Annotated in this window: 56 protein-coding genes and 1 riboswitch (1 of these 57 cut by a window edge); of the genes, 16 read left to right on the plus strand and 40 right to left on the minus strand. The window is 62.8% G+C overall.

All coding sequences use genetic code 11. The features are described from left to right. From mhuD to ABH939_RS12445, 3 genes are all read left to right on the plus strand, one after another. Positions 1–79, plus strand: partial view of a mycobilin-forming heme oxygenase MhuD gene (gene mhuD / locus ABH939_RS12435; RefSeq protein ID WP_007726927.1) — the 3' portion only. 230 nt of this gene lie to the left of the window's left edge; only the last 79 of its 309 coding nucleotides appear in the window; its start codon lies off the left edge, out of view; its stop codon occupies positions 77–79. Between the two features lie 88 nt (positions 80–167). After that, positions 168–307: riboswitch (cobalamin riboswitch) on the plus strand. A 24-nt stretch (positions 308–331) separates the two neighbouring features. Continuing rightward, positions 332–526 (plus strand): CbtB domain-containing protein, encoded by a 195-nt coding sequence (locus ABH939_RS12440; RefSeq protein ID WP_003945915.1) that lies wholly within the window; start codon positions 332–334, stop codon positions 524–526. After that, complete coding sequence (locus tag ABH939_RS12445; RefSeq protein WP_007726928.1) at positions 517–1,293, plus strand: CbtA family protein; 777 nt, start codon at positions 517–519, stop codon at positions 1,291–1,293. The genes ABH939_RS12440 and ABH939_RS12445 overlap by 10 nt, the downstream gene beginning before the upstream one ends. Positions 1,294–1,352: 59 nt before the next feature. Here ABH939_RS12445 and ABH939_RS12450 read toward each other — a convergent pair whose 3' ends face one another. Both ABH939_RS12450 and ABH939_RS12455 read right to left on the minus strand, forming a co-directional pair. Further along, positions 1,353–3,188 carry an NAD(P)/FAD-dependent oxidoreductase gene (locus tag ABH939_RS12450; protein ID WP_007726929.1) on the minus strand — a complete coding sequence of 612 codons (1,836 nt, stop codon included), beginning with the start codon at positions 3,186–3,188 and terminating at the stop codon, positions 1,353–1,355. 140 nt (positions 3,189–3,328) lie between these two features. Then, complete coding sequence (locus ABH939_RS12455) at positions 3,329–4,474, minus strand: hypothetical protein (protein ID WP_404649661.1); 1,146 nt, start codon at positions 4,472–4,474, stop codon at positions 3,329–3,331. Between the two features lie 220 nt (positions 4,475–4,694). On the opposite strand from ABH939_RS12455, the gene ABH939_RS12460 reads away from it, so the two are divergent. Further along, positions 4,695–5,474 (plus strand): acetoin reductase, encoded by a 780-nt coding sequence (locus ABH939_RS12460; RefSeq protein ID WP_404649662.1) that lies wholly within the window; start codon positions 4,695–4,697, stop codon positions 5,472–5,474. 77 nt (positions 5,475–5,551) lie between these two features. Continuing rightward, complete coding sequence (locus tag ABH939_RS12465; protein ID WP_020968367.1) at positions 5,552–6,820, plus strand: GAF domain-containing protein; 1,269 nt, start codon at positions 5,552–5,554, stop codon at positions 6,818–6,820. Here ABH939_RS12465 and ABH939_RS12470 read toward each other — a convergent pair. The 3 genes from ABH939_RS12470 to ABH939_RS12480 form a co-directional block, all read right to left on the minus strand. Further along, a complete protein-coding gene (locus ABH939_RS12470; RefSeq protein ID WP_228232432.1) occupies positions 6,799–7,428 on the minus strand; it encodes a DsbA family protein in 630 nt (209 codons plus the stop codon). The two genes, ABH939_RS12465 and ABH939_RS12470, sit on opposite strands and share 22 nt — an antisense overlap. 91 nt (positions 7,429–7,519) lie before the next feature. Further along, positions 7,520–8,173 (minus strand): response regulator transcription factor, encoded by a 654-nt coding sequence (locus tag ABH939_RS12475; RefSeq protein ID WP_042451934.1) that lies wholly within the window; start codon positions 8,171–8,173, stop codon positions 7,520–7,522. A 48-nt stretch (positions 8,174–8,221) separates the two neighbouring features. Continuing rightward, entirely contained in the window at positions 8,222–9,577 is a 1,356-nt protein-coding gene (locus tag ABH939_RS12480; RefSeq protein ID WP_054781748.1) for a sensor histidine kinase, read from the minus strand. 24 nt (positions 9,578–9,601) lie between these two features. Here ABH939_RS12480 and ABH939_RS12485 point away from each other — a divergent pair, with 24 nt between their 5' ends. Both ABH939_RS12485 and ABH939_RS12490 read left to right on the plus strand, forming a co-directional pair. Beyond that, positions 9,602–10,117, plus strand: coding sequence for a DUF4352 domain-containing protein (locus ABH939_RS12485; protein ID WP_003945701.1), 516 nt, complete (start codon positions 9,602–9,604; stop codon positions 10,115–10,117). After that, positions 10,114–10,596, plus strand: coding sequence for a hypothetical protein (locus tag ABH939_RS12490; RefSeq protein ID WP_404649663.1), 483 nt, complete (start codon positions 10,114–10,116; stop codon positions 10,594–10,596). The genes ABH939_RS12485 and ABH939_RS12490 overlap by 4 nt, the downstream gene beginning before the upstream one ends. Here ABH939_RS12490 and ABH939_RS12495 read toward each other — a convergent pair. Beyond that, positions 10,571–11,005 carry an OsmC family protein gene (locus ABH939_RS12495; RefSeq protein ID WP_007726950.1) on the minus strand — a complete coding sequence of 145 codons (435 nt, stop codon included), beginning with the start codon at positions 11,003–11,005 and terminating at the stop codon, positions 10,571–10,573. The genes ABH939_RS12490 and ABH939_RS12495 overlap by 26 nt on opposite strands. A 98-nt stretch (positions 11,006–11,103) precedes the next feature. Beyond that, entirely contained in the window at positions 11,104–12,327 is a 1,224-nt protein-coding gene (locus ABH939_RS12500; protein ID WP_042923747.1) for a TetR/AcrR family transcriptional regulator, read from the minus strand. Positions 12,328–12,666: 339 nt separating this feature from the next. Between ABH939_RS12500 and ABH939_RS12505 the strand changes: the two genes are divergently transcribed. The 3 genes from ABH939_RS12505 to fadD5 all read left to right on the plus strand — a co-directional run bounded on the left by ABH939_RS12505 (position 12,667) and on the right by fadD5 (position 16,117). Continuing rightward, positions 12,667–13,656 (plus strand): nitronate monooxygenase family protein, encoded by a 990-nt coding sequence (locus tag ABH939_RS12505; protein ID WP_019746804.1) that lies wholly within the window; start codon positions 12,667–12,669, stop codon positions 13,654–13,656. Continuing rightward, positions 13,653–14,432, plus strand: coding sequence for an enoyl-CoA hydratase (locus ABH939_RS12510; protein WP_003945899.1), 780 nt, complete (start codon positions 13,653–13,655; stop codon positions 14,430–14,432). The genes ABH939_RS12505 and ABH939_RS12510 overlap by 4 nt, the downstream gene beginning before the upstream one ends. A 95-nt stretch (positions 14,433–14,527) precedes the next feature. Beyond that, complete coding sequence (fadD5, locus tag ABH939_RS12515; RefSeq protein ID WP_042451945.1) at positions 14,528–16,117, plus strand: fatty-acid--CoA ligase FadD5; 1,590 nt, start codon at positions 14,528–14,530, stop codon at positions 16,115–16,117. 57 nt (positions 16,118–16,174) lie between these two features. Here the strand turns inward: fadD5 and ABH939_RS12520 are convergent, their stop codons facing one another. The 9 genes from ABH939_RS12520 to ABH939_RS12560 form a co-directional block, all read right to left on the minus strand. Then, positions 16,175–16,654, minus strand: a complete 480-nt coding sequence (locus tag ABH939_RS12520; protein WP_054825400.1) for a nucleoside deaminase — start codon at positions 16,652–16,654, stop codon at positions 16,175–16,177. Positions 16,655–16,731: 77 nt separating this feature from the next. Further along, positions 16,732–19,275 carry an ATP-dependent Clp protease ATP-binding subunit gene (locus tag ABH939_RS12525; protein WP_003945604.1) on the minus strand — a complete coding sequence of 848 codons (2,544 nt, stop codon included), beginning with the start codon at positions 19,273–19,275 and terminating at the stop codon, positions 16,732–16,734. Positions 19,276–19,572: 297 nt separating this feature from the next. After that, a complete protein-coding gene (locus tag ABH939_RS12530) occupies positions 19,573–19,791 on the minus strand; it encodes a hypothetical protein (RefSeq protein ID WP_404649664.1) in 219 nt (72 codons plus the stop codon). Between the two features lie 19 nt (positions 19,792–19,810). After that, positions 19,811–20,446 (minus strand): esterase/lipase family protein, encoded by a 636-nt coding sequence (locus ABH939_RS12535; protein ID WP_404649665.1) that lies wholly within the window; start codon positions 20,444–20,446, stop codon positions 19,811–19,813. Between the two features lie 38 nt (positions 20,447–20,484). Continuing rightward, positions 20,485–21,426: an esterase/lipase family protein gene (locus ABH939_RS12540; protein ID WP_404649666.1), complete on the minus strand. Its 942-nt coding sequence runs from the start codon at positions 21,424–21,426 to the stop codon at positions 20,485–20,487. A 105-nt stretch (positions 21,427–21,531) separates the two neighbouring features. Next, a complete protein-coding gene (locus tag ABH939_RS12545; RefSeq protein ID WP_003945673.1) occupies positions 21,532–21,870 on the minus strand; it encodes an Lsr2 family protein in 339 nt (112 codons plus the stop codon). A 642-nt stretch (positions 21,871–22,512) separates the two neighbouring features. Continuing rightward, positions 22,513–24,024, minus strand: coding sequence for a lysine--tRNA ligase (gene lysS / locus ABH939_RS12550; protein WP_404649667.1), 1,512 nt, complete (start codon positions 24,022–24,024; stop codon positions 22,513–22,515). A gap of 11 nt (positions 24,025–24,035) precedes the next feature. Continuing rightward, positions 24,036–24,539 (minus strand): DUF1772 domain-containing protein, encoded by a 504-nt coding sequence (locus ABH939_RS12555; protein ID WP_404649668.1) that lies wholly within the window; start codon positions 24,537–24,539, stop codon positions 24,036–24,038. Continuing rightward, entirely contained in the window at positions 24,536–25,369 is an 834-nt protein-coding gene (locus ABH939_RS12560) for an NmrA family transcriptional regulator (protein WP_404649669.1), read from the minus strand. Before ABH939_RS12560 ends, ABH939_RS12555 begins: the two co-directional genes overlap by 4 nt. Before the next feature lie 80 nt (positions 25,370–25,449). On the opposite strand from ABH939_RS12560, the gene ABH939_RS12565 reads away from it, so the two are divergent. Next, complete coding sequence (locus ABH939_RS12565) at positions 25,450–26,409, plus strand: AraC family transcriptional regulator (protein ID WP_404649670.1); 960 nt, start codon at positions 25,450–25,452, stop codon at positions 26,407–26,409. Positions 26,410–26,430: 21 nt separating this feature from the next. On the opposite strand, the gene ABH939_RS12570 is transcribed toward ABH939_RS12565, so the two are convergent. The 14 genes from ABH939_RS12570 to ABH939_RS12635 form a co-directional block, all read right to left on the minus strand. Beyond that, positions 26,431–26,853 (minus strand): rhodanese-like domain-containing protein, encoded by a 423-nt coding sequence (locus ABH939_RS12570; protein ID WP_003945445.1) that lies wholly within the window; start codon positions 26,851–26,853, stop codon positions 26,431–26,433. Further along, entirely contained in the window at positions 26,850–27,368 is a 519-nt protein-coding gene (locus ABH939_RS12575; RefSeq protein WP_007726989.1) for a cysteine dioxygenase family protein, read from the minus strand. Before ABH939_RS12575 ends, ABH939_RS12570 begins: the two co-directional genes overlap by 4 nt. Before the next feature lie 261 nt (positions 27,369–27,629). Then, positions 27,630–28,445, minus strand: a complete 816-nt coding sequence (locus ABH939_RS12580) for a type III pantothenate kinase (RefSeq protein WP_007726991.1) — start codon at positions 28,443–28,445, stop codon at positions 27,630–27,632. Between the two features lie 3 nt (positions 28,446–28,448). Then, positions 28,449–28,895 (minus strand): aspartate 1-decarboxylase, encoded by a 447-nt coding sequence (panD, locus tag ABH939_RS12585; protein ID WP_003945761.1) that lies wholly within the window; start codon positions 28,893–28,895, stop codon positions 28,449–28,451. A 27-nt stretch (positions 28,896–28,922) separates the two neighbouring features. Further along, a complete protein-coding gene (panC, locus tag ABH939_RS12590) occupies positions 28,923–29,855 on the minus strand; it encodes a pantoate--beta-alanine ligase (protein WP_404649671.1) in 933 nt (310 codons plus the stop codon). Continuing rightward, on the minus strand, positions 29,848–30,789 hold the full coding sequence (locus tag ABH939_RS12595; protein ID WP_003945822.1) for a Rossmann-like and DUF2520 domain-containing protein: 942 nt from the start codon (positions 30,787–30,789) through the stop codon (positions 29,848–29,850). Before ABH939_RS12595 ends, panC begins: the two co-directional genes overlap by 8 nt. A 110-nt stretch (positions 30,790–30,899) precedes the next feature. After that, on the minus strand, positions 30,900–32,021 hold the full coding sequence (locus ABH939_RS12600) for a DUF6779 domain-containing protein (protein ID WP_215515638.1): 1,122 nt from the start codon (positions 32,019–32,021) through the stop codon (positions 30,900–30,902). A gap of 68 nt (positions 32,022–32,089) precedes the next feature. After that, on the minus strand, positions 32,090–32,557 hold the full coding sequence (locus ABH939_RS12605; protein WP_153213529.1) for a DUF3180 domain-containing protein: 468 nt from the start codon (positions 32,555–32,557) through the stop codon (positions 32,090–32,092). A gap of 17 nt (positions 32,558–32,574) precedes the next feature. Continuing rightward, positions 32,575–33,078, minus strand: a complete 504-nt coding sequence (folK, locus tag ABH939_RS12610; RefSeq protein ID WP_404649672.1) for a 2-amino-4-hydroxy-6-hydroxymethyldihydropteridine diphosphokinase — start codon at positions 33,076–33,078, stop codon at positions 32,575–32,577. Beyond that, the gene (folB, locus tag ABH939_RS12615) at positions 33,075–33,440 is read right to left on the minus strand and encodes a dihydroneopterin aldolase (protein ID WP_003945780.1); all 366 of its coding nucleotides are present in this window, start codon (positions 33,438–33,440) and stop codon (positions 33,075–33,077) included. Before folB ends, folK begins: the two co-directional genes overlap by 4 nt. A 1-nt stretch (position 33,441) precedes the next feature. Further along, complete coding sequence (folP, locus tag ABH939_RS12620) at positions 33,442–34,302, minus strand: dihydropteroate synthase (protein ID WP_020968349.1); 861 nt, start codon at positions 34,300–34,302, stop codon at positions 33,442–33,444. 5 nt (positions 34,303–34,307) lie between these two features. Continuing rightward, entirely contained in the window at positions 34,308–34,925 is a 618-nt protein-coding gene (folE, locus tag ABH939_RS12625) for a GTP cyclohydrolase I FolE (protein ID WP_019746783.1), read from the minus strand. Between the two features lie 59 nt (positions 34,926–34,984). Then, positions 34,985–37,549, minus strand: coding sequence for an ATP-dependent zinc metalloprotease FtsH (ftsH, locus tag ABH939_RS12630; protein ID WP_050656734.1), 2,565 nt, complete (start codon positions 37,547–37,549; stop codon positions 34,985–34,987). A 267-nt stretch (positions 37,550–37,816) separates the two neighbouring features. After that, positions 37,817–38,464, minus strand: a complete 648-nt coding sequence (locus ABH939_RS12635) for a FadR/GntR family transcriptional regulator (protein WP_070161950.1) — start codon at positions 38,462–38,464, stop codon at positions 37,817–37,819. Positions 38,465–38,563: 99 nt separating this feature from the next. Between ABH939_RS12635 and ABH939_RS12640 the strand changes: the two genes are divergently transcribed. Together ABH939_RS12640 and ABH939_RS12645 are read left to right on the plus strand one after the other, a co-directional pair. Beyond that, positions 38,564–39,904, plus strand: coding sequence for an SLC13 family permease (locus ABH939_RS12640; protein ID WP_311094327.1), 1,341 nt, complete (start codon positions 38,564–38,566; stop codon positions 39,902–39,904). Positions 39,905–39,932: 28 nt separating this feature from the next. Then, positions 39,933–41,342: an acyl-CoA synthetase gene (locus ABH939_RS12645; RefSeq protein WP_075832055.1), complete on the plus strand. Its 1,410-nt coding sequence runs from the start codon at positions 39,933–39,935 to the stop codon at positions 41,340–41,342. A gap of 32 nt (positions 41,343–41,374) precedes the next feature. On the opposite strand, the gene ABH939_RS12650 is transcribed toward ABH939_RS12645, so the two are convergent. The 7 genes from ABH939_RS12650 to dacB all read right to left on the minus strand — a co-directional run bounded on the left by ABH939_RS12650 (position 41,375) and on the right by dacB (position 51,205). Further along, a complete protein-coding gene (locus ABH939_RS12650) occupies positions 41,375–44,017 on the minus strand; it encodes an RDD family protein (RefSeq protein ID WP_256082544.1) in 2,643 nt (880 codons plus the stop codon). Between the two features lie 46 nt (positions 44,018–44,063). Continuing rightward, a complete protein-coding gene (locus ABH939_RS12655) occupies positions 44,064–46,376 on the minus strand; it encodes a PQQ-binding-like beta-propeller repeat protein (RefSeq protein WP_223304573.1) in 2,313 nt (770 codons plus the stop codon). 22 nt (positions 46,377–46,398) lie between these two features. Continuing rightward, on the minus strand, positions 46,399–47,064 hold the full coding sequence (locus tag ABH939_RS12660; RefSeq protein WP_209448330.1) for a DUF4190 domain-containing protein: 666 nt from the start codon (positions 47,062–47,064) through the stop codon (positions 46,399–46,401). A 122-nt stretch (positions 47,065–47,186) separates the two neighbouring features. After that, positions 47,187–47,741 (minus strand): hypoxanthine phosphoribosyltransferase, encoded by a 555-nt coding sequence (hpt, locus tag ABH939_RS12665; RefSeq protein WP_003941159.1) that lies wholly within the window; start codon positions 47,739–47,741, stop codon positions 47,187–47,189. 3 nt (positions 47,742–47,744) lie between these two features. Then, the gene (gene tilS, locus ABH939_RS12670; protein ID WP_007727016.1) at positions 47,745–48,722 is read right to left on the minus strand and encodes a tRNA lysidine(34) synthetase TilS; all 978 of its coding nucleotides are present in this window, start codon (positions 48,720–48,722) and stop codon (positions 47,745–47,747) included. Continuing rightward, the gene (locus ABH939_RS12675; RefSeq protein WP_019746776.1) at positions 48,723–49,796 is read right to left on the minus strand and encodes a zinc-dependent metalloprotease; all 1,074 of its coding nucleotides are present in this window, start codon (positions 49,794–49,796) and stop codon (positions 48,723–48,725) included. Continuing rightward, complete coding sequence (dacB, locus tag ABH939_RS12680) at positions 49,796–51,205, minus strand: D-alanyl-D-alanine carboxypeptidase/D-alanyl-D-alanine-endopeptidase (RefSeq protein WP_193595665.1); 1,410 nt, start codon at positions 51,203–51,205, stop codon at positions 49,796–49,798. Before dacB ends, ABH939_RS12675 begins: the two co-directional genes overlap by 1 nt. Positions 51,206–51,308: 103 nt before the next feature. Between dacB and ABH939_RS12685 the strand changes: the two genes are divergently transcribed. After that, positions 51,309–51,800 (plus strand): inorganic diphosphatase, encoded by a 492-nt coding sequence (locus ABH939_RS12685; RefSeq protein WP_003941181.1) that lies wholly within the window; start codon positions 51,309–51,311, stop codon positions 51,798–51,800. Positions 51,801–51,906: 106 nt separating this feature from the next. Here ABH939_RS12685 and ABH939_RS12690 read toward each other — a convergent pair whose 3' ends face one another. From ABH939_RS12690 to ABH939_RS12700, 3 genes are all read right to left on the minus strand, one after another. Beyond that, positions 51,907–52,737 (minus strand): crotonase/enoyl-CoA hydratase family protein, encoded by an 831-nt coding sequence (locus ABH939_RS12690; RefSeq protein ID WP_007727023.1) that lies wholly within the window; start codon positions 52,735–52,737, stop codon positions 51,907–51,909. Positions 52,738–52,783: 46 nt separating this feature from the next. Next, positions 52,784–52,990: a hypothetical protein gene (locus ABH939_RS12695; RefSeq protein WP_124568973.1), complete on the minus strand. Its 207-nt coding sequence runs from the start codon at positions 52,988–52,990 to the stop codon at positions 52,784–52,786. Positions 52,991–53,123: 133 nt separating this feature from the next. Further along, a complete protein-coding gene (locus tag ABH939_RS12700) occupies positions 53,124–54,653 on the minus strand; it encodes an LCP family protein (RefSeq protein ID WP_231915144.1) in 1,530 nt (509 codons plus the stop codon). A gap of 122 nt (positions 54,654–54,775) precedes the next feature. Between ABH939_RS12700 and ABH939_RS12705 the strand changes: the two genes are divergently transcribed. Beyond that, a complete protein-coding gene (locus ABH939_RS12705; protein WP_064075731.1) occupies positions 54,776–55,594 on the plus strand; it encodes a polysaccharide deacetylase family protein in 819 nt (272 codons plus the stop codon). A 4-nt stretch (positions 55,595–55,598) separates the two neighbouring features. Continuing rightward, positions 55,599–57,578, plus strand: coding sequence for an amino acid permease (locus tag ABH939_RS12710; protein WP_404649673.1), 1,980 nt, complete (start codon positions 55,599–55,601; stop codon positions 57,576–57,578). The last annotated feature ends 93 nt before the right edge of the window (positions 57,579–57,671 follow it).

Below are 57,671 nucleotides of genomic sequence, written 5' to 3' on the forward strand. Positions count from 1 at the left end.
CGAGCGCGCGAAGCCCGTCGCTTCGGGTGCGTCGTTGCTCGAATTCGAAGTTGTCCTGGACGTCGCCGCAAAGAGCTGATCTCGAGCGATTGTGCCTGCCTTGGCGGGCACAATCGACGGTCATCTCGGCTTCACGCGTTGACACGGTGCGGGCTGTAGTGCAAAAGTTCGCATGTAAACGCGATGGTCCGACAGGAATCCGGTGAAAGCCCGGAGCGGTCGCGCCACTGTAATTCGAGGTGAAGTGCCTTTTTCGGCACGACTATTTCGACAGCCAGACACTTCGGCCATCGCATGGACCTAGGGGACGCGAAAATCCCAGGAGGCTTCGATGGCTCTCGCCTATTCTCCCGATACGTCGATCGATTCGACTCGTCTTGCTTTCCTCGCCGCTGCAGTAGTTCTGTTCGCGATGCTGGCTCTCTACCTGGTCGGATTCGACCAGGGCGCTATCTCTCGCACCGGCATGTACATGCATGAATTGATGCACGACGGTCGACACTTGATGGGCCTGCCGTGCCACTAGTCGACAATTTCACGAAGCTTCTCATTCGTGGTTTGTTGGCTGGTCTGATCGCAGGCATCCTTGCCGGCGGAGTTGCATTCGTGCTGGGTGAACCGCACGTCAACGCTGCCATTGCGATCGAAGAAGCCAACAGCGCCACCGGTGAGGTTTCCGGCGAAGCCGCTGGGCATTCGCACGGTGACGAAGAAGAACCACTGGTGAGCCGCGACGGGCAGCGCGCCGGGCTGTTCCTGGCCACAGCGCTTGCCGGACTGGCACTCGGGGCGATCTTCTCGGTCGTCGCCAATTACGCTCGACGACTCACCGGAATGTCCGGGCCGTTGTTGGCGATCACCATCGCCGTCGGTGGTTGGCTGGCTATCGAGGCCGTGCCCTTTTTCAAGTACCCGGCCAATCCGCCGGCCGTCGGAGATCCCGACACCATCAACCAGCGCACACTGCTGTGGCTGGCCGCCGTGATTCTCGGGCTGCTGTCCGTCACCGCGGCAGCAGCGGCGGCAAAGGCAGTTTCCGGGCACGAGTTCCTCAGCGTGCGCATCGCTGCTCCGGTGGCTGCGTTCCTGGTGATCGTCGCGATCGGTTACGTCTCGCTTCCCGGCATCAACGAGGTGGGCGAGGACTTCCCGGCAACTCTGCTGTGGGAGTTCCGACTTTCCTCGCTCGCTACGCAGGCGACGCTCTGGCTCGTACTCGGGTTGGCATTCGCCTTCCTTACCGAGCGCGCGACCAAGAACACCGAAGTAGCAAAGAAGTACGCCCTTCGCTGAACCTGCTGTGCGCCTTTATTAACCTCCCGCGGTTAATAAAGGCGCACAGCAGTTCTTTTTCAGCTCAGATGATGCACTTCCTGCAGTCCGTACACCGGCGTCGGGATGCCCTCGTAGCGCGCCTTCAACTGCAACGCCAAGTACAGCGAGTAGTGGCGCGACTGATGCAGATTGCCTCCGTGGAACCACAGCGCTTCCTGCTGCGTCGGCTTCCACATGTTGCGCTGCTCGCCTTCCCACGGTCCCGGATCCTTGGTGGTGTTCGACCCCAGGCCCCACACCTTGCCGACCTTGTCGGCGGTGTCCTGACCGATCAGATCCGCCACCCAGCCGTTCATCGAGCCGTAACCGGTCGCGTAGACCACCACGTCGGCAGGCAATTCCGTACCGTCTTCGAGAATCACGCTGTTCTCGGTCAGCTCACGAACATTGCCGTGCGCGAGCTTGATGTCTCCATTGGCAACCAGTTCGGCAGCGCCGACATCGATGTAGTAGCCCGAGCCACGGCGTAGGTACTTCATGAACAGGCCCGAACCGTCGTCGCCCCAGTCGTGCTCGAAGCCCGCCTTCTCGAGGCGATCGTAGAAATCCTTGTCGCGCTCACGGATTGCGTCGTACACCGGGATCTGGAACTCGTGCATGATCCGGTACGGCAGCGAACCGAACGTGAGGTCCGCCTTGTGTGTCGTCATGCCGGCGGCCAGTGCTCGCTCCGAGTACAGATCGCCCAAGCCCAAATCCATCAGCGAATCCGACTTCACGATGTGCGTCGAGCTGCGCTGCACCATCGTGACGTCGATACCGTTCTCCCACAGTGCGCCGCAGATGTCGTGCGAGGAGTTGTTGGCCCCGATCACGACGACCTTCTTGCCCACGTACTGATCCGGGCCGGGGTGCTTGCTCGAGTGGTGCTGATCGCCGAGGAACTTGTCCTGCCCGGGGAACGTCGGAACGTTGGCCTTGCCGGACATACCCGTCGCCATCACCAACTGCTTGGGACGCAACGTCAACTTCTCGCCGTTGCGGTTGACCTCGACGGTCCATTCCTGGGTCTTCTCGTCGAACGACGCCGAGGTGCAGGTCGTGGAACTCCAGTACGGAACCTCCATGACCTTGGTGTACATCTCGAGCCAGTCGCCGATCTTGTCCTTGGGCGCGAACACCGGCCAGTTGTCGGGGAACGGCATGTAGGGCAGGTGGTCGTACCAAACCGGATCGTGCAGGCACAGGGACTTGTAGCGTCCGCGCCACTGATCGCCGGGTCGCTCGTGGCTGTCGATCACGATGGCCGGTACTCCGAGCTGACGCATCCGGGCGCCGAGCGCGATGCCGCCCTGGCCGCCGCCGACGATCACGACGTAAGGCTGTGTGGTGTAACCGAGTTCGCGGTCTTCGATCTCCTTCTGCTCGGCCCACGTGATGCGGTTCGGGTCTGCCCCATGCTTGGCGCCGCGCGGACGACGAGTGCCCTTGCCTTCTTCGTGTCCCTTCAACTCCTGCAGCGACGTCAGCAGGGTCCAACCTTCATCTCCCTTCAAACGAAGGTGTCCGTGCGCGCGACCGGTTGCAGTCTCGAACTCGATCCAGGCTGACGTGACGCCGTCGGCTTCGTCGGGTGTCTCGGTGGTCCGGAATCCCGAAGGATCGGTGTCGTCGAGTCGCGCGGAGAGCATGTCGGCGATCTGCTCGCGACCCTCGACGGTCTTGATGTTCCAGGTGAACGACACCAGGTCTCGCCAGAAGCTGTCGAGTGCAAATTTGCCCGCCACACGCTCGATGTCACGAGCCGCGAGGGCCGACTCGAAATCCGCCAGCCAGGCGTCGACGCGCTCCTGAGGTGTCACCGCCGTCAACTTCACCTCGGGGGTGACTGCGGAATCGATGGTTTGCGTCATCACTTCTCCTTGTTTGTGAATGTGACACACAGCACATCCCATAAGTGGCCCCGGTCACAAGCGTTGCAGTCTGTTGCAATCAGTGGACGCGGTGCCGGCGTCCGATACCGGTTACCCGCACCGAGGTGCGGGCAACCGACTCACCCCTCAGCAGGCTTGAATCTGCCGAGTCCCAGCGACTGAAATCCCACGACGTAGAACAGCGTCCACAACACGGCCCAATCCACGAAACCCAGTGCATTGCCGTGCAATCCGTCGACAACTGCCGGCTCGTGAAGAATGTACTCTGCCGCAAAGCGGTAATAGAACAAGAATGTGACCACCGCGAGCGCAAACGTGAGCAGCGCGCGGATCGCCAGGTTGACCCCGTCCGCAAAGCCCGTGGGTTTGTTACCGAAGGCGTTGGCCCAGAAGATCATCCAGAATGCCCAGCACACACCGAGCTGCGCCGGGAACTGATGGATCACACCGCCCAACTCGGCAACGGCATCGCTTCCCAAAAGTGCCTTCACCACTGGAAGCGCCACGAAGTACAAGCCGGTTCCCACGGCGAAGTTACCGATCGTGGCTGCGAGCGCCGTCTTTCCCCCACCGCCGAACAGTCGCCACGGCCAGTTGTCGAGCGTCTGGCCAGTCAGGATCACGACCACCACGACGCAGTAGAACCACCCGAGCACGGTGTCGACGGTCATCAACGGATCCGTGGCGGACAGTGACACGGACGGCAGACCGAACACGAAGTACAGCGCCAGCGTCGGGACGGCGACAAACGCGATCTCACACAAACCCACCAACGGCTGCTTCATCCCCAGGGAAGTCCACGGCCAATGCTGCCAGTTCAGGACCACCATCACCCAGGTCCCGAAGCCGAAGAGTACGAACAGCGCACCCGCGAAATATCCGAGGCCGCCCTCACGATCGGCCGCGAAATCCGGGTACAAACTCCCCAAGCCGTTTGCCAGGAGCCACGTCACCACGACGGCGAAGACCGCGGTCGCGACCATGATCGCCAGGCCTTTCGCCGGCTGCGGGAGTCGGTCGAAGCCGGCGAACTCGCAATTGAAGCCGATGAACACAACAAAAAGGATTGCCCAGAAAAGCGCCGCGTTGAACGGCAGAGGATAGAAACTCCAGGGACTGGTCGTCGGATCGGCCAGAAGGTACCAACTCGCCACGGCCAGCACGAGAACGATCACGAGGTTCGCAATCCCGAACCCGATCCAGCGGCGTGACGGTTGTCGGCTCGGCGTGGCCGGCTCCGTGGGTGTGTCGACTGTAGCGGTCATGTGCCCTCTCCCAGATTGTCTCGCAAGATGATTCGCGAAGTGGTGGCGCAACTATGGAGCCGTCGCACGGGATACCGGGAGGGTTGCCGAGGGTTGCAACCGCTGCCCCATTCTGCGGAATTGCAACACGGTGCAACCCTTCCGCATTGTGGTCGCCGTCACATACAAATCACTCACCGGTTCCCAGGCAACCGGTTCACTGCTTACGAGGAGAAACTGCATGAGCATCACGGGCAAGGTAGTACTGGTCACCGGCGCCGGCCAAGGCATCGGACGCGGAATCGCTCTCCGCCTCGCCCACGACGGCGCCGACATCGCGTTGGTCGACCTCGACCAGACCAAGCTGGATGCGGTTGCCGACGAGATCAGACGGATCGGCCGTCGTGCAACGACGTTTGTCGCCGATGTCAGCGATCGCGCGCAGGTTCACGCCGCAGTCGAACACGCGCACAGTGAGTTGAGCGGATTCGACGTCATCGTCAACAACGCGGGAATCGCTCTCGTCGGCCCGATCTCCGACGCGACGCCGGAAGAGATCTCCAAGATCTGGAGCGTCAACGTCGACGGCGTCCTGTGGGGAATTCAAGCTGCAGCAGCAAAGTTCCAAGCTCTGGGTCAGCGCGGAAAGATCATCAACGCGTCATCCATCGCCGGCCACGACGGGTTCGCCATGTTAGGTGTTTACAGCGCAACAAAATTCGCGGTCAGGGCCCTCACTCAGGCTGCAGCCAAGGAATACGCGTCCGACGGAATCACCGTCAACGCGTACTGCCCCGGCGTCGTGGGCACCGACATGTGGGTGACGATCGACAAGAGGTTCGCCGAATTGACCGGTGCACCAGAGGGCGCCACGTACGAGAAGTTCGTCGGCGGAATTGCGCTGGGTCGAGCTGAAACCCCCGACGATGTCGCCGGTTTCGTCTCGTACCTTGCCGGGCCCGATTCCGACTACATGACCGGTCAGGCCGGTCTCATCGACGGCGGCCTCGTCTACCGCTGACCGCGGTGTCTTCACTGAAAGCGGTGTCTTCGCTGAAAACGGTATCTTCGCTGAAAAAGCGGTTGCCCGAGCCTGCGATGCCGCCCGGCGAGGATCCTCGCGACTACGCGAGGACCCTCGCCGCGGTGTACGACGCGACGATGGCCGGAGACCGCGCACCGGCCCGCCCCAGGGACGTGGTCCGCCAATCGTGGCAACGCCTGCGCGAGTTAGGTATCGACCCCGAACACAACCGGGTCGAACCGTCCATGGACGTCGCCGAACTCGATCTCCGTCGTCGTGAGTCCGGACTGTACGACGTGCTCGACGACGTGACGCGTGGACTCGAATCGGTTACCGCGAGCGGTGAGAACATCATGGTCGTCGCAGATCTTCGCGGAACTGTTCTGTGGCGCAGCGGGTCCCATCGTGTACTGGACCAAGCTGCGCGTCTGGGATTTGTCGAGGGTGCGAACTGGGCCGAGGACAGCGTCGGCACCAACGCCATCGGAACGGCATTGGTGTCACGACAGGCGGTTCAGATCTTCTCGGCGGAACACTATGCGCGCAGCCATCATCCGTGGACCTGCGCGGGGGCACCCATCCGCGATCCGCGGGACGACCGTGTCATCGGCGTCGTCGACATCAGTGGTCCCGCCAAGACCGTCCACCCCACCACACTCGCTCTGGTCGACGCCGTCGCACGCCTCGCGCAATCACACCTACGCGACAAGCATCGGGACAATCTCGATCAATTGCGTTCTGTTGCAGGGCCGATGCTTGCACGTAGCGGATCACCGGCATTGGTGATCGATACTCATGGCTGGGTAGCGGCGGTCGATGCGCTACCTCATCGCTCGCGCGTGCTGCTCCCCGCGGCTTTGGCTCCCGGCAGGACGTGGTTCCCCGCTTTGGGTCTGTGCGAACTGGATCCACTTCCCGGCGGGTGGGTGGTCCGGCCGATCGCCACCGGCGAGAAAATCAGTGCGCCCACGGTGCATATCGATCTGCGCGATTCCGAGAACATGTCGGTGACCGTCACGTCGGGGTTGGGCGAATGGGCCTACTCCCCGACCCAGCGGCATGCGGAGATTCTGTTTCTCCTCGGATCCGAGAGGCGTGGACTGACCGCATCGCGGTTGGCGCAGGATCTTTTCGGTGACCCGGCCCGCACGGTGACCGCGCGGGCCGAGATGTCGCGTCTGCGCAAGAACCTTGCCGGAGTTGTTGCAGCGCAGCCGTACCGGTTCGTCGATGCAGCGCACGTCACGCTTTCCTGCCCCGACGACGGTGCACATCTGTTGCCGTTCTCGAACGCCCCGGCAGTTCGTGCCGCTCGCCTTACTCAGGCCGGTTCGGAGGCCTGAGTAAGCAACTGCAGAAACACCTCTTCGGGTTGAGCGCCGGATACTGCGACCGCACGGTTGGCGACGAAGAACGGAACGCCGCTGACCTGCAGTTGGCGGGCCATGGACAGATCTTCGCGAACAGCCTCGGCTGCGGCATCGGAGCCCAGTTGCTCGCGCACGACGTCGGCGTCGAGGCCGACGCTCACGGCCAGCTCGACCAGCACCTCACGGTCGTCGATCACCTTGCCGTCGCTGAAGTGCGCTTTGAACAGCGCTTCGAGGAGTTCGTTCTGCCGCTCACCCGCGAGATGCAGCAACCTGTGCGCATCAAAGGTGTTGGCGGCGATCACGGTGTCGAAGTCCAAGGTCAAGCCGACCTCGGCTGCCGTCGCGCTGACGTGGGCGAACATCTGACGTACCTGTTCAGGCGCCATCCCCTTCATCTCGACCAAGGCGTCGAGTTCGGTTCGTCCCTCTCCCACCGGGGTCTCCGGAGCGAGCTGGTACGAGCGCCAGATGACGTTGACGCGGTCCTTGTTCTCGAAACGATCCAGAGCCGAAAGGAACCTGGTCTTTCCGATGTAGCACCACGGACAAGCGACGTCAGACCACACTTCGATGGTCACGTCTTGGTCAATCACGATTTGATCAGTCACCGACGGTGCAACAACGAACAGGGCCGGGATTAGTCCCGGCTCGCGTCACGAGGTCACAGAATCACGTGACCAGACCACACCGGAACGCGATCAACGACGCACTCACCCGGTTGGGCACACCGAGCTTGGCGAACAACGAGGAGATATGCGTCTTGACGGTGGTCTCACCGAGGTACAGTCGCTCCGCGATGACGCTGTTGGCCGCGCCTGTCGCCAGGATTGTCAGCACTTCGCGCTCACGCTCGGTGAGCGAAGCGAGGGGAGTCAGGTCGGGTGCTTGCCGACGCGGCGCCGAGGCCACGATGGCACGTAGAGAATCGGAGCTGAACAACGAGTGGTCCGACGCCACCACCCGTACTGCCTGCTGGAACGCCTGTGGGGCCGCGTCCTTGCTCAGAAAGCTGTGCGCGCCCGCCTCGACCGCCTGCACGACCATGTCGTCGACGTCGAAGGCGGTCATCGCAATGACCTTCGGCGGATTGCTCATGGTCATCAACTCTCGGGTGGCCTCCAAGCCACCGACCCGTGCCATCTTCAGATCCATCAGCACCACGTGCGGACGAAACCGAGTGACTTTGGCTGCGACCTGATCGCCGTCCTCGGCCTCGGCAACCACCACGATGTCCGGCGCTGCTTCCAGGATGTCCTTCATTCCGCGCCGAACCCAGGCGTCGTTGTCGACGATCAAAACTGTGATGCGCGAGTCAGCGTCCATAGTGCGCTCAGATTACCCAGAGCCCCCGACAGTCGGAGGGTGGGAGGGTTACGACGACCAGGGCACCCAGCAACTGACGAGGAAATCGTCCCCCAGCGCGCCTGCCTCCACCTTGCCGCCGATTTCTCTTGCCTGTTCGGCCAACCCGCGTAAGCCGGACCGCGAACCGATCGACGTCATGGGTGCAAGCTCGCTCAGCTTGTTGCGTGCGAGGATACGAATTCCGTCGTGCGGCGACCCGGTCACCGAAATGACGAGCATCTGGTCGCTCGCGTACTTCTGGACGTTGGTCAACGATTCCTGAACGACGCGATAACAGACGTGCCCCGCCAACATTCCGACATCACCCGGGAGCAACTCCGATTCGAGACGGCAGTGAATGCCCGCGGCGCGTGCACCGTTGACCAGATCGCCGATCGCGTCGATCCCCTGGTGCCCGCCGTGTTCGCGGCGATCACCGCTTCCCCTGAGCACTCCGACGATTCCCTTCAATTCGTCCAAAGCCTCGTGCGCGGTGGTTCTGATCATCGCAGCGGTGTTGACCACCTTCTCGGGATTGTCTGCCGCGCTGACCTGTAACCCACCGGCGAACAACGAAATCCGGCTCAGACTGGCCGCGATCGTGTCGTGCATGTCGCGCGCGATCCGCGTTCGTTCCTCGGTGCGAATCATCTCGTCGCGCATCACGTCTGTTTTCTCGGTGGCAAGATCCCGTACGTGCTCTGCCTCGACGAGTTCGGTTCTGGTCCGAATCAGGAGCGAGAGCGCCACGACGATGCCGACCATGACGGCTGCGACGAGCCACGGGATCCAGATGGCGACGTCGTATTGAACAACCGCCGAACCATCCTTGGGTTTCATCGTTCCCATCGTGAGAACGGAGTACTCACGATTGCGAAAAGCGTCGTAGGTCAACGAAATTCCGCACGCGACGAAGACAGCTGCCGCAGCGGCAGCAAGCCGAGGCCCACGCGCGATCCGAGCAACGGCGAACAATGCGATGAGCGCCGCCGTCGCATCGGTGGGGAAGAACAACGGGCCGACCAGCGTGATCGCCAGAACCACCCAGGGATACTGATGGCGCCACACAAGCGATATCCCACCGGCCACGCCCAGGACGAACCCGATACCGACCAATACCGGTGGCATATTTCCCGACGCGCCTGCGATGCCCACCGTCATGAAGGAACAGAAAAGGCTGAACGCGACAGCGGCGGTAGTCCATACGCGTCGTCGCACAACGGTTCCTTTGGTGGTGATCACCGAGCAAGCGTATCCACCGCCACCGACGCCTCGAATCAGCCGAACGGGTGGACGAACCGCCAGGCTCCGACCGAAAGGATGAGGCGGACCGATCTTTCGACCGAAGCGGTGAGCAGTCCTCACATCGTTGACTTGTGCCATACCAACTCTCGAAAGGCGCACATCATGCGATCACTCCGCACTCCCCTCGCCCTCCTCGCCGTCGGCGCAGCCCTGTTCGCAACCATCGCCTCGGGCGAGACCGACGAAGCGAAGAAGGTCGACGACAACGGTTCTTCCGCCGCACCTGCGGCCGCCTTCGGAATCGGTGACGTCGTCGAACTGGGCGACTGGCGCGTCCAGGTACACGGCGTCGTCGATCCCTACGTCTCGACCAATCAGTTCATCACCGCTGATCCCGGAAACCGCTACGTCGTGGTCGACACCGAGGTCACCAACAACAGTGACAAGCCGTCGACGGTCTCGTCGATGATGTGCTTCGAACTGCAGGACTCGGCAAACAAGTCGTACAACATCACGTTCACCGACAGCAGCACGTCGAGTGTCGACGGAGAGCTTGCGCCGGGCGCTGCCAAGCGAGGCGAATTGGCGTACGAGGTCCCCGAAGCCGCCACCGGTCTGCGCCTTCAGTTCAAGTGCGATCTGTTCTCGTCCGGCTCGGCAACCATCAACCTGTCGTGAATCGTCCGGGCGATCTGCTGCTGAATCCGTGGGCACTGGTCTCGGTGGCCGTCATCTTGATCAACGACCACGTACTCAAAGGGGCATTCGGGGACACGATGACGGGCAAGCTGTCCGACGTCGCCGGTGTGTTCCTGCTTCCCCTGCTTCTGCTCTCGGTTCTCGAGGTGCTCAGGCGAAGTCTGGTGGGGCGAGCAGCGATCGCCTGGTCCATCGCGGTCACGGGGATCGGCTTCGCCGCCGTGAAGGTGATACCGCCGATCGGCGACGCATACGAGTGGGTGATCGGGTTTCTCCGCCTGACCGCAGGAGGATTCCGCGGAGATCTCTTGCCGATCCTGGTCTATCGCGATCCCTCGGACCTGTGGGTGCTCCCGATCCTGTTCGCGAGCTACCTGGTCGTCACACACAACCGCACTCGGGCGCCGGAGGGGGCGCCCGAGCGCGAGATGATCAGTCCAGGGCCGCATCCAACGTGATGTCGACGCCGGTCAGTGCCTTGCTGACCGGGCATGTTTCCTTGGCCGCCTGGGCAACCTTGGCAAAACCGTCGGCGTCGAGGCCGTCGACCTCGGCGCGAACGGTGAGCTTGATTCCGGTGAGCTTGAATCCGACCGTGTCGGGGCCGAGTGACACGTCCGCGGTGATGTCGAGGCTCTGCGGGGTCCCGCCGGCCTCGGCGATCAGGGCCGACAATTGCATCGCATAGCAGGACGAATGCGCCGCGGCGATGAGTTCCTCGGGGCTGGTGGTTCCGCCGGCCTCCTCAGCTGCGCGCTTGGGGAACGACACGTCGAAGGTGGCGACGCCCGAGCTGGTGAGTTCCACCTGTCCCGATCCGGCCTCGAGGGTGCCGTTCCAGGCGGTGCGTGCGGTACGAGTTGGCATTGCTGTCCCTACTTCCGTCTTCACATGATTCGGTGAACGCCTTGCGATCACGAACCTACCCGCGATACGTGAAGTCACACCTACTGTTTCGGACGGGACTACCCGAGGAGCGTCGCGGACAGCAGTTTCTCGACGCGGGCCTGCGCGGAGTTCTCCGAGGAAAAGTGCACGATTCGGCCGATGTCGAAGACCAGTCCGAGCGCCGCGTGGACGAGAAACCGCGCTTGGACGATCGACAACTCCGGACGCGCCTCGACACACAAGTGCGCCCACTCCTCGACGTTCAAACGCTGAATGTTGCGCAACTCGGTCCGTGATCGATCCGGCAAGCTGCCGATCTCGGCAAAGTACACGGCCAACAGTTCGCTGGTTCCGAACGAAACCTCGACGTACATCTTCGCCAACGTCTCGACGGCCGCGAGAGGAGTCTCCGACTCAGCCAACGCCGAGCCCAACGTCATAGTCAGACGATCGGACGCCCGGTGGAAGGCCGCAGCAAGAAGGTCGGCCTTGCTCGCGAAGTGCCGATACACACTCGACGCGTTGATACCCGCCGCGGCACCGATCTCCTCGATGCTCACGTCGTGGTAGCCGCGCTGATAGAACAGCAACACTGCTTCCTGAAGCAGCACTTCACGTTTCGACGTCCGTACGAGGCCTGTTTTGCGTTCGGACGCCCCTGCCCTCGCGCCGTCCTCCTCGGCAGCGGGCAATTCGACGCCGATGACGGACCAGCATGCCGCAAGAATCAGCGCTTCGATCTGCTTGGCGGACAACGCAGATCGATGACCGGTGATACTGGCGATCACACTGAGCACGGCGGGCGCGATGAGTTCTACATCCGCCGGGTCGAGTTCCGGACGAACCGCTGCCAGCGGCTCGGCGATCCGAAGATTGAGCGTGCGCATTCCCACCCGCAATTGCTCACGATCCTCGTCGACCAGGTACCTGCCCTCCCATCGGTAGAGCCCTCCCCGACGCCGATTCTCGATCGTCGCGCGGATGACACCCACCATCGTGGAGTTCAACTGCTCGCGTGGATTTTCGTTTCCGTGCACAGCTGGATCGCTGGCATCCAACAACGCCTGCGTCAGGTTGTTCACGGTGTAGACGAACAGCGCGTATTTCGTGGGGAAATGACGATAGAGGGCCGGACCGGAAATTCCGACCTTCGCTGCGATCTCGTCGATACCCACCGCATGGTAGCCACGTTCGCTGAATGCTTCCGCAGCAGCGGCCGCGATTTGTGCCTTCCGATTCTTCGGACGCGTCCGTGGTGCAGGGTCGCCGCCACGCACGGAGACGCGTGTCTGTCCGGGCACCTGCCCCTCCACTTCCGTTGCTTTCTCTTGCACTGCCTTCGTCCGCTGCACCGCACTTCCACGGGCGCGAGTCCGAACGGATCATGTTAACCGTCGCGAAGGTCGCAATTCGCGCCCGGTACTGCTTCACCCGAAACCCTACAACGCAGTTGTAGCGGCGGACGGATTCCGGAAAAAGAGTCTTGACACCCGCTCTCTCAGCGGTGTTATGTTAGTGACGATTCGCATAACCTCGCACGTAGTCCGCTGGCGGGCTCGTTCCCTGCGGCGTGAGGTCTTCTTCGCCTGCAAGAGGGTTCGATGCCGAATGACCGACCGTAAGAAAGTAGTTGTGAGCAAATGATTCGCACTCGCTTCACCGAAATGTTCGGCGTTGACCATCCCATCGTGCAAGGGGGCATGATGTGGGTGGGACGGGCAGAACTTGTTGCGGCCACGGCAAATTCCGGCGCCCTCGGGTTCTTGACGGGCCTCACTCAACCCACACCGGAAGACCTCGTCAAGGAAATTGCTCGAACCCGCGATCTCACCGACAAGCCTTTCGGCGTCAATCTCACTATTCTGCCGTCGATCACGCCGCCGCCGTACGCCGAATACCGCCAGGCGATCATCGAATCCGGGATCAAGATCGTCGAAACCGCCGGTTCCAATCCGATCGATCATCTTCCGCATTTCAAGGACGCGGGCGTGAAGGTTATCCACAAGTGCACTGCAGTTCGACATGCGGTCAAAGCCGAGAGACTGGGCGTCGACGCCGTCAGCATCGACGGCTTCGAATGCGCCGGGCACCCAGGCGAGGACGACATACCAGGGCTCATTCTGATTCCGGCGGCCACGCAGCAACTCACGATTCCGGTGATCGCTTCAGGCGGAATCGCAGATTCACGTGGACTCGTCGCGGCGCTTGCGCTCGGAGCAGACGGCGTCAACATGGGAACTCGCTTCATGTGTACCGTGGAATCCCCTGTCGCACAATCGGTTAAAGAGCAGATTGTCGCAAACACCGAACGCGACACCAAGCTCATCTTCCGGACCCTTCACAACACCGCGCGCGTAGCCGCGAATGCGATCAGTGCCGAGGTCGTCGACATCGAAGCACGTGGCGACGCGCAGTTCAGCGACATTCAGCATCTGGTAGCCGGAGCCCGCGGACGCAAGGTCTTCGAGGACGGCGACCTCGATGCAGGCATCTGGTCCGCCGGACAGAGCCAAGGATTGATCAACGACATCCCGACCGTCGCCGACATGATCGACCGCATGGTCTCGGAGGCCGAACACCTCATCACCTCACGGCTTTCCGGATTCGTCACCGCTGTGAGCGCGGCATGACCGCCACCGCCGAGACGGGCTTTCGCTCCGAAATCACCGACGGTGTACTGCGATTGACCTTCGACCGCCCGAAGCGGATGAACGCGATCGATCTGCCCACGATGACTGCTTTCGCAGCTGCCGTCCACGACGGCGGCGCAGACCCGGCCGTTCGCACCATCGTCATCACCGGATCCGGTCGAGCGTTCTGCACCGGAGCCGACCTCGCCGCAGCGGCCGTCAACCCCGCAGACCCGAAAGTCGTCATGGATGCGGCGACTTCACTGATTCGCGCCATCACCAGCGCCCCGGTCCCGGTGATCGCCGCGGTCAACGGCCCGGCCGCCGGCGTCGGCGTGTCCATCGCTCTAGCCGCGGACCTGACGTACGCCGCATCGAGCGCCTATTTCCTCCTCTCCTTCGTCAACATCGGCTTGATGCCCGACGGCGGCGCCAGTGCGTTGGTACCGGCAGCGATCGGACGCGCCCGAGCGGCCGAGATGGCATTGCTGGGCGAGCGAGTTTCCGCCGAGGACGCAGAGCGGTTCGGGCTCGTGTCCCGCACCGTCGCCGACGACGCGTTCGACGCACTCGTCGACTCCGTCGTCGATCGCACGTCGAAGGCTCCCCGACGCGCCCTCGAACTCACCAAGCGCGCACTCAATGCGGCGACACTGGACCGCCTCGATGCTGCGCTGGAGCTCGAAAATACCGGTCAGGCAGAACTTCTCACTGGCGAGGACTTCAAAGAAGGCGCGATGGCGATGCTGCAGAAACGCGCGCCCCACTTCAAGTAATCACTGCGAATTTTCGTTAACAAAACCACTGTACGAATCGACGGCTCACTGTAGCCTGAGTCACACAATCACCCACGCATGAGAGGAACCCATCGATGGCCTCCACCGATGCAGTCTCCGAGGCGCAGCGTTCACGCCGCACCAACTGGAACAATCAGATCGCCAGGCATGCGCAGATGATTCCCGATCGCACCGCACTGCGATTCCTGGGCGATTCCATCACCTGGAGCACCCTCGACGCACGCGTCGAGAAGCTGGCGGACGCTCTTGCCCGACGCGGCGTCAGCTTCGGCGACCGCGTGCTCATCCTGATGCTCAACCGCCCCGAATACCTCGAGGTCGTGCTCGCGACCAACGCACTGGGCGCCATCGCTGTTCCGGTGAACTTCCGTCTGACACCACCCGAGGTCGCTTATCTGGTAAACGACTCCGGCTCCAAAGTCATTGTCGCCGAAGGACCGTTGGCTCCGTTGGCCGGAGCTGCGCGAGCCGCGTCCGAGGGTATCGACATCTCCATCACCGTAGGCGCCCCCGCCGAGGGTGACAGCCTGAATTACGAGGACTTGATCAGCGAAGAGGGCGAGTCGCACGCGTTCGTCGACATCCCGGACGACACTCCTGCACTCATCATGTACACCTCGGGAACCACCGGTCGCCCCAAGGGCTCGGTGCTCTCCCACTCCAACCTGTCTTCGCAAGCATTGACCTGTATCAGGGCCTTCCACCTGTTCAATGCCGATTCCATCGGCTTCTGTGCGTCGCCCATGTTCCACATCGCAGCCCTCGGTTCCATAGCGCCGAGCCTGCAACTCGGCACGACCACGGTGATCCATCCGGTCGGCGCATTCGACCCGGGTCAACTACTCGACATTCTGGAAGCCGAGAAGGTCACCAGCTTGTTCCTCGTGCCCGTGCAATGGCAGGCCGTGTGCGCAGTACAGAAGGCGCAACCTCGAGCACTGTCGCTGAAGAACATCTCGTGGGGCGCCGCACCGTCGTCCGATACGATCCTGCGGGCAATGGCCGAAACCTTCCCGGACGCATTCAATGTCGCGGTCTTCGGTCAGACCGAGATGTCGCCCATCACTTGCGTTCTCGACGGCGAGGATGCGATTCGTAAGCTCGGATCCGTCGGTCGGGTCATCCCGACCATCTCGGCCAGGGTCGTCGACGAGAACATGGACGACGTGGCACCCGGTGAAATCGGTGAAATCGTCTACCGCGGGCCCACGATGATGAGCGAATACTGGAACAACCCCACCGCCACCGCTGACGCCTTCCACGGTGGATGGTTCCACTCCGGCGATCTCGTTCGAGTCGACGACGAAGGCTTCGTCTACGTCGTGGATCGCAAGAAGGACATGATCATCTCCGGCGGAGAGAACATCTACTGCGCGGAGGTGGAAAACGTTCTCTACGAACACGAATTGATCGTCGAAGCGGCCGTCGTCGGTCGCCCCGACACCAAGTGGGGCGAGGTGCCGGTAGCGATCGTCGCGATGGCGCCAGGTTCAGCCGTGGACCTGACCATCGAGGAGCTGAGCAGCTTCCTCAACGATCGTCTCGCGCGCTACAAGCACCCGAAGGACATCGTCGTCGTGGAAGCACTGCCGCGCAATGCAAGCGGCAAGGTCGTCAAGGGTGAACTGCGAGAGAAGGTTCGAGCGGTCGACGCAGTTTCCTGACTTCACACGCAAACGGGCGGCACCTCCAGCGAGGTGCCGCCCGTTTGTGTGTGCCCGTCAAGCACTCGGCGAATGCAACTTCCGATGCAGTTCTCGCACCAGCGGAACCAACTCCGGCACCGGGCCTTCGACCGGGACGTTCGGCGCAACCTCGTTGACGGACAGAGACTTCACCGGCGCCGGGGACACACCCCACTCCGCGAGCCAGTCGCCGAGTTGAGCCGAAGAGCAGATGTAGACGATACGTCCGAGGCCCACCCACGCGTGCGCGGCCGAACACATCGCGCAGTGCTCTCCCGAGGTGAATACCGTTGCCGTCGAACGCTCTTCCGGCGTCAGGTACTGAGCCGCCCACCGAGCCAGCTCGAACTCGGGGTGGCGAGTGTTGTCGCCGCCCGCGATCCGGTTTCGGTCCTCCGCCAGAAATGTTCCGTCGGCCGCTGCCAGGACGGAACCGAAAGGTTCGTCGCCGGCATCCAATGCTTCCGTTGCCAATTCGACGCAACGGCGCAGGTGACCCAGTTCGATGTCGTTCATGTGTACGCCCTCTCCCGTGATACACGAAACGGGCGGCACCGGTGAGGTGCCGCCCGTTCGTTACCTACTCTGCTGTACTACTCTGCTGCGCTTTCGCTTTCGCCGGCCTTGGTCAGCTCGATCGGCGGTGCGTCCGGCACGTCGATCGGCTTCTTGGTGGGCGTGAACGTGAACTTCGCGTCCTCACCCGAGCCTTCGCCGTCCCAGTTCTCGACGTCGACGAGCACGATGTGGCCGGGTCCGATCTCTCCGAAGAGGATCTTCTCGGACATCTGGTCCTCGATCTCGCGCTGGATGGTGCGACGCAGCGGTCGTGCACCCAGTACCGGATCGAATCCGCGCTTGGCCAGAAGCGACTTGGCCTTGTCGGTGACCTCCATGGCCATGTCCTTGTTCTTGAGTGCCGCCTCGACGCGAGCGAGCATCAGGTCGACCATCTGAACGATCTGCTCGTTCGTGAGCTGATGGAAGACGACGATGTCGTCGATACGGTTCAAGAACTCGGGACGGAAGTGCTTCTTCAGCTCATCGTGAACCTTGAGCTTCATGCGCTCGTAGTTCGACTCCGTGCCCGTTCCCGAGCTGAAGCCCAGGCCGACTGCCTTGGAGATGTCCGACGTACCGAGGTTGGACGTGAAGATCAGCACCGTGTTCTTGAAGTCGACGGTACGTCCCTGACCGTCGGTGAGACGGCCGTCCTCGAGCACCTGCAGGAGGGTGTTGTAGATCTCCTGGTGTGCCTTCTCGATCTCGTCGAACAGCACGACGCTGAACGGCTTGCGGCGCACCTTCTCGGTGAGCTGGCCACCCTCTTCGTACCCGACGTACCCGGGAGGGGCACCGAACAGACGCGAAGCGGTGAAGCGGTCGTGGAACTCGCCCATGTCGATCTGGATCAGAGCGTCGTCGTCGCCGAACAGGAAGTTGGCGAGCGACTTCGCGAGCTCCGTCTTACCGACACCGGACGGGCCGGCGAAGATGAACGAGCCCGAGGGACGCTTGGGATCCTTCAGACCTGCACGCGTACGACGGATCGCCTTCGAGACGGACTTGACCGCCTCTTCCTGGCCGATGATCCGCTTGTGCAGTTCCTCTTCCATGCGGAGCAGACGAGTGGTCTCCTCCTCGGTGAGCTTGAAGACGGGGATACCGGTCCAGTTGCCCAGAACCTCGGCGATCTGCTCGTCGTCGACCTCGGCAATGACGTCCAGGTCGCCCGCACGCCACTGCTTCTCACGCTCAGCGCGCTGAGCAACGAGGGTCTTCTCCTTGTCACGCAGGTTCGCAGCCTTCTCGAAGTCCTGCGCGTCGATCGCGGACTCCTTCTCGCGACGCGCGTCGGCGATGCGATCGTCGAATTCGCGCAGGTCCGGCGGTGCAGTCATCCGACGGATGCGCATTCGCGCGCCCGCCTCGTCGATGAGGTCGATCGCCTTGTCCGGCAAGAAGCGGTCGTTGATGTAGCGGTCGGCCAGCGTCGCCGCTGCCACGAGAGCACCGTCCGTGATGGAGACACGGTGGTGAGCCTCGTAGCGGTCACGAAGACCCTTGAGGATCTCGATGGTGTGCTCGACGGTCGGCTCGCCCACCTGAACGGGCTGGAAACGACGCTCGAGAGCAGCATCCTTCTCGATGTACTTGCGGTACTCGTCGAGCGTGGTGGCACCGATGGTCTGCAGCTCACCGCGAGCAAGCTTGGGCTTGAGGATGGAGGCCGCGTCGATAGCGCCCTCGGCCGCGCCCGCACCCACGAGGGTGTGCAGCTCGTCGATGAACAGGATGATGTCGCCGCGGGTGTTGATCTCCTTGAGAACCTTCTTCAGGCGCTCTTCGAAGTCACCGCGGTAACGGCTGCCGGCCACGAGCGACCCGAGGTCGAGCGTGTACAGCTGCTTGTCCTTGAGGGTCTCGGGGACCTCACCGTTGACGATTGCCTGAGCCAGGCCCTCGACCACAGCGGTCTTACCGACACCGGGTTCACCGATGAGAACCGGGTTGTTCTTGGTACGACGCGAGAGAACCTGCATGACACGCTCGATTTCCTTCGAGCGGCCGATGACCGGGTCCAGCTTGCCTTCGAGGGCAGCTTGCGTCAGGTTGCGACCGAACTGGTCGAGCACGAGCGAGGTGGACGGCGTGCCGGCCTCTCCGCGGGTGCCACCGGTTTCGGTGGGCTCTTTGCCCTGGTAGCCCGACAGCAGCTGGATGACCTGCTGGCGGACGCGGTTGAGATCGGCACCGAGCTTGACCAGAACCTGGGCTGCTACGCCCTCACCCTCACGGATGAGACCGAGCAGGATGTGCTCCGTACCGATGTAGTTGTGTCCGAGCTGCAGCGCTTCGCGCAGACTCAGCTCGAGGACTTTCTTGGCGCGCGGTGTGAAGGGGATGTGACCGGACGGAGCCTGCTGGCCCTGGCCGATGATCTCCTCGACCTGGCTGCGGACTCCCTCGAGGGAGATACCCAACGACTCCAACGACTTGGCTGCGACACCTTCGCCCTCGTGAATGAGGCCGAGAAGGATGTGCTCCGTGCCGATGTAGTTGTGGTTGAGCATCCTGGCTTCTTCTTGAGCCAGGACAACAACGCGCCGCGCGCGATCGGTGAACCTCTCGAACATCGCTCTCCCTCACACTCTCCGGCGGGCAGGTTCGAGACCGGATGTCTCGTCCCTGGTCGCCGCGTTTCGCTCCGGCACTACAGACTGATCGCCTCGCCGGTCAGCGGACTGACGTCCACGAATCGACAAAGGTTGCACGACCCCACTTATTACTCTAGAGGGCGCGAAGTCCACCTGCTGCTCCTCCACCCGATTGGCGGCGGAAGCCGGACTGCTTACCGTTCACAACGTCGCAGCTGAGGGAATCGTTTCCCGGTTCCTGTACGCCTGAAGCGAACAGCGATTTTCGACGCCTGATCAGCCGAATATCGGGAGTACCCGAGCGCACGGCACCTCACGCGGATTCGACGGATCCAGCGCGTTGAGCGTCAGAGTCGCCGTTCGCTGCGACGCCACCAGCGCGATGTGATCCGACAGGTCCTGCTCGCAACCGTCCTGAACAACTATGTTCGACGCGTTCGACGCGGCCAGTATTCCACTGCTGTACGGAACGACCACTTGATCGAACCGAGTCACGATGTTGGTGTACTCGACGTCATCGGAGTAGACGCCCGCGTCGCGCAGTTCGGTGACGAAGGTGGCGTTGTCGAAATCCGGTCCCCCGACGCCTTCCGGCGGCCCGACCTCCGAGCCGTCCCACAACGGAGCCGTCCCACAACGGAGCGATGGAGACGATCTTGGAAACCTTCGCGTCGCCGCCGAGAAACTTGACGTAGTACGCACTGACCGTCGTCCCCTGAGAGTGTCCGATCAGGTCGACCTTCGAGGCACCCGTCGCAGAGAGAACGTCGTCGACGAAGTCCGACAGTTGCCCTGCGCTGTCTCCGAGTGGTGCGAGACCACCGGCTACGGAAATCGGCCACGGCTGGTCCGTTCGATTCCCGAACGTGAGCGCGAAAACGCAGTACCCGTCGTTGGCCAGTACGGGTGCGAGTACGCCCCAATTGGTCTGACGGTTGGCCGCCGTCCCGTGCACCAGGACGACCGGATCAGGATGAGCAGCGGAAGGCGCGCACGAGAAGTCGTTGGTGCCAGGGGCCGATCCGCCCGGGTTGGTCGCTTCGAGGACGATTCCACTGAGGAAACCGGACGGAACGGGAAGAGGTTCGTTCGCCGACGCAAGAGACGGCGCGGACGCGGCCACGGCTCCCGCCACAGCGAGAGCGCCCACGCATGTTCGAATCCCCACCGAAGGCCTCCGCATAGTGATCAACCCACGACGGGCAATACCGAGTTGCACGGTACCGGCCGCTGATGCGCGGGGTCGAGTGCATTGAGAGCAAAAGTCGCGGCGCGCAGCGATGCCGCGATTGCCAGGTGATCGGAGATGTCTTGCTCACAACCGTCCTGGACGACGATGTTGGTGGCGTTCGGCCCAGGCTCCAGCCCATTTGTATACGGCAGCACCAGTTCGTCGTAGCGGGTCGTGATGTTCGTATAGTGAACACCCGGCGCGTAAACGCCTCCCGCACGGAGATTTTCGATGAACTCCGAGCCTGCCCCCATGTCCAGACATGCCTTGCAGATCGGGAATCCGGCCTGCGCTGCCTCGGATACCCCGAGTTCGCGAAGGCTGCGGCCGACACTTGCCTGCTCGTTTCCGAGCGTTCCCTTCCACAGCGACGCCACCGAGACGATGTTGTCCACTTTGTCGGCACCACCGAGGAACTTCGCGTAGTACCCGTTGATGATGGTGCCCTGGGAATGTCCGATCAGATCTACCGATGTAGCACCCGTGGCATCAAGTACTTGATCGACAAAATTCGACAATTGCGCTGCGCTGGAAGGAATTTCCTGCATTCCACCGATGGCCGACAACGGCCACGGCTGCTCGGGGAAGTTGCCGTATGTCAGCGCGAAGACGCAGTAGCCCTCGTTGGCGAGCAACGGCGCATAGGTGGCCCAGTTGGTCTGCCTGTTTCCACCCGTTCCGTGAACGAGCACAACCGGATTGGGATGTTCGGCAGTCGGTTTACACGAAAAGTCATTGGATCCAGGAGCTGAACCGCCAGGATTTCCCAACTCCTGAGGAACACCGGCAAGGAAGGCATTGGGCACGGGCAACGGGGCCTGAGCCGAAGCCACGGAGGTGAACCCGACGAGCATCAGAGCGGCAAGAACCACGCCCCCGAACAACCTGTTTCTGTGCACGACCGACTCCTCTACGAGAGATGCGAACCGTGCAGACGCTAACAAACTAGAACGCGTTATCAATCCGTTTCGGCAAAATGCGCCCGAATCCATTCGCGATCCATTTCAGACGGCCTTTTCGTAGGCTCGGCGCACCTCGGTGGAAATACGACCGCGGGCCGAAATCTCGAAGCCGGCACCCTTGGCCCATTCGCGGATGGCGGCACTCTGATCGCGGTCCGCAACGGGACGGGATTTGGTCACCGCTCCGTTGACTGATTTGGCGGAATTCGACTTTCTCGCATGAGGAATCCACTTTTTCAGTGCATCGCGCAGTTCCGCGGCGTGGGCGGCGGTGAGATCGATTTCGTAAGCAACTCCGTCGACGGAAAACTCCACAGTTTCGTCCGCGGGCGATTTTTTGTCCAGATCGTCAACCATCGTGACAACAACCTTTTTCACCACGACCATTCCTCCCCAGATCCTTCGATAAGCAGCGACAATAGCACCTGGACAAACGTCCTGTCTTGGCTCGTCAGGATGATTGGGACTTCTCGCCGCCGGGTATGCCGGTCGACTTGTCTTGCGACAAGGACAGTGCCGATACACTCCTCGCGACGCATCGGGGGATGCATCCAGACGGGGGAATCATGACAGACGACGGCTCGAGAAAAGACCTCTACCGAGCGCAATCTTCGCCTCCAAGAACAGCACTCTCGCCAGTATCGCTTACGGCGGACCCACGAATTTCACCATCTCCGGACGCCCTGCGATCCGGTACACCGCAACCGTCACAAATATCCCGGCGGACAACGAATGCGATCCGCCCTCAGCACAATTCGATGTCGTCACCACACCCGGATACTCCACAGCCGAGGTCATGGTCTTCCTTGTCCAGTCGGATCAGGGACTACCTGACGCACTCAACCAGGGCACGATCGACCAAATCATCGCAACAATTCGTAAGTCCGAAACTCGGGCGACCGCGCATGGATGAATCCTTTGCCGCAGGCGAATGTCGTTGGGAACTATCGAATACCTTGGGAGCGCCCCAACTGAAAAAGGTTCAGCCGCAACATGTGCGGCCGAACCTTGATCGAAGTAAAGCTAGCGAGCGGACGGACGAACGATCGGGAAGAGGATCGTCTCGCGAATACCGAGACCAGTCAAAGCCATCAGCAGTCGATCGATTCCCATGCCGGTGCCGGTGGTCGGCGGCATGCCCTGTTCCATCGCGGCGAGGAACTCCTCGTCCAGCACCATCGCTTCGTCGTCGCCTGCCGACGCGAGGCGCGCCTGGTCGACAAAGCGCTCACGCTGGATGACCGGGTCGACCAGTTCGGAGTAGCCGGTCGCCAATTCGAATCCGCGGATGTAGAGGTCCCACTTCTCGGTGACACCCTTCTTGCTGCGGTGATCACGGGTCAGTGGCGACGTCTCGACCGGGAAGTCACGGACGAACGTCGGCACGTACAGCTGATCGCCGCACTGGTGTTCCCACAACTCCTCGACGAGCTTGCCGTGGCCGTAACCCTTGTCCTTGGGAACCTCGAGGCCGACCTTCTCCGCCAGAGCGAGAAGCTCGTCGACCGTCGTATTCGGCGTGACCTCGGTGCCGATGGCAGCCGACAGCGACGGGTACATCTCGAGAACCTGCCACTCGCCACTGACGTCGTACTCGGAACCGTCGGCGAGGGTGAGGACCTGCGTGCCGAATGCTTCCTGCGCAACTTCCTGGACGAGTTCACGAATCATCTTCGCGGAATCGTCGTACGTGCCGTAGGCCTCGTACGTCTCGAGCATCGCGAACTCGGGCGAGTGAGTGGAGTCGACGCCCTCGTTGCGGAAGTTGCGGTTGATCTCGAAGACCTTCTCGATACCGCCGACGACGCAACGCTTGAGGAACAGTTCCGGCGCGATACGCAGGTACAGGTCGATGTCGAGGGCGTTCGAATGCGTGACGAACGGGCGAGCTGCCGCGCCGCCGTGCAGCGTCTGCAGCATCGGCGTCTCGACCTCGAGGAAGCCGCGGCTCTCGAGTGCATTGCGCAGCGCACGGACAACAGCGACGCGCTTGCGGGCGTTGTCCCGAGCCTCGGGGCGAACGATCAGATCCGCGTAGCGCTGACGCACCCGGGACTCTTCGCTCATCTCCTTGTGAGCAACCGGCAGGGGGCGCAGCGACTTGGACGCGATCTGCCACGCGTCGGCCATCACGCTGAGCTCGCCGCGACGGGAGCTGATGACCTCACCGTGGATGAAGACGAAGTCGCCGAGGTCGACGTCGGACTTCCAGGCAGCCAGTGCCTCTTCGCCGACGCCGGCGAGGCTGATCATGGCCTGCAGCTGGGTACCGTCGCCTTCCTGCAGAGTCGCGAAGCACAGCTTGCCGGTGTTGCGCATGAAGATGACGCGGCCGACGACGCCGACCAGCACGCCAGTCGCCGTGTCCGGCTCGAGTTCCGGGTACTCCGCGCGGATCTGCGCGAGCGTGTGGGTGCGATCGACCGAAACCGGGTACGCCTCCTGCCCCTGCGCGAGGATCCGTTCACGCTTCTCGCGCCGGATACGGAGCTGCTCGGGGGTGTCGTCGACTGGCTGGGCTTCTACATCACTCACGGGGTACAAGACTACTGGGCCGTGTCCACCGCGTTTGTTGCTGGTAGCACCGCGGCCACCGCGAGCACGATTCCCGACAGCATGTACAGCCCGACCCGAACGTGATTCCACATAGTCCAACCCGCCTCGTACGACGCCCATGCGGCCGCGTCGGTAGTGCTGACCGAGGCAAACGCGTCGTTGCGAGGGACGTGGTAGATCGCGGTCACCGCGAAGGACGCGAGCACCCCGACGCAACCGACGACAGCAAGGACCCAGCCGTCCGGTCTGGAGATCGATGCCCAGATTCCAGCGGCGATCGCGGTGAGCGCCGATCCGACCAGCGGAAGCATCAACGCACTACGCGGCGCTTCGACGTTGATCGCCTGCATCGACGTGATCGCGGTATGTGCATCCACCGACCGCAGGGCGGGCATCACGAAGGAAGAGAAGGCAAACAACGCACCACCGGCAACGAGCGCGCCGAGCGCAGTCACCCCGAGCAACAGCTCCAAGAAGATCTCGGATTTCTTCACGACCAGACCCCCGTTCGGGCAGCCTCGCCGGCAAAAGTGGTGAAATCTCGAGCGGGTCGTTCCAGGACCTCTTCGACGACGCCGGTCACACTTTGATTTCGTCCGTCGAGAACCTCGGCAAACAGGTACCTGAGTAACTCCACGACGTCACTCGGGACGCCGACCTCCGCCATGCCGTCGGAAAACTGTTTGAGTCCAATTCTTTCGAATGTCACGAGACGACCCGACGCCGTCGAAATCGCATCCACCGCCGCCGCGAAGGTGAGCAACTCCGGACCCGTCACCTCGAGAACTCGGCCGAGGAGGTCGGTTCGAGTCAATGTGGCCACCGCCACGTCAGCGAGATCGTCGACGTCGATGAACGGCTCCCCCACCTCACCGACCGGAAGTTCCAGGTGGCCTTCCCGAATCGGATCGAGTAGATACCCCTCACTGAAGTTCTGGGCAAACCAGCTGGCCCGCACCACAGCCCATTCCAGACCGGTGTCGGCCAGAACCTGCTCGGCTTTCTGCGCCGCCGGTTCACCGCGCCCGGACAGGAGCACCATGCGACGAACCCCTTCGCGGTACGCAAGCTCCGCGAGTTCCTCGATGTGGGTGCTCGATTCCGGCACTGCGAGGTCCGGCGCATACGTCACGTATGCCGCTTCGACACCGGACATCGCGGGCTGCCACGTCGACTGATCGTTCCAGTCGAAACGCGTCCCGGATGTTCTCGACGCGATTCGGGTACGGATTCCCACCGCCGTCAGCCTCTGAGCAACGCGCGCACCGGTCTTGCCGGTACCACCGATCACTACTGCCGATTGAATGTCGCTTGTTGTCGTCATGCACTCATTCGATAGCGCGGCGGCAATACGATCCATAGCTGAAGGTCGCAAAAACATACGTCAGCGTCTACCGTCGAAGCATGGATGCATTGTCGATGATGCTGGCCGGATCGCGGGCGGAGGGCGCTTTTCTGCTGCGCTCGCTGCTCGATCCACCGTGGTCATTACGTATCGAGGACCACGCACCGATCACCGTGCTGGTTCTGGTTCGCGGAAGCGCAGTCGTCGTCTCCGACACCGGACAGACAGAAGATCTCGAGACCGGCGACGTTGCACTCCTGCGCGGCCCCGATCCCTATACGGTCGCCGATCACCCGGACACCCCGGTCCACGTACTCATCGACGAGGCACAAAACTGCGCCGCAGTCGACGGATCGCCACTCGCGGACATGTCGGTTCTCGGCGTTCGCACCTGGGGCAACTCGACCAGTGGCCAGACCGTCATGCTCACGGGCACATACCGTTTGGACTCCTATGTCAGCCGTCAGATCCTCGACAGCCTGACACCCGTCGCGGTAGTGCGACGCAGCATCGAAACCGCGCCGATGACGACGCTTCTGGAACAACAGATCGCCGCCAACGGACCAGGACAAGAAGTGTTGTTGGACAGGCTCCTGGACCTGGTCCTGATCTCGGCGGTCCGTACGTGGTTCGCCGAGAACCAGAATCGATCACCGCGATGGATCAAGGCCTATGAGGATCCCGTCATCGGGCATGCCTTGCGGCTCATACACAATCGGCCGGAACACCCCTGGACGGTCGCGAGCCTGGCCCAGGAGTCCGGCAGCTCGCGAGCGGCCTTCGCGCGCCGGTTCACCAGCCTCATGGGGCTCGGACCTGTCGGCTATCTGACCGACTGGCGACTGTCCGTGGCGGCGGATCTACTCGCAGACCCGGCACGAACGGTGTCGTCGATCGCGCGAGAAGTGGGCTACTCGAGCCCCTTTGCCCTCACAACCGCGTTCACCCGTCATCACGGAATGAGCCCGAAGATGTACCGCCAGACCCGCTGTGCGCCTTTATTAACCGCCCGCGGTTAATAAAGGCGCACAGCAAATACCTCAATGAGCCGAAACCGCCGCCAGCTCGCGGGAGCAATGACGAACTCCGCTCAGCGCACCGAGCAGGCCGGCGGCCTTGATCGCCTGGTACCCGCCCACGAGATCGGTGGCCTTGTGCAGACCCAACTGCTGCAACGACGCTGCGGCCAGGCTCGAGGTGTAGCCCTCGGAGCAGACGATCACCCACTCGACGTCGTGGTCAGTGGCCAACGCGAGGTGTGCGCTGCTGGTGGGGTCGAGGCGCCATTCGAGCACGTTCCGCTCGATCGCGAGTGCACCGGGAAGAGTTCCCTCGATGGCGCGCTGCGCCTGCGGGCGAATGTCGACGAAGATCGCGCCGCGGTGGAAGGCTTCGGTGAGCTGGAAGACGTACATACGATCGATCTGTGCGCGAGCGTCGTCGAGCATTTGGTCGATGGTCATTTGGTGCCCCCCTCGGGCAGGTCGGTCAGCTCGGTACGGGTGCGGCGAAGTGTCCGGTGATCCGTCACTTCGTAGAAGGACATTGCCGTCAGCGGCGGCGAGTAGGCGTGAACACTCAGAGTCGGTGCATCAGAGCTGATTTCGATCGGAGCACCGGGAGCATCCGTCGATCGCACGACGTCGTGAACCCATCCGAGCGGGAACGAAGCCTGATCGCCGGCGTCGAGCTGGCGTTCCACCAGGGCGTCACCGGCCCAACGGAATTCGGTGAGCGAACCACTGAGGACGGTCAAGGCACCGAACGAGCCTGCGTGGTCGTGCAATTCGGTGTTGCGTTCGGGCACCCAACTGATGAGCCACACATCGACGTCGTCGTCCGCGTGCAAGCGGGTGGACCAACGGTCGAGCGTCGGGAAGGTGTCGGGGATGAGGTGATCGAAACGGCCGTCGAGCACGCCGTTTGCTCCCTCGTCGGTCAGACGCAGCAGATCGGCCGGGCGAAGGCGGGTAGGCAACGACGCACCACTCGGGCGACGTCCGGACGCCCCACGGTTAGCGCTACGACCTGCGGAAACAGCACGGTCAGCAGTAAGAGTCGGGGCCAAAACAGAGAGATCTGCAGAATATGTGGATAGCACGAGCTAGCTCCAAGGAATGTGAATTGGTCAAGGCAGCGGTCAGCCTCGACAACACTCCTGAGCACCCATGCAGCGATTCACGAGCACCATTGTGGCATAACTTTTGCAATCGCGAAACCGCTGGAACGAAACCATCGATCAGGCGACGGGTCGTCGACCGGATCCACGACGCGCCTGATTGCGCTCGAAGACCAACCTCAGCCCCTCGAGGGTGAGGTCCCGTTCGAGGTGATCGATGGTGTCGGACTCGGGAATGATCAGCGGTGCGCTGTCCCCGGTCGCGATCACGGAGACGTCGTCACCACCGAACTCCGGTAGTTCGTCGCGGACGCGGTTGACCAATCCGTCGACGAGGCCCGCAAAGCCGAATACCGCACCGGACTGCATGCATTCGACGGTATTCTTGCCGACCACCGAACGCGGGCGCACCAATTCGACCTTGCGCAGCGCAGCGGACTGCGACGCCAAGGCATCGGTCGAGATCTCGAGTCCGGGCGCGATGCAGCCGCCCAGAAACTCACCCTTGGCGGAAACGACGTCGACACAGGTCGACGTACCGAAGTCCACGACAATGCATGGCCCCTCGTAAAGATGGTGAGCGGCAAGGCTGTTGACGATCCGGTCGGCTCCCACCTCTTTGGGGTTGTCCACCAGCAGTGGCACACCGGTGCGAATACCCGGTTCGACCACCACATGGGGAACGTGACCCCAGTACCGCTCGAGCATCACACGGATTTCACGCAAGACGGACGGCACTGTCGACAGCGCCGCAACGCCGGTGATCTGATCGACATGAGAACCCAACAGCCCACGGAAGGTCAACGCCAACTCGTCGGCAGTCATCCGAGGATCGGTTCGCATTCGCCAGTCCTGCAACAGCTTCGAATACTCACCAGTCCCGGAGAACAGACCGAGAACGATGTTGGTGTTCCGGACGTCGACCGTGAGCAGCATGGATTACACCAGGCTGGATTCGCGCGAGGCCTCGAGCGTCGACAGCATGCGTGGGGTGATCAGACCCGAACCCTCCGGCGCGTGAGCCGGGTCGGAACCGAGTTCGATCTGCTTGTTGTCGGCATCGACGAAGACTACGCGCGGGGAGTACTCCTTGACTTCCTGCTCGTTCATCACGCCGTAGGCGATGAGGATGACCAGGTCGCCTGGCTTGACCAGATGCGCTGCCGCACCATTGATTCCGATGACACCGGTTCCACGCTCGCCGGCAATGACGTACGTCTCGAGACGCGCACCGTTGTCGATGTCGACGATGCACACCTGTTCGCCTTCGAGGAGGTCTGCGGCGTCCATCAGATCCTGGTCGACGGTGACGGAGCCGACGTAATGCAGGTCGGCGTGAGTCACGGTGGCGCGGTGGATCTTCGACTTCATCATCGTGCGAAACATATCCAGGTCCTTACTCGTGAAAAGTGCTCAGTGAGACAGCAGGTCGTCGATGGCGTCGGCGGATGGGTCGTTGTCACGCTCGAGGAAGCCGGTTCCCACCGCGACACCGACGTTGTCGATCAAACGGGTGGTTCCGAGCTTGGCGGCCACCAACAGTCGACCGTCACCTCGCTCGGGCGCGGGGCCCAGATCGACGCCCCGAACCTCGAGGTAGTCGACCTCGATTTCCGGAACAGCTGCCAGAACAGCGCGTGCGGTTTCCAGGATTGCTTCCGCTCCCCCAGCCGCCGCGTGTGCACCGGCGATCAGAGCGGCGGACAGCGCGACCGCTGCCGCGCGCTGGTTCTCGTCGAGGTAGCGATTGCGAGAGGACAACGCGAGGCCGTCGAACTCGCGAACCGTCGGAACTCCGATGATCTGTACATCGAAGTTGAGATCCCACACCATCTGACGGATGAGCGTCAGCTGCTGGTAGTCCTTCTCACCGAAGTACGCGTGATTGGGTGCCGCGATCTGCAGCAGCTTCGCCACTACCGTCAGCATTCCCGCGAAGTGAGTGGGGCGCGCTCCGCCTTCGAGTTCGCTACCCAACGGGCCCGGCACGATGGTGGTGCGCTGACCACGCGGGTACATCGTCTTGGCGCTCGGCGCGAACACCAATTCGACGCCCTCGGCGCGCAACAGGTCGAGATCCGCATCGAGAGTGCGCGGGTACGCGTCCAGGTCTTCACCGGCACCGAACTGGAGCGGGTTCACGAAGATGGAAACGATCACGACGGCGCCGGTGACCTTGGCCTGACGAACCAGTTCGATGTGGCCGGCATGCAGCGCACCCATCGTCGGAACGAGCGCCACCTGACGCCCGACACCTCGCAGTGCCCGCGAGACGCGCCGAAGCTTGTCCGGATCGTGGTGCACCGTCAGTTCGCCGCGCTTGTATCCGCCCTGCAGATCACTCACGACGGTCACCTCCCGTTTCAGTCAAGATGTCGAACAATTCGGTGGGGGCGCCCACCCGCTGGGCCGATCGCAAGGACATCGCCCGATAGCCGGCAGCGAGCTCCGGATCCAGGTCTGTCAGTACGCGCAAATGTGTGTCGACAGCAGCAGCGTCGCCGCGTGCCACCGGGCCGGTCAACGCCGAGGGACCGCGTCGTAGCGCGTTGTCCAAGGCCGCCGACAGCAGCGGCTGCAGGACTCGCTCGGCCACTCCACCCGGATCGCCGTCGACCAACTGCTGACCGAGCAGCTCGTCACCTTGCAACGACGCTCGCAGGGCCTCGACGGCGTCGACCACGAGCGTGACCAGGTGATTACTGCCGTGAGCCAGTGCGGCGTGGTAGAGCGCGCGGTTCTCCTCGCGCACTCGGACGGGCTCGCCGCCGATCTCGAGGACCAGTGACTGCGCGATCGCGTAACCGATGTCGTCGGCAGCGGTGATTCCGAAGCATGCCGACGACAGCCGTGCGGTGTCCTCGTCGTGACCGGTGAACGTCATCGCCGGATGGATAGCCAGGGGTAGTGCGCCCAGTTCGGTGAGTGGAGTCAGGATCGCGATCCCGTTGGCACCGGACGTATGGGCGACGAGCGTGCCCGGCTTGACGGCATGGGTGGCCGCCAGACCTCGAACAAGATCCGCAAGCTGATCGTCAGGAACGGCGAGAATCAGCAACTCGGAACGAGCTGCGACGTCGGCAGCCGGAAGAATTTCGGTATCGGGAAGCCGCTTCACAGCGCGGGCAACCGAGGCGCTGGAGACGGCGGAGCAAGCGCTGACAACATGACCGGCTCGCTCCAATGCGGCACCGACAGCTGTTCCGACCCGGCCTGCGGAGACAATTCCTACCGTCAATCGCGCAGGTGCAGGTCCATTAGTGATCCCGAAGGAAGTCACCGGATTCCTCTCGTTCGTTCCAGTCCCGCTCGGCGGGTACCAGACGTTCTGCGTCCGAGGATATCCTTCGCCCGAACCGTCATGCCATGGCCGGGCGAGTGATCTGCGACTCAGTCCTCTCGGCGACGGCGTCGACCGGAGCCTTCGGACGGGTTGTTCGAACTCAGGTTTGCCATGATTTCGGCGACGGTCAATCCGTTGGAATGAGCACCGCTGGCGGCATCTTCCGGGGCAGCACGGCGACGACGTCGCGGCTCCGCGTCAGGCTCCGCAGCGGATTCGGGTTCAGCTTCCGCGACAGCTTCGGGAACAACCGCGGGAACAACCTCGGGCACCTCTTCGACGACAGCGTCTTCGATGACGGCATCTTCGATGTTCGGGGCCTGGGCGGGAGCCTTGACTTCAGGCTCGACCGGCGCGACCGGCTCCGAATCCTTCTTCACCGGAACGTCTTTCACCGTTCGTGTCGGCGAGGAACTCACCGGAGAACTCGGTGCTTGGTTCCCGCTCTGGGGCTTCTGTGTCTCTTGTGGCTTCTGCGTCTCTCGAGACTTCTGGGTCGGGATGACGCGCGGCGCCACGAAGCTGCTGTCACGCCACGACGTCTCCGCGAACACGACGGTTGTCTCAGCAGTCACCGGATCGTCGTTGGGCGAAGCCAAGCCGCCGACGTTCGGTGCCGGTTGGCTGGGTCCGCTCTGGCCGGCGCCGGGGACGTACAACCCCGACGGTGCCGGCTGGTACGCGCCGTACGAACTACCGCCAAGTTCCGGTACTCGCGTCGAATCGGTCTTGAGCGCGGTCTGTTCGGGCAGCAGCCCACCTTCGAACAGTGCTTCGAGGTTTCGGCGCAGCGCCACCAATTCGGCGCGCAACCCGGCCAGCTCCTCCGCGTCCGCGGTCACCTCACGTCGCACGCGACCTTCGACGCTCAGTTCGTACTCGCGTCGAGCAGAAATTTCACGTTCGAGCTGCAGTTCGTACACGGTCTGCAGATCGGCAACCTTGGCTTTGTCCAGTGCCGACTCACGCCGATACTTGGTCATGGCGATAGCGCCGAGGGTGGCTGCCCACAGAGCGACGACCAGACCCACCCGAAGAAGCTGAACGCTGTTACTGAAAATCAGAAACAGCGAAGCAATGACAGCAAGTGCCAGAAGAGCAGCAATGATCATCTGGCTCGCGCTGCGCTTGCTTCGGCGCGCAGACTTCGATCGACCAGAATTTGTCATGGTTGCCAGGGTACTTGCCGAGACCGGGGTCGCCACGTACCTCGGTGGGTGATTTGCCGACCAGGCTGTCAGTGCGCAGGCTCGTCAGGTGTATCTTCCGGCGTCTTGCAACAATGTTCGAGCCACAGAGCTGCCGCTACCAGCGCAATTGCGGCGCCCAACCCCACCCACGCGCCCGGCGTGTCGGAGGCTGCAGCCTGCAGAACCGAGCGCTGTGGGATGAGATACACCAGCACTCCGACCCAGACACCGACGGTAGCTGAACCGACCAAAGCGGATGCTTTGGCCAATGCCAGCGCTCGGGCGGCGGTGATCGGATGAAGCTGTCTGAGCCCGTCGCCGACCTGCCGGTTTTTGACGCGTGAACGAATGACAAAAGCGAAGACGGCCTCGGCAACGGCCACGAAGTACAGCGACGCTCCCGCATAAACAGGGATGGGCGGCATCGAACCGTAGAACACGCGAATCAGAATCCAGGTGGCCACGGCCGCCACTGCGGCGAGTACCGCGAGTTCACTGATCCGGGTCGGCTTCAAACCCTTGTCGTTTTCGGTCACCGCGCAAGCACCACATCGGTAGTGCGGACACCTTCGCGCTCAGTGCGATCGAGGCCGTCGAGAATTTGTGCCACCGGCAACTCCTGGCCGTCGACGATCAGCGTCGCGTCAGGCTCGACGTCCAGCCAGGGAACGAGAACGAATGCCCGAAGATGCGCGCGCGGATGCGGAAGTGTGAGCACGGGATCGGAACTGACGACGCCTTCGCAGTCGACTACGTCCACGTCCAGGCTCCGTGGCCCCCACCGCTGTTCGCGCACCCGGTCTGCGGCTTCCTCGAGAGCTTGCGAGCGGCGAAGCCATTCAGCGGAATCGGCTTCGGGATCGTCGACCACCACCACCGCGTTGTAGAAATCCTGCTGCTCGACGCCACCCCACGGCGCGGTCGAATAGACCGGTGAGACAGCAACGACGGCGCTGCCCAACCCGTCGACAACGGACTGCAGGTGAGCCACGCTGTCGCCGATGTTGGAACCGATCGACAGAACAGCGCGCGTCATGCCGATCGGGTCCGATGTGCGACGACGGCGACGTCCGCAAAAACCAGCGGAATCGGTGCCGACGGTTTGTGGACAACAACCTCGACGCTCTCGACTCGCGAATCTTTCATGACGTCGTCGGCGATCTCCGCGGCGACGGTCTCGATGAGATCGCGCGACGGGCCGGCGACTATCGCTGCGGCGGCTTCCGCCAACTCGCCGTAGTGCAGGGTCTGCGTCAGGTCGTCCGACGCCGCGGCGGGAGCCAAGTCCATCCACACGGTGATGTCGATGAAGAAGTCCTGACCGTCACGCTTCTCGTGGTCGAACACTCCGTGATTGCCGCGAACCTTCAGTCCGCGCAATTCGATTCGGTCCCCCATGTCAGGCCCTTTCTCGTCCACGGTTCCAGGCGTCGACCACGGCAATGGCGTCGAGCGAAGCTTGTGCGTCGTGCACCCGAACTCCCCAGGCGCCTTCGCGCGCTGCAAGGGCGGAGACCACGGCCGTCGCAGTCTCGCGGCCACCAGGTGGACGCGGATTGCCGTCGGGATCGCTGAGCAGAGACCCCAGGAACCGCTTGCGGGAAGCGCCGACCAGTACCGGGAATCCGGTCGCGTTGAACTCGGGTAGTGCTCGCAACAGGGCCCAGTTGTGGTCGGCGTTCTTCGCGAACCCGAGGCCGGGGTCGAGGATGATCGACGACGAATCGACCCCTGCTTTCAACGCCAGATCGACCTGCGACAGCAGTTCGTCACGGACGTCGCGGACCACGTCGTCGTAGTGATCGGCGCTGCCACGATGGACGTAGTCACCGGCCGAGCGCCAATGCATGAGGATCCAGGGCACTCCGGCGTCGGCCACAACGGAGGCCATGTCGGGGTCTGCGCGACCGCCCGATACGTCGTTGACGATGCCTGCGCCCGCTTCGATCGCGGCGGCGGCGACGGAAGCACGCATCGTGTCGACGCTGACGCGAATTCCGGCTGCCACGAGTTCTTCGATCACCGGGGCAATTCGGTCCGCCTCGAGTTTCGGATCGACGCGGGTGGCTCCGGGACGCGTCGACTCGCCGCCGACGTCGACGATGTCGACGCCGATGCGTTGCAGTTCGAGTCCGCGAGCGATCGCCGCGTCACGATCGAGAAATTGACCACCGTCGGAAAACGAATCGGCGGTGACGTTCAGAATCCCCATCACGACCATCCGGGCCGGATCGCTGCCTGCAACGGGAGCCGCGGACATCTTGCTCACTTACGCAGGATGAGGTCCAGCGCTTCGGACCGCGAGGCCGCGCTGGATTGCAGGAGCCCACGAACCGCAGACGTGGTCGTGCTGGCTCCGGGCTTGCGGATACCGCGCATCGCCATGCACAGATGCTCGGCTTCGATGACGACGATGGCTCCACGCGGGTCGAGCTTGCGCATCAAAGCATCCGCGATCTGACTGGTCAGGCGTTCTTGCACCTGCGGACGCTTGGCGTACAGGTCGACGACGCGCGCGAGCTTCGACAAACCGGTGACCTTGCCCGACTTTCCCGGGATGTAGCCAACGTGAGCAACACCGTGGAAGGACACCAGGTGGTGCTCGCACGTCGAGAACATCGGAATGTCTCGCACGAGCACCAATTCCTGGTGACCCTCGTCGAAAGTCGTGTTCAACGCGTCGTCGGGCTCGGAGTACAGGCCCGCGAAGATCTCCTTGTACGAGCGCGCCACCCGGGCCGGCGTATCGAGCAGGCCTGGGCGCTCCGGATCTTCACCGACCGCGATCAACAATTCCCGTACGGCAGCCTCTGCCCGCGCCTGATCGAACGGGCGGCCCGTTCCGAGCGACACCAGTTCACTGGCCACATCATTCACCGACAACCGAACTCTCCTCGAGAATTGTTCACAGGTCCCCCGCCGCAGAGCCTAGTGGCGCAAGGTCAGCGAGATCCGTCCGGTCCGTCCCAGCGAACGGTGCTCGGTCCCTCGTCCTCAGCCGAATGATGCGGCGGAGGAGTTTGCGGCTGTTCCGGTGCGGGGCTCTGCCACTGGTTTTCACCCGACGGGTTTCCCCGGTTCGGATCGGCGAAGGGTCCACTGTCCGGGTACTGCACCGGGTAATCGGGCTGCGCGGGGTAACGGCGGCCGGGATGCGGCTGCTCCGGGTACGCCTGCTGCCCCGGGTGCGGCTGGCCGTACTGCCCCTGATCGGGCTGGGGCTGACCGTGTTGGGGCTGACCGTACTGGCCCTGCGACTGGTTCGGCGGGGTCGGATTCTGTCCACCGGTGTACCCACCCGACTGCTGTCCGGGGTACGTCGGCGACGGGTTCTCACGCGGAGGCCAACCCGGTGCCGACCATCCGGCGGGCGCTCCGTAGTCGGGTGTTCCCGGTTGCGGAGTCTGCTGCGGAGCACTCGGCTGCGGGTACGAAGGCTGTGCGTAGCCGTTCGAGGGTCCCTGGTTGCCGTTGTTGGGGAGACCACCGTTGTTGGGGAGACCACCGTTGGGGGCACCGCTGTTGGGTGCACCTGCCTTGACGAGAACAGGTGCGGCAGCTGGCTCCGGCCAGGTTTCGCCGCGCTCGATCGCGAGTTCGCGAGGAGTCTTCACCGGCGGACGATCCGAAGGCGTACGCCCACCGAAATCGTTGAAAGCCGTGATGCGCGGACGCTTTTCGACGCCGGCAAGGATCTTCTCGAGGTCCTTGCGAGTCAACGTCTCACGCTCGAGCAGTTCGGTAGCGATGAGGTCGAGCGCATCGCGGTACTCGTTGAGGATTGCCCACGCTTCGGTGTGCGCTGCCTCGATGAGGTTGCGCACCTCTTCGTCGATTTCACGGGCGATCTCGTGTGAGTAGTCGGACTGAACGCCCATCGAACGGCCGAGGAACGGATCCCCGCCCTCCTGTCCGTAGCGAACCGCGCCGAGCTTGGCACTCATGCCGTATTCGGTGACCATCGCGCGGGCGATCTTGGTCGCCATGTCGATATCGGACGACGCTCCGGTGGTGGGCTCGTGGAACACCAACTCCTCGGCGGCGCGTCCACCCATTGCCATGACGAGACGAGCGATCATCTCCGAACGCGTCATCAAACCCTTGTCGTCCTCGGGCACGGTCATCGCGTGGCCGCCGGTGCGTCCGCGAGCGAGGATCGTGACCTTGTAGACCGGCTCGATGTCAGGCATTGCCCAAGCAGCCAGCGTGTGACCGCCCTCGTGGTACGCCGTGATCTTCTTCTCGTGCTCGCTGATGATGCGACTCTTACGCCGCGGTCCACCGACAACACGGTCCACCGATTCCTCGAGCGAGGCTTCGGTGATGACGGTCCCGTTTTCGCGTGCGGTGAGCAGTGCAGCCTCGTTGATGACGTTGGCGAGATCAGCACCCGACATTCCGACGGTCCGCTTGGCGAGACCTTCGAGGTCGGCGTTGGGATCGATCGGCTTGCCCTGCGAGTGCACGCGCAGGATCGCGCGGCGACCGGCGAGGTCGGGGGCGCCGACCGGAATCTGGCGATCGAAGCGTCCCGGACGCAGCAGTGCGGGGTCGAGGATGTCGGGGCGGTTGGTTGCGGCGATCAAGATGATGCCGGTGCGATCACCGAAGCCGTCCATCTCGACGAGCAACTGGTTGAGTGTCTGCTCGCGCTCGTCGTGTCCGCCGCCCAATCCTGCGCCGCGCTGACGACCGACGGCGTCGATCTCGTCGACAAAGATGATGCAGGGGCTGTTCTGCTTGGCCTGCTCGAACATGTCGCGAACACGCGAAGCACCGACACCGACGAACATCTCGACGAAGTCCGAGCCGGAGATGGTGAAGAACGGGACGCCGGCTTCGCCTGCGACAGCGCGAGCGAGCAGCGTCTTACCGGTTCCGGGAGGGCCGTACAGCAGCACACCGCGCGGAATCTTGGCGCCGAGCGCCTGGTAGCGAGCCGGGTTCTGCAGGAAGTCCTTGATCTCGTACAGCTCTTCGACAGCCTCGTCCGCACCGGCGACGTCGGCGAACGTGGTTTTCGGCATGTCCTTGGTGAGCTGCTTGGCCTTCGACTTACCGAATCCCATGACTCCGCCGCGACCACCGCCGCCCTGCATCCGGTTCATGACGAAGAAGAAGATGCCGAACAGAATGATCATCGGCAGCACGAACAGAAGGATCGACGTCAGCCAGCTCTCCTGAGTGACCGTCGTGTTGAACTTGTCCGCACCGGCGCCTTCGACCTTGTCGAAGATCTGCTCCGACGCACTCGCGGGGTACTTCGCCAGGATCTGCGTCTTACCGTCGGTGGCGTCGTTGCCGTTCTTGAGCCACAGACGAACCTGCTGCTCACGGTCGTCGATCTGCGCCGACTCAACGTTCTTGGCGTCGAGTTGGGAGATCGCGACCGAGGTGTCGACGGTCTTGAAGTCGCGGGTGTCGTTGCTGAAGTAGCTGAAGGCATAGATCACCAACAGCACGACGGCTACGAGTAGCACGTTACGGAACACAGTCTTACGGTTCATACAGGTCGGCCGATGTGGCCGGTCCTTTCGAGAGTGCGGGTCTGCCAGGTCGCCTTCCGGCTGCCAACCGGACACCTGCAGGTTACCGCGATCGGCCCCATCGATGCCCGCCAGCGGCCGTGCCGCTTGGTTGGAACGGTCGTCACTGTGTTCAACGTGCGCATTGCCGATCAGGTTCCCGGGCTACGTCGCAGCACAGTTTCCTGTGAGCGAACATGCTCATAGTGGTTATCGTGCGTTTTTCCGACGCTTGTCCGTCGTTATTCGTCAGGCCGTGTCGGAGAGGATTCCCGCAACAGCGTCAGCGGCGCCCGATTGGTCACCGTCGATGATGCGGTGAGCGAGATGATCGAGTCGCGCAGACAGTCGAGCCGAGGATTCGGGCACGTCCGCCTGCTGGGCGATGGTCTCGTCGAGGTCAGCCAGTAAGCCACCTCCGGCCAGGTGCCTGACGCAGCGCCATGTCTCGGCGAAGTTTCTCGCGGTCCCGTCGTCGGTCAACATCGCGACCCGAAGCGCAGCGTTGGGATTCGACGCCGCCGCCCGAGCCAGGCCGGCCATGATCGCCTCCCTGGCGGCAGTCAGTTCGTCGACGGTTCGGTCCTGTAGCCGCACTCCCGAGTCCGCAGAGCGGCCCGCGTCGGGCGTCGGAGCTTCACGAATCACTGCACCGTTACCGTGCTGAATTTCGACTCTGCCCCGAATCTCGAGGGCCACGAGCGCTTGAGCCAGCGACGCGCGACTCACGCCGAGTTCGGCAGCCAGGCTGCGTTCGGGAGGAAGCCGATCGCCGGGCGAAAGGCCTTGAGCCTCGATGAAATTCGAAATGTGCTCGGCCAACTGCTCGTACAGGCGCGGACGCTTCAATCGTCCGGGCAGGCCCGAGCGCGAGCCGGGCGATGACGTCGAATTCATGCCTCGGAGTGTACTTGACAAATGGAGCAGTGGCAGAGAGGCTAGGCCAATTCCAAGTGATGCAGACCACAAGCTGGTCGCGAACGGATTGAGAGTTCGATGGCAAATGTCATAGCCCTGTCAGTACTTGTCCTGGTGTTCGTCATATCCACCGTGAGGTCGGTGAACATGGGTGCGCTCGCCCTGGTGGCTGCCTTCGTCGTCGGAACACTGGTCTTCACCGTCGATACCAGCGAGATCCTCGACGGCTTCCCGGCCAGCCTCTTCGTCATCCTGGTCGGCGTCACCTACCTGTTCGCGCTGGCCAGAAACAACGGCACGGTCGACTGGATCATTCACGCGGCAGTCCGCGCGGTCAGAGGACGAGTGGCCCTCGTGCCGTGGGCGATGTTCGCGGTGTGCGCAGCCGTGACCGCCATGGGCGCGGTCAGTCCCGCTGCCGTCGCCATCATCGCGCCCGTGGCAATGGGCTTCGCCACCCGCTACCGGATCCACCCCATGCTGATGGGCTTCATGGTCGTCCAGGGCGCAACGGCGGGCAGCTTCTCCCCTATCGGAATCTTCGGTGTGATCACCAACGACGTCATGCGTCAGAACGGCCTCCCGTCGAGCCCGGCCTTGCTGTTCGTCTCGACCTTCGCGGCCGCGGCCGTTGTTGCTGCCATCGCGTACGTCTCGTTCGGCGGACGCGCGTTGATTGCGCGCGGCGCCTCCGAACGCGTGCTCGTCAACGCAGCCGGCAATGCGTCTGGCGGTGGCGACACCATCACCGGTTCGGGTTCCGGCGACAGCTCGAAGGGTGGCGGCAAGTCCTCGGGTGGGGCCGCTCCGCACGAGGTAGCGCTCAATCTCGAGCGGCGACTCACCCTGCTCGGACTGGCGTCGCTTGCACTCGGCGCCTTGGTGTTCGACCTCGACGTCGGATTCACCGCACTGACCGTCGCGGTACTTCTCACCCTGATCTTCCCGGCCTCCGCCCGCGGCGCCGTCGACAAGATCAGCTGGGGCACCGTGCTCCTCATCGGCGGAATCGTCACGTACGTCGCTCTTCTGCAGAACCAGAACACCGTCCAGTGGCTCGGGGATTCTGTTGCACACGTGGGGATTCCACTTCTCGCGGCGTTCTTGATCTGTCTGATCGGCGCGATCGTGTCGGCGTTTGCATCCACCACGGGAATCCTCGGCGCACTCATCCCTTTGGCAATTCCATTCCTCATGACCGGTCAGGTCAATGCAACCGGTCTGGTCATCGCGCTGGCAATCTCCTCGTCTCTGGTCGATTGCAGTCCGTTCTCGACCAACGGCGCGCTGGTGGTCGCGAACGCCGCTCCGGAAGAACGCGACGTGGTGTTCGGGCTGACGATGCGGTGGGGCATGACCATCATGGTGGTGACGCCGATTCTCGCCTGGCTGCTGTTCGTTGTTCCATGGTCCGTCTGAATCTTCGCTCAAAGAAAGGGAACTCGCGATGAACAGCGAATCCACACTTCTGCGCTCCCTCGACCCCCGCATCTTCGACGATCACGGAGCGGCGGTCAGTTTCGGCGAAGGCGCAACCCTCTCTCGCGCCGACTTGTTTGCCGCCGCCACCGCGGTCGCCGATCGAATCCACGGTGCACAGCGAGTGGCAGTACAAGCCGCCGCCGGCCTCGAGACAGTGGTCGCCGTCGCCGGCGCACTGATCGCCGGTGTTGCCGTGGTCCCGATCCCGCCGGACTCCGGCCCGCTCGAACGTCAGCACATCATCGCCGATTCCCAGGCCGAACTGATACTCGGAGACGGACCGTCGGATTCGAGTATCCCGTTGATTCCCATCGATATTCACGCGCGATCTGCGACGTCCTATCCCGAACCGAGCGCGGCAGCTACCGCACTGATCATGTACACCTCAGGAACCACCGGAGCTCCGAAAGGCGTTGTCCTCTCGCGAGCATCGATCGCTGCGGATCTCGACGCGCTCGCTCATGTGTGGAATTGGACGCCAGAGGACACACTCGTCCACGGACTGCCCCTCTTCCACGTCCACGGGTTGATTCTCGGCGTGTTGGGCGCCTTGCGCGTGGGTTCGCCGCTGATTCATACCTTCAGACCAACTCCGGATTCGTATGCCGCAGCGGGTGGCTCGTTGTACTTCGGTGTTCCGACCGTCTGGTCACGCGTGTGCGGTGAGCCCTCGGCGGCAGCAGCATTGCGATCCGCGCGCTTGCTCGTGTCCGGAAGTGCACCACTTCCGGTTCCATTGTTCGAGCGGATGAAATCGCTGACCGGGTTGGCTCCCGTCGAGCGCTACGGAATGAGTGAAACCCTCATCACCGTCAGCACGACGCACGACGGCGAACGTCGCCCGGGTTGGGTCGGGCACGCCGTTCCGGGAGTCAGGACGAGGTTGCGCGGCGAGAACGGCGAACTGTCGGCGCACGACGGAGAGCAGCTTGGGCAACTGGAAGTTGCGGGCGCCGTTCTCTTCGACGAGTACCTCGGGAACCCCTCGAAGACAGCGGAATCCATGACCGAAGACGGCTGGTTCCGCACCGGCGACATCGCGGTGATCGACGACAGCGGATTCCACCGCATCGTAGGTCGCGAGTCGGTCGACATGATCAAGTCCGGTGGATACCGCATCGGTGCAGGCGAGGTGGAACAGGCACTTCTGGCATACCCCGGCGTTCGCGAGGCCGCCGTCGTCGGTATGCCGGACGACGATCTCGGCCAGCGCATAGTCGCCTTCATCGTCGGGGACGTAGCCGACTGCGCTGTGGTTTCGGACTTCGTCGCCGAATCACTGTCGATCCACAAGCGCCCACGCCAGGTTTGTCTGGTGGACAGCTTGCCGCGCAACGCTATGGGCAAGGTCCAGAAGAAGCTGCTGACGCCCTGAAGGTGTGCTTGTTTCACTCGAAGCGTGCTCGCTCACTGCCTGGTGACCACGACGACGGCATCAGCCATCCGATCATGGAAGCCGCGGACGTCCGGTGCGCTACTGATCGAAACGATGATCGCGATCGAAATAGCGACTGTTACCAGAGAACCGAGAATGCTCGCGACACTGCCCAACGACATCGAATTCAGCATGCCGACGAGCTCGTCACCACTACCGAGCATGGCCAACGCCGAAACAGCCGATCCGAGGTACATGGGGATCACGAATGCATTCCGTTTGAAGGACTGCGCCAGGGCCGGACGCGCACCTCCTACCGAGCGAACGCCTATTCCGAGGGCGAGTTTGCCCAGGGTTACCCCGAATGCCGACTCTCCCCATACGAAGTACACGATCGAACCGATCCCGATCAGCAGGCCAATCAGACCCGAACTTGTCCGGTAGGAATCGAAGTCGAATCCGTTTCCGAGCGTCGCGGTGGAGATCATTCCGCCGACGACCGACACAACTGCGAGAATGGCAAAATCGATGAACCGCGCGGCAACTCGTATCCCGGCTCCGGCCGGCCGAAACCCACCAGGCCGGAGTGGAACGCCGGTCGGCCCATACCCCGGGTCCGGTGGCGGCACGGCAAATTGCGGCACGGCCGATCGCGGTGCGAACGGTTGCACAATTTCGCCGCTGGAGCTGGACTCCGGTCCGCTCGAAATGAACGTCTCGGTCGCAGGTTCGGGTTCGGGTCCGAGTAGACCGAATTGCCCGGCAGCCCTTCGGTCCAACGCTGCATCCACAGCAGGATCACCCAGCGCTTCGAGCCACGTCACAAGATCGTCGTACGTCGACGGATTCGCAGCAATCGCCGGCCGCAACTCCGGCGAACTCGACGCGATCTCGAACAGCACCGCCGCCGGAGTCCGCGGATCCGCAGCCTCGAGAGCACGTCTCGAAGACTGAACGGGCACCGGCGCAGGCACGGGCACACGGCCAGGTCCAGGTCCAGGTTCAGGTTCAGGTTCAGGTAGACCGAATTGCCCAGCAGCCCTTCGGTCCAACGCTGCATCCACAGCAGGATCACCCAGCGCTTCGAGCCACGTCACAAGATCGTCGTACGTCGACGGATTCGCAGCAATCGCCGGCCGCAACTCCGGCGAACTCGACGCAATCTCGAACAGCACCGCCGCCGGAGTCCGCGGATCCGCAGCCTCGAGAGCACGCCCCGAAGGCCGAACGGGCTGTCCGAGATTCGGTATCGCAGCTGTAACCGTGGTGGCCGACGCGAACAGTTGCACCCCCGCATACAAATTCCGAACAGCCGGTGAGACTGTGAGAGCGAGAGCAACCAGAACCACCAGCATCGCCATGGCGAGATCGAATATCCATGCACTGTAATATATTTCGCCATACATGGCCGACTGCACCACGAGACGAGCGATCATCAGGACGAGCAAGCCGAGACAGACTCCGAGACCGACCTCGCGTGACGGGCGAGGGTCGAGCGAAAAATACCGAAGCGACAGTGATCTGACTCCGACAACGGCAAGAATCCCGAAGAGTATCGCGAGAACAGCGAGCACTAACGCATCTCCCCACGGCACGATGCCAAATTGCGTTGCTGCCATTGCGATCTGAGAGAATCCAACACCGAAGCTCCACACCGCGATCAACAGCATGCCGTTTCGTGCCGCTGCGAGCCAGACGTATCCGGGGTGCGTCCCGTCGCCGACGGACGCAACACCGAATGGAATGAATGTAATTGCGGCTGCGGCAATCAAGAACGTGATGCCGTAGTAGGGACTAGCCGTGACCGTGTGGAACAGCTCGACACTTGTGCCCTCGCTGATCGAGTGGAGTAATCCGGCTGCGAGGAGAGCGATGCCGAGCGCGGCGATGGTGAGGCGCCAGGACGCAAACCGTCTGGCGAGACCGACTGCCGCAACACCCACCACGACGATCGGAACGGCCGACGACACGAAGAGAACGATCAGGCTCTCGAATGTCTGCGGCCCGTCGTAATATCGGTAGCGACTGACGGAGACCAGGATGTAGATCAGCGCGAGTAGCGCCGAGGCCACTGACGACCCCCAAGCCACAAACACAAGCGGCTTCACCAACGCCAACCATCGCGGCGCGGTTCGAGGGTCGATGCGAATTTCGGCCGCGCGCGGTTGAGCTGCGAGCAGGGCGCCGGCAAGCCCGAACCACGCTCCAGCGCCAACCCCGTTGCCGGTGAAAATACTCGAACTCTCACTGAATCGGAACATTCCACGAATGACGTCGTAGACGACAAGACCCACAACAGTGGCAATGAGGGGTCCGTTGGCCACCAGACGCAGCACACGTATCTGCCCGACATTCCAATTCGGCCCGAGCATTCCGAGTCGCGCCACGTACGGCAGTAACAGCGACGCCAGCGACAGCAGTGTCGGCAGAACCAGAAGCAGCACAAGAGCACTCGAACCGACGCGGGCTATTCCGACGGTCGCACTCCACGGTAAGAAGAGCGACACGAACAGCAGTGCCGCGGCTGTCCCGTCGCGGGTGTAGTCACCGATCCGAATATCCACGAACGCAGATCGCGTCGGTGAATAGCTCTGTGGCGGTGGATACATGCCGTGCGACTGGGGCGAACTGCTTATTGATGGTTCACCGGGTTGACGCGAGTTGTCTTCGGTCATTCGCCAAGCTCCTCAGATGTGGGAAGTGCGCCGAACGGGTCAGGTACTATCGCCGATATTTGGTGGTCCCCGACGAATCGCGATCGTTGCTGACGATCTTGGCGAAGCATTGATCGTTGGCAATCCGCTTCGAATCGCACCACCCGTTGGCCGCATCCGCATCCGCAAACGTCAAGCCTGCGACGGTTATCCACCAACCCCGGAGATCGAAGGTCCGCCATTCGTCACTCCAGAGCAGACGCACCTCCGGATACATGAGACGAAGTTCGAGATGCTGTCGCAGGATCTGGGCAGCAGTCCAATGCACCTGAGCGCCATTGATATCCGCCGCATCGAGTCCGACCCGCTTGGAGGAGATCTGAGCCACCCACCTGTTCGCGAGGTCACCGATCACAAAGGGGCGATCGGCGTCGGCCTGAGCCCGGAGGGCGTCGAGACTCGCAGATTCGACGTCGCCCGTTGTCGGCTGCGCGCTACGTGTGGGTCGGATCGGCGTATTGGTGTCACTTCGCGATGCCGGCCCGGATGTCAGGCTGGTATTACTCGTCCCGTCGTCCTCGCATTCGACGAGTTGAGCACCTGACGCTCTCGAATTGGTCAGACTCGAAGACTCACCGAGAGTGTTCGGCAGCCTCCAGAAGCTACCGAGGTCGTACAGGAACTCGCGCTGGATCGAGTTCGTCGTGTTCGTCCCATCGGTTCGGGGAAGATAGATCGGCGCATCGGAGAAGTCGAACACCGCCGATGCAACGCTCTGGCCGGTGTCGGTGATCGATACACGAAGCGCGTCGGTGGAGACGATGTCTCCGCCGGGACATGATGCTTTCATTTCCATTAGAACGACGAGACCCTCTGCCTGCGTGCGGTATTCAACCGGCGTCAGGGTCGGTGTCCGGCCGCATTTCGTGACGTACTCGTTGCCTCCGTCGAATTCAGGGACAGCGGGCAGCCTGCCCGGTGCTCCTGACGGTCCGCCGGTCGGTGGGTAGTAGAGGAATCTGTCATTGGAGATCGAGGCGAGTCCGTCGTGGGCCTTCGACCAAGACCAGTGGTTGGTGTGGGAATCGAGGGACCAACTGACAGAGCCGTCGTCGAGTTCGACGGCGAGTACCCTGCCGTCGTTAGGATGGACGAGAATTCGCTCACCGTCCGAGACCGAGTAAGAGAAGTAGTCGCCGATCTTGGTCGACCACAACTGTTCCCCGGTGTCGATTCGGTAGGCCGAGAGCGTGTCCGAGTCGTTGCCCAACACGATGTCGCCGACGATCCGGCGTAGCGAGAAGTGGTCTCCGCCGATGACCGACCACAGCTCGGTGCCGTCGTTCATGTCGTAGGCACCGTGCGAGCCGATGTACGGACGAGATTTCGATGCCGAGACAAGCCACGGTGATGCCGGTGCGTCTTCGTCAACTCTAAATCTCTCGGCACCGTCACGGTCGGACACGATGCTGGAGTATCCGTCCGACGCAAATGGCATCGCACAGAGGACGCCGGCAAAACCTTGTCCTGGAAGTGCCTCGTAGCCACCCAGATTCGGATTCGAAAGCAGTGCGCCATCGACCGCGTTGAGCGCCGTAGATCCGATGCTCGAGTAATAGACGATGCCGTCGACGATCTCGAACGAATGCGAATCGCCGGATCCGACGCAGTCGGTTTCCGGTGGAGTTGTCGTTGTCCACGCCGCATCGAGGTCGGTGGGGGTTCCGCGCGAAATCACCAGCCCGGACTGGCTACCGCCGACAGTGAAGACCGCTCCGTCGGAGACCTCGACCAAGGTGGCCGTATCGGTGTCGACACTCGAACGAATCGCCCCCGAGTCGAGCGAGAAGGAAACGACTCGAGCTGTTCCACCAGGGTTCCTGACGACACAAGGTAGGGCTGCATCGATCGCGGTGGTCGCACACGACACCGTGCCGGCGACCGGCGTTTGCCATCGAATGGATCCGCTCTCGGCGTCGACTGCAACAAGTTGGGACTGCTGGCCCTGCTGTGGACCGACCGTAGTGATCAGAGTCTGTCCCACGTCGATGAATCTCGCCGTTCCATAGCTCGCACCGAGCGAATCCGGCCACAGAAATCTTCCGCCCGGCAGAACCTCGTCAACGTCCAACGACCACCCTGGCGTCGGCTGCGTCGGGTAAGTGTTGACCAGCTGGCCTGCCACCGGTCCATCGGTGTCTCCCGACCGGAGAATCGTGACAACGGTGACGGCGCCTGCGGCGAGGGCCGCGACGGCGGTAAGGGCTGCAACGGCAACAATCCATCCTCGGCCACGAGATCGAGAGGGCGGAGGATGTCCGGCAACCAGAGCCTGCGGTGGTGAAGGTGGGGGAGGTGGGGGCGGGGGCGGCAACGTCATCGGTTGTGTCTCCCTCTGTCGATCATTCGTCCGCTAGGCAAAGCACTACGACAGGACTCTCTTTGCGAACCCAATCGGCGGTGCACGAAGATGTGGACGTGCCGCGGCTGACTACCCGGTGAGTGGCGCTGCTCGAGCTGCATGAGACCGGACTGACGTATGTCTCGCTGGTCCCGTCGCCCTTGTCTGCCCCGAGCCTTCGTACGACGCAGTCACCTACCGAGGCATTGGCGATGACCGACGCCGTGTCGCTTCCGCTGTACATCGGCGCCACCGTCCGGGATGTGGTGGTCGCATACGTCGGATAAGTCGTACTCGACGATTCAGATGTGTAGTAGAGAGAAGACGCGCTGTCGTAGTCGTCGAACGCGCGGGTGACTGGATTGGCAATGAGAAACATCCACACGATCGACAGCACCAGAAGCGCGGTGAAGATGTAGCCGATGACCAGACCGGCGATTGCAAGTCCTCGCCCCTGCTCACCGGTTCGTTTGATCTGCGCCAGCGAAATGTGGCCGAGCACAATGCCGACCGGCGCCAGCACGAGCGCCCCGACCAGGGCGGCAATTGCGAGGCCGTTCGTGGTCGGAGGTTGGTACAGAACGCCCTGCGGTTGGGCACTCCAGTACTGCTGCTCCCCATCAGGCGGGGGCGGTGGTGGCGGTGGCGGTGGCGGCGGAAGGGTCACCGAATAAGCCGTCGGTAGCGCATTCCGTGAATCTAGCGACGCCTCGGAGACCTGTCTGTAGTCCGTTTGGCGGATTGATGCAGAGGTGCCGAAATGTGAAGAGTTCTAACCGGCGAGCAGGCTCAGCCGCCGTAGACCTCGGGGTCCAGGGTGCCGATGTACGGCAGATCGCGGTACCGCTCGGCGTAGTCGAGGCCGTAACCTACGACGAACTCGTTGGGGATGTCGAAGCCCACGTCGCGGACGTCGACGTCGATCTTGACCGCATCCGGCTTGCGGAGCAGGGTGACGACCTCGAGCGAAGCGGGATTACGTGTCTTGAGGTTGCGCATCAGCCACGACAGCGTGAGACCGGAGTCGATGATGTCTTCGACGATCAGCACGTGGCGACCGGCAATGTCCTTGTCGAGGTCCTTGAGGATGCGGACGACACCCGAAGACGAGGTCGAGGATCCGTAGGAGCTCACGGCCATGAATTCCATCTGCGACGGGATCGGCAGGGCGCGGGCGAAGTCGGTCATGAAGAAGACCGCTCCCTTGAGGACGCCGATCAGCAGGAGATCCCCTTCGGGGGCGCCTGCCGGGTAACGCTTGGCGATGTCCTCAGCCAGTTCCGCCGTTCGTGCACGGATCTGTTCTTCGGAGATCAGTACCGATGCGATGTCGCCCTCGTACACGCGTCAAACCCTTCGTCGGTCTTCGAATCCGAGGATCAGCCTGCCACGTCGCCGGGCCGCCACCAACCTCGCCTCCGGTGTTCCGCCGCCGATCGCGACGCCGCCTTGCCCCCGCCAGTCGGTCACCAGGGCGTCGACTGCGCGTAACTGTTTGTCCGTCAATGCTTTTGCGCCGCCCTGCAGCAGCCAGGCGCGCAGAGCGCGTCGACGGATTGCGGTGGGCGCTTCGGCAAGTGTGTCCACTTCCACTTCCCCGTCGACGACAACCCGTAGGAGTAGGGCCTCGGCGTACTCGTCGAGCGCCTCACCGTCCTCACGCAACTGCGTCGCGGTTCGGGCCAATGCTTCGGGAACTCCCCCGCCGAGAATTTCTTCGAGCAGCGGCAACGCCTCGTGCCGCAGACGTACGCGAGTGAACTCGGGATTGTTGTTGTGCGGGTCCTCCCACGGCGTGATTCCCAGGTCGACGCAGGCCGCCCTGGTCACCGATCGCCGGAGGCCGAGGAGCGGCCGTCCCCAGGGAGCGTCGAATGCAGCCATACCTTGAATCGATCGCCCACCGGACCCGCGCGAGAGTCCGAGAAGCACGGTCTCGGCCTGATCGTCGAGCGTGTGTCCGAGCAGAACCGGGAGGTCAGCCCTCGCGTCGCGTAGGGCGTTATACCGAGCCTCACGCGCAGCGGCTTCGAGACTCCCACCATCGGCTACGTCGACTGTCAGCACCGTCGCGGTCCGGCAACCCAGCGCCAGCGCCTGGTCTGCGGCCGAGCGCGCGACGGCATCCGAACCATCTTGTAGGCGATGGTCCACGATCAACGCGTCGACCGAATCGGTTTCCGCCACCGCTGCTGCTGTCAGGGCCAACGAATCGGCTCCCCCGGACAGGGCGACGACCACACGGCGTCGTGGCTCGAATGCGAGCGTCCACGCCCGCACGGCCTGTCGCAGCGCCAGTAGGGCAGGCGTCTCAGGCAGCAGCATCTAGCCGAGAACGCGCTTTACCCACGCGTCGGGATTGTCGATCTCGTCGAGCAACGGCAAGGTCTCGGGCCCGGTCCAGATGGTGTTGAACTGCTCCATGCCGACCTTGAGAACCACCGCGTCGACGAAGGCCTTGCCGCGCACGTACTGCGCCATCTTGGCGTCCATGCCGAGAAGCATCTTGATGATCCGCTGCACGGGGTTGGACTTGCGCTGCCGACGCTTGTCGAAGGCCGCGCGGATAGTTGCCACCGACGGCACCACGGCGGGACCGACGGCGTCCATCACATGGTCTGCATGCCCTTCCAGGAGAGTGCCGAGTACAAGCATCCGATCCAGCGCGTCACGCTGAGGTTCCGCCTGCGAGGCGCGCAGCAGTCCGATGATGCCGCCCGCCGTCGCACCGTCACTGGAGTCGGGTTCCTTCCGCGAGCGCAGCTCTGCAGCAAGGCGCCCGACAACGTCGGTCATCGACTCGTCCACCGTCGCACCAAGCGTTTCGACGGATTCCTTCATGTACTCCGCTAGCCACGGCGAGGACGAGAACTGAACCCGGTGAGTGACCTCGTGCAGGCAGACCCACAACCGGAAGTCACTCGGGTTCAGCCGAAGGGACCGTTCGACGGAGACGATGTTCGGTGTGACCAGAAGCAGGGTGCCGTGCTCGCCGGTGAACGGGTCGTACTGCCCGAGGATCGCAGAAGACAGGTACGCCAGCATGGCGCCGGCCTGCAAGCCCGCCGGCTTTCCGACGATGAGATTGCCACTGCCGTCAGGGTCGGCGCCGGTGAGATGCGCCATCGACCGCGAGGCCGCCGTGATCCACCCGGCCCGGTCAAGCACGTCAGCGGCCGGGACCGGTAGACCGTCGGCCAGCCCGGTCACTTCACGAACCGGCAGTTCTGCGCGCTTGGACGCTTCGGCGAGTTCTGCGGTTGCCGTCTCGGCCGTGTAGCGAGACATCGCGGGGCCGCCGCGCGCCAGTTTTATCCCGGCTTTGGCGGCAAGACTCCAGTCGACGGCACCACCGAGCGGAGCCGAGGCTTCATCATCTTGTGGAGTCTTTTCGGCCACTATTGGCACCCGCAATTCCTCAATGCTCCGGCAATCGCGTCCAGGGCAGGACGGCTCACTTCTGGCGGCCGGTCATTGGACATCAGTGCGAAGGTGAGCACTCGCCCGTTCTGATCGACCACGAACCCTGACAACGCGCTGGCCGTCGACAGAGTTCCCGTCTTGGCCCGCACCCAACCCGCACCGGTTCGGTTTCCGGACGCGTAGCGGTCGGACAAACTTCCTGTTCCGCCGGCCACCGGAAGGTAGTCCAGCAGGGGGCGCAGTTTCGGATCACCGTCACCGGCCGCAGCCGTCATGACGCGATCGAGTACCTGAGCGGGAATGAGATCGTCGACGGACAGTCCGCTGGAATCGTGCAGCGATACACCGGTGTAGTCGAACCCGGCCGCCTGCAGGGTCTTGCCGGTCGCGTCGACTGCTCCGGTGAACGAGGCTTCGATTCCGGAGGCAATCGCGACCTCACGCCCGATGGTCTCGGCGAGCACGTTGTCGGAATGTTCCATCATCTGCAGCAGCCGGTCGCTCAGCGGCGCCGACTGCACGGTGGCGATCGGCTTGGCACCGGCAGGCGCCGCGCCGAGACTCACGTTGGCGGGATCGACACCGAGCGCCTGAGCGAGCACCTTGCCCGCGTCCAACGCGGGAGTTTCCGAACGCGGCGACTCGTCTTGAGTGCCGTCGTACCGACCACCTTCGATCATCACCGATTCGATCGGGGTGATGTAGCCCGCCGCGATGTCCGCGGTAAACCAGCCGGTGGCCATGTTGTCGCCCTTGAACAAGCTCGAATCCACCACGACGCTGTTCACCGGCGTACCGGCAGCCTTGATCTGGTCGACGAGATCCGCGATGTGCGCTGCGTTGGCGTAGTACCCGCTCTGCCCCTTCGGCGTCGCCGTCAGCGTCGGGTCACCGCCGCCGACCAGAACGACCTGCCCGGGGCTCGTTCCGGGCACCACCGTCGTGGACAGCCGGTGGTCGAGCGGCAACTTCAGCAGTGCCGCCGATGCGGTCAGCACCTTCGTCGTGGACGCAGGCGTCATCGGCGTCGACGGGTCTGCGCTCCACAGAATGTTTCCGGTGAGTGCATCAGCGACAACTCCGGTGAACTTCCCCAGATCCGGGTTGGCCACAGCCGGGCCGATCGCCGCGGCGATTCCCGCCGCGCTCGGGATCGGTGCGTCCGTCGGGACGGGCACCACCTGAGGTGACGGCGTCACGAGCGCAGGCTGCGGCGACGTAGTCACGGTCGCGCTGCCCGCGGTGTCGTCCGACGTACCGAGTTTCACGACGACAACTCCGGCGACGGCCAGTACAACCACTGCACCGACCGCCAGAAGGATGCGGAAGTTACGCCGTCGACTCTCTTCCAACGAGCCGATCTTCTTCTTTCCTTGGCCCGCCAACGCCCCTCCGTCTGTGCTCTGCCTACTGGGTGGTCAGGCAACCTTATCCTTGACCCGATATCCTTCCGACGAATCATTACCGACACGACAGCGAGGAATCGGCGTGGAGTTCGACGTCACCATCGAGATCCCCAAGGGTCAGCGCAACAAGTACGAGGTCGACCACGTAACCGGTCGCGTCAAACTCGATCGCTACCTCTACACAGCTTTCGGCTACCCGGCCGACTACGGCTTCATCGAAAACACCCTGGGTGAGGACGGCGATCCGCTCGACGCCATGGTCCTGCTCCCCGAGTCGGTCTTCCCCGGCGTCATCGTCGAGGCTCGCGCAGTCGCGATGTTCAAGATGGTCGACGAGGCCGGCGGAGACGACAAGGTCCTCTGCGTTCCGGCCGGCGACCCCCGCTGGGATCACATCCAGGATCTGGGTGACATCTCACAGTTCGAGCTCGATGCGATCAAGCACTTTTTCGTCCACTACAAGGACCTCGAGCCGAACAAGCACGTCGAGGCAGCCAACTGGGTCGGCCGCGCCGAGGCAGAGGCCGAGATCGAGGCTTCGATCAAGCGTCTCGCTGCCAACGGCGGTCACTGAGCTCGAGTTCTCAGGCCTAACGAAAATCCCCGCACATCGGAAGATGTGCGGGGATTTTTGTGCTGTTTTTACTCGCCCTTGCAGTTCCTACTCACCCTTGCAGTTCCTACTCACCCTGGAAGACTGGCGGGCGCTTCTGGAAGACGGCGGTGATGGCCTCGGTCAGATCCTGCGAAGGCAGGAACGCCGCGTTCCAGGCTGCGACGTAGCGAAGGCTGTCGTTCACGCTCGCGCTGCGGGTGTGATCGAGCACGTCCTTGATCCCGTGGACGACGAGCGGCGGGTTGAGCGCAATCTCCTTGGCGGTCGCGCGCGCCGCTGCCAGTACCGCGTCGGCATCTTCGAAAACGTCGTTGACGAGGCCGATCTTCTCGGCGCGCGCTGCGTCGATGTCCTTGCCGGTCAGAGCCAACTCACGCAGGTGTCCGTCGCCGATGATCGCGGGCAGACGCGCGAGGCTGCCCATGTCTGCGACGATCGCGACCTTGACCTCGCGGATGCTGAACTTGGCATCGGCACTTGCGTAGCGGATGTCCGCCGCCGTGATCAGGTCGACGCCGCCGCCGATGCACCAGCCCTGCACAGCTGCGACGACGGGCTTGCGGCAATCTGCGACGGCATTGATGCCCGACTGCATGCGCTTGATCATGTCGTGGAACTTGGTGCGCGGGCCTGCCTGAGCCTTGTCCGCGAGGACGGCACCGAATTCACCGCTCATCGCCGGCAGGTCCAGTCCGAACGAGAAGTGCTTGCCGGAACCGGCGATGACGATTGCACGCACCTCGGGGTCGGCGTCGAGGTCGGCGAAGATTTCGGGGAGTTCACTCCAGAAATCCGGCCCCATCGCGTTGCCCTTGCTCGGCCCGATCAGCGTCACCTGGGCGATGTTGTCTTCGCGCTCGACGGTGAACGCATTCCAGCTCTTCTGTTCAGTCATTACTCAAGAGTAACTAAAGGTCCGGCTCAGCCGAAGACCGCTGCCTTCATCCGAAAATTCCTGCCTCGTCAAGTACCAGTACGACGAGGGTGACGGCCATCAGGGCGAACATGATGAGCATCGCCATCCTGGCCGCCCGCTCACTGGTCGGTGGGAAAACGCGCTGCGCCGGATGCTCGGCCACGTACTCGGACAAGGACATGGTCCTGGCACGTGAGCGTGTCGGATTCTGTACCGCTGCTGTTGTAGCCATGTCGGTGATCCTTTCAACTACGCAATCTCAGTCAGGTACCCCAAAGGTGAAGTACCCGACTGAGTTCGACTTCTCCAATGTAGACCCGCAGATCGAAGAAGTCAGCGTGAGTTTGGTGCGAATTACCTGAGAGTCAGTCCACACAGGGAATGCCGCCATTCGCGTCGGCCCGGATGGGTGATCCCTGCGCTCCCGTATCGGGAACGGTGCCGGCGGATACCGACGAGTCCGACTGCGCCGGAGCGGCCGAGAACACGGTCTGCGCATTGTCCTCACCGATCAGTACAGACACTGATTCGGCCGCTGCCTGCTCGTTAGGCACTGCGGCCACGCCCAACTGCTCGGCCAGCGCCTCTGCGACGGCTTTGGCGCCGACTCCATAGCTGACCACCGACTTTGCCGTCGCAACTGCGGTGCTCACCTCTCCGACTTCGACTCCCGACGCTTTCGTCGCCGCTGCCAACGCGGCGCCCAACCCGTCCGTCGCGGTTCCGTTGCGGATGTCCACAACTTCGTTCCCGGTCGAGACAGCAGTGTCCATCGCAGGTGCAGATGCCGAGTCACCTCCCGCGAAGATCCGCGACACTTCACTACGCAGACGCGCCGGATCGACCATGTTGACGTCCTGGCCGTCGACGGTCTCGTATCCCTCGATGGGCAGGGTGTAGAAGTCGATGTTCCCACCTGCGAGAGCGCTTGCCTGAGAAGCGAATCGGACGGGATCCATGGCAGAATCGATCACCACGTCCTTCTTCACCACGTCGGTCAGTGCCGTCATCTTCGGAATGTTTCCGATGACGCCGGAGCCCTTCAAGTTGGCGATCACCGCGCTGATGAAAGCCTGCTGCCGGTGGGTGCGATCCAAGTCCCCGTTGTCCAGGCCGTGGCGTTGACGGACAAACGAAAGTGCCTGTGACGCATCGAGAGTCTGAACTCCGGCCGGGAAGTTGGCGCCCGAGAAGTCATCCTGCACCGGATTGTTGAGGCACACCTGAACGGGGCCGATAGCCGAGACGACGTCGTAGAAGCCCATCAGGTTCACTTCGGCAAAGTGATCGATCGGAACCTTGAGCAGATTCTGCACGGTGGTCAGTGTCGACCGTCTTCCGACTTCACGCGCTTGTTGTTCTCGTGCAGCAGGATCCGTCACACCGTCCGCTATGAGTTTGGCGTCCGCATCAGCCTTCGCCATTCCGTACGCTTCCTTGATCTTGGCCATTCCGTAGCCGGGTACCGCGACGTAGTCGTCGCGTGGGATCGCCACTGCACTGGCCTTGCCGCCATCGCCCGGAACATGGAGCAGGATAAGCGTGTTCGTGTTGTATCCACCCACATCACTGTCCCCCGCATGCAGCTTGTCGGTGACGAACTCGGCCGGCAGGTCGCTGCCGTCCATCGCTTTACGACTGTCGAGCCCGATCAACAAGATGTTGGTATCCCCGTCGAGCGAACTGCCGGCGTCGTCACCGAGGGCGGAGAGCGCGTCCGATCGATACAGCCCCGACGTGAGATCCGACTGCACGTACCAGCCGATTCCGACGCCCACCAGAATCGTCGTCGACAGGGACGCCGCCGCCAGCTTGCGCCCCACCGAGAGCGTCGACCGCTGCGGTTGACGCCTACGCCTGTGCCTGGTTGCCGAGTGTCGAGGTCGCGGTTCCACGGCCGACACGCTATCCACCGTTCCTGAGTAGAACCTGTCGATACCGGACACGGCTGGTCATTGGCTGAAAGAACGCTGAGAATGAAGTCCGAATTAGGCAAATCTGCTCTAGGCTCCGCCCTGTGGACCGCCGACGCTTCCTCAGTACCCTCGCAGCAGCAACTCTGACCGGAACCGCCGCGGTGACCATGGGAACCGCGTGTTCGTCACGTTCGGTCGGGACGGCAATCGCTGCAGCCGACGAACCAACCGACCCCGTCCCTGTCCCGGATCTCCCGCCTGCCTTGTTGCCGCCTCCACCGCCGTCTGCCCGGGTGCCGCTGCCCGCCGGCGGATCGTTGACCGCGTTACCCGGCGGTGGGGATCTGTTTGCCCTGACGGTTGACGACGGAGCCAGCTCCGAAGTCGTGCGCCTCTACACACAGTTCGCAAAAGACACCGGCATCCGTTTGACGTACTTCGTCAACGGGCAATACAACTCGTGGACCGAAAACGCCGGACTTCTCAGACCGCTGGTCGAGAGCGGACAAATTCAGCTCGGCAATCACACCTACTCGCACCCGGATCTGACGTCCGTGTCGAAGCAGCAGATCGCCGACGAGCTGACGAAGAACGGCACGTTCCTTCGCAACACCTACGGCGTGGACGCGGCGCCGTACTTTCGGCCGCCGTACGGAAGGCACAACGCGACAGTCGATTCCGTGGCCGCGAGCGTCGGCTACACCGTGCCCACCCTCTGGTACGGGTCGCTGTCGGATTCTTCGTTGATCACCGAGGAGTACATCCTCCAAATGGCGAACCAGTACTTCAATCCGGGGGCCATCGTGATCGGGCACCTCAACTATCTGCCCGTGACCCACGTGTATCCGCAACTGGTGGACCTAATCCGGAGCCGGAACCTGCGGACCGTCACGCTCAACGACGTCTATCTGAAGCCGTGACGCCGTGGTGACCGCAGCCGACAACGAGGTTCCGGCCGACAACACGGCTCCGTCTGTGAAACAACGCACCGAGTCCTGGCTGCTCGCGGACATCACCGAGGAACCAGCCGGACATCTGGGGCCACACCGGATGGCGCCGAAGAAGGAGAAGCGCCACCCGTGGTGGAAGGTGATGTGTCTGACGGGTGTCGATTACTTCTCCACTCTCGGTTACCAACCCGGTATCGCGGCACTGGCGGCCGGCACGTTGGCTCCCATCGCGACAGTCGTATTGATCCTGCTGACACTCTTCGGCGCTCTACCGGTCTACCGGCGAGTGGCTCGCGAGAGTCCGCATGGCGAGGGTTCGATCGCCATGCTCGAGAAGTTGCTGCCCAAGTGGCGCGGCAAGATCTTCGTTCTCGTGCTTCTCGGCTTCGCAGCCACCGATTTCCTCATCACCATGACGCTCTCGGCTGCCGATGCCACGGCGCACCTCGTCGAGAACCCTTTTGCTCCAACCTTTCTCTCCGGACACACCGTCGCCGTCACCCTGGTTCTGCTCGCGCTCCTCGCTGCGGTCTTCCTCCGCGGATTCACCGAAGCGATCGGTATCGCTGTCGGATTGGTCGCCGTCTACCTCGCCTTGAACGTGGTGGTCATCTCCGTAGGTCTGTGGCACATCGCGACCGCGCCGTCGTTGGTCACCGACTGGACGCGCGCCATGACCACCGAGCACGGAAACCCGGCGATGATGATCCTGATCGCGCTGATCGTCTTCCCGAAGTTGGCTCTCGGTCTGTCCGGCTTCGAAACCGGCGTCGCGGTCATGCCGCAGATCAAGGGCGATCCGCACGACACCGAACAGAATCCACGTGGCCGCATCAAAGGTGCGCGGCGCCTGCTCACCACGGCGGCGCTGATCATGAGCGGATTCCTGCTGACGTCGAGCCTGGTCACCACCATCCTGATCCCAGAAAACGAGTTCCAACCCGGAGGCGCTGCCAACGGTCGCGCGCTTGCCTTTCTCGCCCACGACTATCTGGGTGAGATCTTCGGAACCGTCTACGATCTCAGCACGATCCTGATCCTTTGGTTTGCCGGTGCGTCGGCAATGGCAGGGTTGCTCAATCTTGTTCCGAGGTATCTCCCCCGCTACGGCATGGCGCCGTCGTGGGCCCGCGCCGTGCGTCCGCTGGTCCTCGTGTTCAGCGTCATCGCCATCACTGTCACGATCTACTTCGACGCCGGTGTCGACGCTCAGAGTTCCGCGTACGCAACCGGTGTCCTCGTGCTCATCTCGTCGGCGACCGTCGCCGTTGCACTGTCCGCTCGTAAGCACGGTCAGCGAAAACTGTTCGTGGGGTTCAGTTTTGTCGCAGTTTTGTTCGTCTACACGACGATCGCGAACATCTTCGAACGTCCAGACGGTGTGAAAGTGGCGTCGTTCTTCATCGCCGCGATCATGGTGGTGTCCTTCCTTTCCCGGATCTCGCGAGCCTTCGAACTACGGGCAACCTCCGTCGAATTCGACGAGACCGCGCTGCAATTCATCGCCGAGGCAGCCGAGAAGGGTTACCTCGCGATGGTGGCGCACGACGTCGACCGTCTCGACGAGGACGAGTATCGGCAGAAGGAATCGCAGCAGCGCGCCGAAAGCAACATCCCGGAGGCGGAGTCGATCATCTTCATCGAGGTAAACGTCACGGACTCCTCCGAATTCAGCACCGACCTCCTCGTCCACGGCCGACAGCGCGGTGAGCACCGGATTCTGTGGGTCGACAGCCCGGCCGTCCCCAACACCATTGCGGCGGTTCTCCTGCGGACGAGGGACATCACCGGCGTGATTCCCGACGTCCACTTCGAGTGGACCGAGGGAAACCCGATCATGTACCTGCTCCGCTTCCTGTTCATCGGTGAGGGCGAAACCGCTCCCGTGACCCGTGAGGTCCTCCGCCGCGCCGAACCCGACCAGTCCCGCCGGCCACACGTCCACGTCGGTTGACGCGGCAAACGATGAGCAGAGGGTTGGTCCAGGCCTTGCACCAGGGAAGATCGCACAGAAAGAAGTGCTGCGTGCCTATATTCAGGCGAAACT

It is taken from the genome of Rhodococcus sp. 27YEA6 (genome assembly GCF_044908235.1).
Classification (GTDB): Bacteria; Actinomycetota; Actinomycetes; order Mycobacteriales; family Mycobacteriaceae; genus Rhodococcus_F; species Rhodococcus_F qingshengii.

Coding starts and splice junctions, on each gene's coding strand:
- ABH939_RS12440 (WP_003945915.1), top strand. CDS start 332: ATGGCTCTCGCCTATTCTCCCGATACGTCGATCGATTCGACTCGTCTT.
- ABH939_RS12560 (WP_404649669.1), bottom strand. CDS start 25,369: ATGACGACAACAAGCGACATTCAATCGGCAGTAGTGATCGGTGGTACC.
- ABH939_RS12510 (WP_003945899.1), top strand. CDS start 13,653: ATGACCGCCACCGCCGAGACGGGCTTTCGCTCCGAAATCACCGACGGT.
- tilS (WP_007727016.1), bottom strand. CDS start 48,722: ATGCTGCTGCCTGAGACGCCTGCCCTACTGGCGCTGCGACAGGCCGTG.
- ABH939_RS12580 (WP_007726991.1), bottom strand. CDS start 28,445: ATGCTGCTCACGGTCGACGTCCGGAACACCAACATCGTTCTCGGTCTG.
- ABH939_RS12475 (WP_042451934.1), bottom strand. CDS start 8,173: ATGGACGCTGACTCGCGCATCACAGTTTTGATCGTCGACAACGACGCC.
- folB (WP_003945780.1), bottom strand. CDS start 33,440: ATGGGGGACCGAATCGAATTGCGCGGACTGAAGGTTCGCGGCAATCAC.
- ABH939_RS12570 (WP_003945445.1), bottom strand. CDS start 26,853: ATGACCATCGACCAAATGCTCGACGACGCTCGCGCACAGATCGATCGT.
- folK (WP_404649672.1), bottom strand. CDS start 33,078: ATGACGCGCGCTGTTCTGTCGATCGGTTCCAACATCGGCGACAGCGTG.
- ABH939_RS12460 (WP_404649662.1), top strand. CDS start 4,695: ATGAGCATCACGGGCAAGGTAGTACTGGTCACCGGCGCCGGCCAAGGC.
- ABH939_RS12450 (WP_007726929.1), bottom strand. CDS start 3,188: ATGACGCAAACCATCGATTCCGCAGTCACCCCCGAGGTGAAGTTGACG.
- ABH939_RS12640 (WP_311094327.1), top strand. CDS start 38,564: ATGGCAAATGTCATAGCCCTGTCAGTACTTGTCCTGGTGTTCGTCATA.
- ABH939_RS12480 (WP_054781748.1), bottom strand. CDS start 9,577: ATGGCACAAGTCAACGATGTGAGGACTGCTCACCGCTTCGGTCGAAAG.
- ftsH (WP_050656734.1), bottom strand. CDS start 37,549: ATGAACCGTAAGACTGTGTTCCGTAACGTGCTACTCGTAGCCGTCGTG.
- ABH939_RS12485 (WP_003945701.1), top strand. CDS start 9,602: ATGCGATCACTCCGCACTCCCCTCGCCCTCCTCGCCGTCGGCGCAGCC.
- ABH939_RS12600 (WP_215515638.1), bottom strand. CDS start 32,021: ATGACAAATTCTGGTCGATCGAAGTCTGCGCGCCGAAGCAAGCGCAGC.
- ABH939_RS12635 (WP_070161950.1), bottom strand. CDS start 38,464: ATGAATTCGACGTCATCGCCCGGCTCGCGCTCGGGCCTGCCCGGACGA.
- ABH939_RS12465 (WP_020968367.1), top strand. CDS start 5,552: ATGCCGCCCGGCGAGGATCCTCGCGACTACGCGAGGACCCTCGCCGCG.
- ABH939_RS12525 (WP_003945604.1), bottom strand. CDS start 19,275: ATGTTCGAGAGGTTCACCGATCGCGCGCGGCGCGTTGTTGTCCTGGCT.
- ABH939_RS12695 (WP_124568973.1), bottom strand. CDS start 52,990: ATGGCTACAACAGCAGCGGTACAGAATCCGACACGCTCACGTGCCAGG.
- ABH939_RS12520 (WP_054825400.1), bottom strand. CDS start 16,654: ATGAACGACATCGAACTGGGTCACCTGCGCCGTTGCGTCGAATTGGCA.
- ABH939_RS12495 (WP_007726950.1), bottom strand. CDS start 11,005: ATGCCAACTCGTACCGCACGCACCGCCTGGAACGGCACCCTCGAGGCC.
- panD (WP_003945761.1), bottom strand. CDS start 28,895: ATGTTTCGCACGATGATGAAGTCGAAGATCCACCGCGCCACCGTGACT.
- ABH939_RS12505 (WP_019746804.1), top strand. CDS start 12,667: ATGATTCGCACTCGCTTCACCGAAATGTTCGGCGTTGACCATCCCATC.
- ABH939_RS12565 (WP_404649670.1), top strand. CDS start 25,450: ATGGATGCATTGTCGATGATGCTGGCCGGATCGCGGGCGGAGGGCGCT.
- ABH939_RS12455 (WP_404649661.1), bottom strand. CDS start 4,474: ATGACCGCTACAGTCGACACACCCACGGAGCCGGCCACGCCGAGCCGA.
- ABH939_RS12690 (WP_007727023.1), bottom strand. CDS start 52,737: ATGACTGAACAGAAGAGCTGGAATGCGTTCACCGTCGAGCGCGAAGAC.
- folP (WP_020968349.1), bottom strand. CDS start 34,302: ATGTCCGCGGCTCCCGTTGCAGGCAGCGATCCGGCCCGGATGGTCGTG.
- ABH939_RS12645 (WP_075832055.1), top strand. CDS start 39,933: ATGAACAGCGAATCCACACTTCTGCGCTCCCTCGACCCCCGCATCTTC.
- ABH939_RS12655 (WP_223304573.1), bottom strand. CDS start 46,376: ATGACGTTGCCGCCCCCGCCCCCACCTCCCCCACCTTCACCACCGCAG.
- fadD5 (WP_042451945.1), top strand. CDS start 14,528: ATGGCCTCCACCGATGCAGTCTCCGAGGCGCAGCGTTCACGCCGCACC.
- ABH939_RS12650 (WP_256082544.1), bottom strand. CDS start 44,017: ATGACCGAAGACAACTCGCGTCAACCCGGTGAACCATCAATAAGCAGT.